Below are 54863 nucleotides of genomic sequence, written 5' to 3'. Positions count from 1 at the left end.
CCCGCCAGGCACTCCGCGCCACCTCGTCGTCGGCGTCACGGAGCAGCGCCGGGGTGATCGCCGGCCACGCCCGCCGGTCCCCGATCTTGGACAGCGTGTGCAGGGCCTGACTGCGCGCCTGCGCACGCTCCGAGGCGAGTTCGCCGACGAGCAGCGGGACCGTCACCGCCGCCGGGTGGCGGGTCAGCGCCCATGTGAGCATTTCACGCACGGAGAACTCGGGTTCGACCGCGCACCGTTCGACGAGCCGGTCGACGCAGTGCGGGGCCGGAGTCGTCCCCATCTCCAGCGCGGCCCGCAGCCGTACCGACGGGCGGCCGTCCGTCAGCCCCGCGAGGACGCGCACCGTGTTCGCGTCTGTGTGGGTACCCGTATCCGTGCTCGTGCTCGTACCTGTGTCCGTGCCCTGTAGTGGCATCGTCACCGCGACCACCTCCTTGATCGAAGTGAAGAGCTTGTCACCGTGTCAGGGTCAAATGGACGGTGCCCGGCGCCGCGGCGGGAACCATCACCGGAGCCGGCGGCGTTCTTCTACCCGAACGATCACATACGTGGTCACAAGGCACGTGGGGAGCGGGCAGTTGCGGGACGAAGCACGGGAGCCGGAGGCCACGCGGCCCTGGTGGGCGGGGATAGGAGCGGTGGGAGGGGGAGTCCTCACCGGTATCGGAGCGGTGCTCTTGGTGTGGCTCTTGGTGAGCGGGAAGAGCATGGAAGACGACTGGGGCGTCTATTACGGAACGGGCAGAATCCTCGCCGTGGGCTGCGTGATCGCCGGGACGACGCTCATCGTCCGGCGCCGCGGCGGTGATTCCGCGCGGGCGTCCGGTTCCGACCGGGACTAGGCGCGCCGCAGGGACGCGGCGCGCATCGACCGCCGGGCGCCCGGATCCGGGCGGCCGGCGCGATGATCACGCGGTGGAGGTGTGTGGTAGCTGACAGTTCCGATTGTCCAAGCCATCCCCTAGGGTTGTCTCCATGCCCTTAACCCCTCCCTCCCATGGTTCCGCGCGGTCTTCTGCCGAACTGAACGAGCGGATCCGCGGCCTGTGGCTGCGTGCCGGCGGCCGGCTCTCCCCCGAGCAGCGCCGGGAGTACGAGCACCTGGTGACCGAGTGGGCCGCCGCCGTCCGCCAGGAGATGGTGAAGGCCGCGTAGGGGGGTGACGGCGGAGAGAGCGGGCGCGGAGCCGCGCGGACGGAATGGTTCCGAGCCGCCGGTGAGGGCGTACGGCGTCGAGGTCGCGCCCGACGTACGCGTGCCCATCCCCTCCGCCGGCGAGATCTGGACCGTCGGCGCCGTCATCCTCAATGAGCGCGGTCAGGCGTTCGCCCAGAAGCGTTCCCCCGGGCGCCGCCTCTTTCCCGACAGCTGGGACATCGTCGGAGGCCATGTCGAGCCCGGCGAGACCCTCTTGGAGGCGCTCGCCCGTGAGATCGAGGAGGAGACCGGCTGGCGGCTGCGGCGGATGCGGCGTTTCCTCGGCGTGGCCACCTGGACGGGTGACGACGGCGGCGGCCTGCGGTACGAGGCCGACTACGTCGTCGAGGTCCGGGGAGACCTCGACGCTCCGGCCCTCGAATGGAGCAAGCACAGCACCTACGCCTGGTTCGGCCCCGCCGACCTGCGGCTGCTCAAAGAGAACCGTTCGCCCGGTGAGTTCCTCATCCATGACCTGATCAGCCGCGCGCTCGCGGTCACGCCAACTCTTCCTCCCTGCACGCCCCTTGGCGCGGCACCTCCCGTGCCCAACACTGAGCCGATGACGCAGCGTGTGGAACTCGCCGCCGTGATGGACCGGTTGGCCATCGACGCCCTCATCACCGAATACGCGGTCACGGTCGACGACGGCGATTGGGACGCCTACCGAGAGCTGTTCGCCCCCGGCGGGCGCGCCGACTACCGCTCCGCGGGCGGCATCGAGGGAGGGGCCGACGAGATCGGCGCATGGCTGGCGGAGACCATGCGGATGTTCCCCATGCGCCAGCATCTGATCACCAACCGCCGGCTGGAGCTCGGAGCGCTGGAGCAGGACATCGGCGACACCGCGCGCGTGCAGGCCGACTACGTGAACCCCATGCGATTCGCCGAGCAACCCACGTCGTCGCCGGGTACGCCCGACGCATCCACATCCGCGTCGCCCTCCTCGTCCGCGTCGAGCCCGCCGACCGCGCCGGATTTCGTCTGCGGCGGCCGCTACGTCTTCGTACTCGTGCGGATGCACAGCGGCTGGCGGTTGCGCCAGGTGGTCGTCACGGAGAAGTGGCGCCAGACGGCCCTCGGACGGCAGCGGCGCGAGCAGGCCGCCGGGACGTGACCCTCTCTCGGGCCTCCTCCCTCTCAGGGCCTTCCCCCTCGGGGCCTTCCCGAGGCTCCCACTCCCGAGTCACCGGCCGCCCTGGCCCTCTTGGCCGTCCACTGTCCTAGATCGTCCGGGGCGCGCACACTGGAGGTTCACCCGGGCGTCGGGGACCGAGGGAGGCGTTGCATGGATCTGTTGGGCGACGACCGGTGGGAGCGGCACAGGCGGCACGCCGTCCGGATGCTCGCGTCCCGCCGATGGCGGGGCGGCATCGCCGTGGCGGCCGGGGCCCTGCCCGCCCTGGCGTTTCCCGCGCCGTCGCTCTGGTGGTTCGCGTACGTCGCCCTGGTGCCCTGGATGCTGCTCGCCGCGTCGGCCCCGACGGCCCGTCGGGCCGCGCTCGACGGCTGGCTCGGCGGCCTCGGCTTCATGGTGGCCGTGCACCACTGGCTGCTGCCGAGTCTGCACGTCTTCACGGTCGTCATCGCCGCGCTGCTCGGGCTGTTGTGGGCGCCCTGGGGCTGGCTGGTCCGGCGCTGCCTCGGTGGGACGCCGACGCCCGGGCGCGCCGCGGCCGCCCTCGCGGCGCTGCCCGCCGGCTGGCTCATGGTCGAACTGGTCAGGTCGTGGGAGGGGTTGGGCGGCCCGTGGGGGGTGCTCGGCTCCAGCCAGTGGCAGGTGGCGCCCGCGCTGCGGCTCGCCTCGGTGGGCGGCGTGTGGCTGGTCAGCGTCTTGGTCGTGGTCGTGAACACGGCGGTCGCGCTCCTGGTCGTCGCCGTGCGGGTGGAGAAGTCTCGTACCTCCCGAATACCCGTGCGCACGGCACCGACGCTCACAGGCCCACGCTCCTCGGGCACCCCCGTCACCCCAGCCACCCCCATCGCCCCAGTCTCCCCACTCACCCCAGTGCTACCGACCACCGGAGGCGCCCCCAGCGCGGCAGTCGTCCCCGCCGTCGCCGGTCTTCTTGCCGTCGTCGCCGCGACGGCGACCGCCTGGGCGTGGGCGCCGCGCCCCGAGCCCGCCGGACGCGTCCACATCGCCGTCGTCCAACCGGGTGTCATCGACGGCGTCACGGGCGCCGAGAAGCGGCTGGCCCGCGAGGAGGAGCTGACCCGCGAGCTGGCCGGGCGGGACCTCGACCTCGTCGTCTGGGGCGAGAGCAGCGTCGGCTTCGACCTCGCCGACCGGCCCGACGTCGCCCGCCGGATCGCCGCGCTCTCCCGCGACGTCGGCGCGGACATCCTGGTCAACGTCGACGCGCGCCGCTCCGACCGGCCCGGCATCTTCAAGAGTTCCGTCCTGGTCGGACCGGACGGCCCGACCGGCGACCGCTACGACAAGATGCGGCTCGTGCCCTTCGGGGAGTACGTGCCGGCGCGCTCCCTGCTCGGCTGGGCGACCTCCGTCGGCAAGGCCGCGGGCGAGGACCGCAGGCGCGGTGACCGGCAGGTCGTGATGGACGCCGGGCGCGGCCTGCGGATCGGCCCGCTGGTCTGCTTCGAGTCGGCGTTCCCCGACATGAGCCGGCAGCTCACCCGTGACGGCGCGCAGGTGCTGCTCGCGCAGTCGTCCACCTCGTCGTTCCAGTCCAGCTGGGCGCCCCGGCAGCACGCCTCGCTCGCGGCGGTGCGGGCCGCCGAGACGGGCCGGCCGATGGTGCACGCCACGCTCACCGGCGTCTCCGCGGTCCACGCACCGGACGGCTCCCGCGTAGGCGCCCCGCTCGGCACGTCGGCGAGTGCCGCGGCGGTCTACGAGGTGCCGCTCGCCACGGGTACGACGCTGTACGTCCGGTGGGGCGACTGGGTCGTCCGTGCCGCGGTCGTCGTCCTGCTGGTGCTGGGCGCGACCGACGGCGTACGGAGCCTCAGGCGGCCTGCTCCCGCGCGGCCAGGACCACGCGTTCGCACAGTTCGTGAGTTGCCAGTGCGTCCCGGGCGCTGAGGACCTCGCCGGCGCGGACGGCGTCGAGGAAGCCGAGCACCACCTGCTCGATGCCGCGCTGCCGGGCCACCGGCACCCAGTCCCCGCGCCGCCGCAGGGTGGGCTGGCCCTTGTGGTCGACGACCTCGGCGAGGTTGATCACCTGCCGCTTGGAGTCCTGGCCGGAGACCTCCAGGATCTCCTCGGTGGAGCCGCTGAGCCGGTTCATCATGCCGATCGCGGTGAATCCGTCGCCGGCGAGCTGCAGGACGACGTGTTCCATGAGGCCGTCGACGGTGCGGGCGCGCACGCCGACGTGGTCGATCGGCCCCGGCACCAGGAAGCGCAGCGTGTCGACGACGTGGATGAAGTCGTCGAGCACCAGCGTGCGGGGGTCCTCGGCCAGCCCGACGCGGTTCTTCTGCAGGAGGATCAGCTCGCGCGGGTGCTCGGCACACTGGGCGTAGCCGGGCGCGTGCCGGCGGTTGAAGCCGACGGCGAGGCTGACGCCCCGTTCCTCGGCGAGGTTCACCAGGCGCTCGGATTCGGCGAGTTCGTACGCTATGGGCTTGTCGACGTAGGTGGGTACGCCCGCTTCGAGGAGCCGGGTGACGATCTCCGGGTGTACGGCGGTCGGCGCGTGCACGAAGGCGGCGTCGAGCCCCTGCGCGAGCAGCGCGTCAAGGTCCGTGTGGCAGCGGGATTCCGGGATGTGGTGGGTGGCCGCGACCCGGGCGAGCGTGGCGGGCGTGCGGGTCTGCAGATGCAGCTCGACCCCTGGCCGGGTGGTGAGCACGGGCAGGTACGCCTTCTGCGCGATGTCGCCGAGTCCGATGCAGCCGATCTTCAGGGCTCGGTTGGCGCTGGGGTTTGCGCTGGTGTCCACCGCTTTGACCTCATCATTCATGTGGGGGCAGAGCTCTGCCTCGTCCCGCGTGTCTCTTGCCGGAACTCTGCCATGCCCGAACCGCCGGGCCGCACGGGCGCCCGGTACGGCCGTCGGTGCAGCCGTCCGGGTCCTTTCGGCGCGCCCTCGGTACAGCTGTCGGCGGTGCGTTCCGGGCCCCGTCCCGGTGGGCGGGCGGACGTCGGGCGTCCCAGTCCCGCATTCCAGGCGGACGATGTTTTCCCAGGTCAGCGCCTATTTCTGCGTTCCAGTGTCCCCAACTGCCCGGCGTTCCTGGCCATCGGGACGGGTCGGCCCACAAGCTCGGTCCGTGCTCATCGGGCACACCGCCACGCCCCACAGCGACAACGCCCCCGCGTGGGGCGTGGCGGACACCCCGGTGGTCCGGCACGGCTCAACAGCAACGACATCGGGAGTTCGTACATGCTTCGCAAGCGCTCACGTCTCATCGCCGCCCCGGTCGCGGCGGTCGCCCTGACCCTGACGGTCGCCGGATACCAGGCCAGCGCGGCCGGGTCGGCGGAGTCGAAGGACACGGGAGACTCCGCGGCGGCCGCCCGGGTGGCCGGTCCCTGTCTGGCCGATGCCACGACGCTGCTCGGCGACCTCGACGGCGACGGCAACCCGGACAAGATCACGAACCCGGGGCTCACGGGCACCAAGATGACCGTCCAGTGGGGCGCCGCGAACGGCACGTTCGGCTCCAAGCAGAGCGTCGGCAAGCCGGCCGGCGTGAAGCGGGGCGAGGTCGCGACCGCCGCGGTGGCCGACTTCCGGAACGACGGCACCCTGGACCTGGTCGTCAACCTCGTCACGCCGTCCGGTGTGGACGACCCCGCGACCGCACGCGTCGCCGACTACCGCCCGGGCCCCCTCAAGCGCTCGAACCTCGCCTCGGCCCACACCCGCCACCTCGACATCGGCGACGCCAGTGAGGTCAAGGAGCTGCGGATCGCCGACTACGGCCACGACGCCTACCCGGACCTCGCGGCGCTCAGCAATGCCGGCGACGGCGTGTGGGAGCGGAGCGTCCGGCTGACGAAGCCGGGCAGCGGCCCGGGCAAGTACAACCAGGATCACCAGGCGAAGTACGGCGAATCGGGCACCCCTGCCGAGCCGCCGGCCATGCCGGGCGACGGCTGGAAGCACTTCTACAAGTCCTGTTCCTGAGCCCTACGTCGTCAGAACCCGAGACCAGAGTCCGAGACCAGAGTCCGAGACCAGGGGAAGATCGCTTGTCCAGTTTGCTCACCGCCCCCGTGGCGCCTGCGACGTCCGCGACGCGCATGATTCCCGCGGCGCCAGTGACGTCCGCAGGACCGGCACCGGCGCCGGCACCTTACGTACCGAAGACGCACCGGGTGCGGGTCGCCGTCACCGCGCCCGATCCGATCAGTCGCGAGGGTGTCCTCAGTCAGCTCCGCCGCCACCCGGAGATCGAACTCTGCGGGGAGCCCGGCCCCGCCACCGTGGCCCTGATCGTCGAGGACCAGCTGGACGAGGCCGCGCTCACCCGGCTGCGGCGGACGGTGCGCAGCGAGGGCGCCCGCGCCGTGCTCGTCGCGGGTACGGTCCGCGAGCACGAGCTCCTTGACGTCATCGAGTGCGGGATCGGTGCCATCGTCTGGCGCCGCGAGGCGACCGCCCAGCGCCTGCTGCAGGCGGTGCTGACCGCCGCGAAGGGCGGCGGCGATCTGCCCGCCGACCTGCTGGGCCAGCTCATCGGCCAGGTGCGGCGGCTGCACCGGGGCGGCGAGGAGCAGCCGGGGCTCTTCCTCAGCTTCACCAAGCGGGAGATGGACGTGGTCCGGCTTGTGGCCGAGGGGTTCGACACCGCGGAGATCGCCACGAAACTGTCGTACTCCGAACGCACCGTCAAGAACGTGATGCACGGCCTCACCACGCGCCTGCACCTGCGCAACCGGGCGCACGTGGTGGCTTACGCCCTGCGCGAGGGCTACATCTGAGCGCCCCCCGGCCGGACGGCCCCGGCGGCGGCCCCTTGAGGCAGAGCGCGCTGCCCGGCCCTCGTCCCCGCCGCCCCTGCGCCCCCGGACGGTGCGCGGAGCACGATCGGTGGCACGGCCGCGATCGCGGCGGGACGAACGGCAGGTGGGAGCGCGAGAGTGATCCACGAGGTGGACGACGTCCTCAAGAACCTCATCGGCGGTGGGGCACTGACCGGCTCCGGCGTCGACGTCTCCTTCGACGTGCCCACCCGCGACTGGGCGGCCCGGCGCAACGCACCCGTGGTCAACGCCTACCTCTATGACATCCGGGAGGACGTGACGCTGCGGCAGCGCGGCCACACCGGGCTGCGCGACGAGCGGAACATCGTCGTACGCCGCCGCCGTCCCCCGCGCTGGTTCCGGCTCGCCTACCTGGTGACGGCCTGGACGAAGACTCCGCAGGACGAACACCGGCTGCTCTCCGCCGTACTGGCGACACTGCTGCCGCACGAGCTGCTGCCCGCCGGGGAACTGCCGGAGTCCCTCCGGCGCCTCGGCCTTTCGGTGCTGGTGACGGTGGCCGGGAACCAGTCGGAGGCCCGCTCACTCGCCGACGTCTGGTCCGCGCTGGGCGGCGAGCTCAAACCGTCCCTCGACGTCACCGTGACGGTGCCGTTTCCGGCGTACCCCGACTACGACGCGGGGCCGCCGGTCACCGAGGGGGCGACGGTCCGGGTGGGCGGCGTCGACGCGACCACGCCACGGTCGGAGGAGCGCGGGCACACTCCCGGCCAGGTGGCGGCGGCTCGCGCCGCCCGTGAGCAGTCGGCCGACCACCGCCCTGAGCGACGGTCATGAGCGCCTCAGCGGTCGTGAGCGCCTCGTCCGTGGCGGCCGCCGGGCCAAGCCGCTTCCTCCCACCCGACCGCCAACGACCCGCTGGGCGGCCTGTACCTGTCCGGGGAAACGGTGCGTCATCGGCGGGCGGGGGGGGACGGTGGGACGGGTGCGAGCGGTGAGGCATTGCGGACCGTGGTTCCGCGACCGGTGTGACCCCGACGACCGGCTGGCCCGGACCGGCGCCCGGCTGCGCCTGACCGAGCTGGACACGGCGATCCTGCTCATCGCGCTCGCCCCCGATCTCGACCGCACCTTCGAGCCGCTGTACGGCTACCTCAACGACGACGTCGGCCGCCGCCCCGCCACCGTGGGGCTCGCGCTCGGCCTGTGCGGCGCGCCCTCGGACTGCTGACCGTCGAGGAGCCCGAACGGCCGCTCCTCACCCGATCGTTGCGCGTTCCCGACTGGGTCTCCGCGCACACCCTCGGCGACGACACCCCGGATGCCGCACTCCTGGGCCGGCTGCGGCCGATGCCCGCCGTACCCCCGCGGCGGGGCTGGAAGCCCTGTGCTTCTCCGGCACCGCGGACCACGTACCAGAGTTGCTGCGCGAGGCGCGCCTCGGCGGGCGGGCGGGTGGTCCACGCACGCCCCCCTGGTCCGGCCGCCGACGGCTTCGACCTGGCCACCGCCGTGGAACTGGTACAACCGCAGCCGGAACCAGAGCGGGCGTCGTCACACAGTGAAGCGGACGGCCTTGAGCGGCAGGTTCAACTCCATCGGGCTGCCGTGGTACTTCCACTCCCCCGGGTCGGTGCACACCTCGCCCAGCCACTCCCTGTCCTGCACATAGGCGTCACTGCACACGGCCCCGTCGAAGACCTTGTAGGTGTACCCCTCCAGGGCGGGGTCGGCCTCCTCGGTACTGCCGAAGTACATGTCCTCGGTGTCGTCCGCGTTCGACCAGGGGATCCCCTCGCGCCACCCCTCGCCCACGAAGGCACCGGTGCCGGTGACGCCGTGGGTGTCGGTCACCGCGATGTTGAGCGACTTGATGGGGGCGCCGTCGCCCGCCGTGCCGGCCTCGGCCCCGTCGCACACGGCGTCCTGCCAGCCGTCGCCCTCGACGAAGGCGCGGTAGCAGATGTGGCGGCCCTCGCTGCTCTCGGCGAGTTCGCGCACCGCGTCGGCCGCCGTCCTCTCCTCGGGCTTCTCCTCCTCGCCGCCGCCTCCACCCCCGCCTCCGCCGTCGTCCTCCGGCTTCTCCGCGCCGCCGTCGTCGGGCTTCACTGGTGCCTCGTCCGGTTTCTCGGGTGCGGGCGCCGTCTTGCTCGGCGCGGGGGGCTGGCTGTCCGGCGCGATCTTGCCGGACTGTTGCGGCTTCTCCCGCGCCTGTGTCTGCATCTGCGGCTTGTTGGCCAGCCAGATCGTCACGAACGCGATGGTCAGCGCGAGGAGCAGCCCGACGGCGGCGGTCAGCCAACCCGGCAGCACGCCGCGCTGCACGAAGGTGCCGTCCACGGTCACCGGTTCGCTGCCGGAGCGCCGTACGGCCAGCGCGTAGGGCTGTTCCTGTTTGGACCCGAACCAGGTGATCTGCCGAGGCCGCAGCGTCGCCTTCACGAACGCGGCGCGGCCCGGCTCGACCTGGATGGTGCCCGGCTGGAGGTCGTACGAGAGCCGGTCGCCGGTGTCACCGCCGCTGAGCGAGGCGGTGATCCTGGTGTTGCCCAGGTTGTCCACGGCCAGCTGCGGACGTCCCCTGAACCATCCCTTCACCGTCGGCGGCACCAGTTCGGCGCGCACCTCGGTGAAGGGGGTGACGGTGAGGGTCCCCTCGGGGACGACGACGGCGGTCCGCTGTTCCGCCGGAGTGATCCGCACCGCGTACGGGCTCGGGCCCGCCACCGCGTCGGGCGTGCGCGGCGGCGCGAACGTCAGCTCCACCGTGCCGGTCGTCCCGGGATAGAGCCGCAGGACCGATGGCTCCACCGTGGCCCATGGGGCGAGTCCGCCCACGGGGTCGAATCGGTACTCGTCGACGATGTCACCGGTGTTGCGCACCCGCAGCTGCACCGTGGTGCTGCTGCCGGGGTCGACGGTCGCGGAGGCTGGTTCCAGGGAAGTCCAAAGGCTCACACAACGACGCTAGGAGTTCCCGCGGAGCCCGTCAGGAGCCCACCGGGCAGAGCCGCGTGCCCGGACGGGCGGCGCCGCTGCCCGCCGGCTCGTCCCCCCCTCGTCCCTCCGTGATCCGCCGTCATCTCCCGTCATCTCCCGTCATCCGCTGTCATCCGGCCGCCGGACGGCGTCGTGGCCCACGGCCGCCGCGGTTTCCTCACGCCGGCCGCCGCCGTCGCGCGGGGCCTGCGGGGGACGCCAGTCGGTGATGGCGGAGAAGCTGCGAAGGACGGAGCCCGGCGCGACCTTCGTCGCCGTCGCGATGAGCGTGTCGCGTACGGCGATGAGCGGGCCGCTCGTCAGGTGCGTGGCCCGGGCGGCACGGGCGGCGCGCCGGACGATCTCCGTGGTGCGTGGCACGCGTGCCGCGCTGTAGGCGGCGAGGCCCTCGCCGAGGTCGCCGCCGGGCGCGACGTGGTGGGCGAGGACGACGGCGTCCTCGATCGCCTGGTTGCCGCCCTGCCCGAGGCTCGGCGTCATGGCGTGCGCCGCGTCTCCGACGAGTGCGACGCGGCCGCGGTGGTGACGGGCGAGGGGGGTGGTCAGGTGGCGGACGTCGTTGCGCAGGATGCCCTCGGCCCTGGCGGCGGCGATCAGCCGGGGGATCGGGTCGTGCCAGTCGTGGAACCGGCGCCGGAGTTCGGCCTTCTCGTCGTCGGGCGCGCTGCCGCCCTGGGGCAGGCGGGCGGTGCAGTACGCGTACACCCTGCCGTCCTTGAGCGGGTGCGAGCCCCACACGCCGCCCCGCCCCCAGGTCTCGTGCGGCGTGAAGGGCTCGTCGGGGGCCGGGATGACGAACCGCCAGGCGGTGAATCCGGCGTACTCGGGCTGCGGGTGCCCGGGGAAGAGGGCCTTCCGCGTCGCGGAGTCGATGCCGTCGGCGCCCACGACGAGGTCCGCCTCGATGTCTCCGCCGTCCGTGACCACGACCGCGCGGCGGCCCTCGTCACCCGGGTCGCCCGGGTCGGCGAGCCTGGCTCTGCTGCCGGTGCGCAGCACGCCCTCGGGCAGTGCGGAGACCAGCAGTTCGACCAGGGTCGCGCGGTGCAGCATCACCAGTGCGCCGCCGTGCGCCGCCTCGGCCTCGCTCGCCCGCATGCGCACCAGCCAGCGGCCGTTCCGGGCGCGCATTCCGCCTTCGCCCTGCCAGGCGGCGAGGGACCGCACCCGGTCCCCGAGGCCCAGGACGTCCAGGGCGCGCTGGCCGTTGGGAGCCAGGCCGATGCCGGCGCCGACGGACTCCATGGAGGCGGCTCGCTCGAGGACCGTCACATTCCAACCGGACTCGTGCAGACCCAGGGCGGCGGTGAGACCGCCGATTCCGCCGCCGATGACGACCGCGCGAGGCTGCTGCTTCATGGCTCCTCCTCCGGGACCGCGCACGCGGGCGCCGCGTACGCACCGCCCACCCCCACCAGCACTACACATGTAGTGAGCGACGAGGCGACCCTACTACAGCTGTAGTCCGGGGGGTAGGGTTTCCGGCATGTCCGTACGCAGCGCGGGAGCCCCCCGCACCGAACTCATCGCCGACGCCGCCCTCACCCTGCTGGCCGAACGCGGCATGCGCGGCCTCACCCACCGGGCCGTCGACGAGGCTGCGGGACTGCCGCAGGGCTCCACCTCCAACCACGCGCGCACGCGTCTCGCCCTCCTGGAGGCGGCCGTACGACGGCAGGCCGAACGCGAGGCGGAGATCCTGTCCCCCGCCGAGATGCCGCACCTGCCGGGCGGCCGGGAACAGGTCACGGCGGTCCTCGCCCTGGCCCTGCACCGCTACCTCACCGGCGAGAACCGTCAACTCCTCGTATCGCGGTACGAGTTGGCCCTGGAGGCCACCCGCAGGCCGGAGCTGCGCGCCCACTACGACGCGGCGGGCGCCCAGTTCCGGGAACCCCTTGAGGCCCTGCTCCGGGCGGCGGGCTCCCCCACGCCCGAACTCCACACGCTCTCCCTGATCGCGTGGTGCGACGGCCTGATGTTCTCGTGCGTCGCCGGGTCGTACCACGCGACGACGCCGACACGGGAGGAGATCCAGAGGAGCGTGGGGGAAGTACTGTGCGGAATGCTGGACGACTGAGCCCCGACCCCGCGCCACCCGCCCCATGGGCGACACGCTTCGAAAAGCACTTGCGCCACCTGCTTAGAGTGCCGACATGCCCAGTTCGCCGCACCTGCAAGAGATCACCCCCGACAACTTCGAGACCGCGATCAACCTGAGGGTCCGCCCCGACCAGGAACACCTCGTGGCACCCGTGGTGAAGTCACTCGCCGAGGCATACGTCCACCCCGGCGTCGCCTGGACCCGTCTCATCCGCGATGACGGCGAGGCCGTCGGATTCCTCATGGCCTTCTTCGGCGTCGACTGGACCGGCAGAGGCACCGATTTCCGCTCCGGACTGTGGCGCCTCAACATCGCGGACGGGAAGCAGGGCCGGGGTTACGGGCGCTTCGCGGTGGATTCCGTAGCCGCCGAGATCCGACGCCGGGGCGGCACGCGCCTGACCACCACCTGGCATCCCGGGCCGGACGGCCCCGCCGGCTTCTACCGGGCACTCGGCTTCCGGCCGACCGGCGAGACCAGCGGAGACCAGACGGTGGGCGTGCTGGAGCTGGACTGAACCCCGGCGCGGATTGAACCCCCGGCGCCGGCTTCGAAACGATTCTTGAGCAGGGACCGTCATCCGTGCGGGGCAACCTCGGCCGCTTGCCGTGTCAACGGGGGCGGGGCGCAGCAGAGTTGTGCGGGTGCATCGACCGACCACCGCCGCCGCGCTCCTCGTCTCCGTGGCCGTCTCGGCCGCCGTCTCCGGGTGCGTGAGCGTGGAGCGGCCCGCGGGCTCCGGGCCCGCCGCGGCCACCCAGGGACCTTCCGCGCCCCGCGCCGACGCGAGGAGCCGGCCGCAGGTCGTGCAGGCCCCCGCCCGTGAGGCACTGGAGAGCATGGGCCCGCCCCGGCGCACCGCCTCCCGGAAACCCGACACACGGGCCGGGACCGGGACCGGGGCGTCAGCCCCGCCGCCCGCCGCCGCTGACGGCCCGGCGCCAGGATCCGCGGTACGGTCCGCGGCACCGGCACCGGTTCGCAGGCCCCCGGCGGCACGACCCGACGCGGGGGCCACCCGCCCCGCGCCGAGCACGGCCCCCGCCGCATCGGGCGCGGACGTGTGCGCGCTCGGCGAGGCGTACGGCAACTGGCGTCCGGACAGCCCCCAGGCCGTCATCTGCCGCCAGACGTACGGGCGTTGAGGTCTCCTGTGGGGTGGAGCGCAACGACACTCAGGCCGACAGCCCCCGACCTCGCCTCGCGCTCTACTCCTCCTCGCTGCCCTCCCCCACCTCGCGCTCCAGCCTCGCGATGGCCTCCTTGATGCCGTTGCCGTAGCCGTCGTCCTCCAGCGCGCCGACCGCGCCGCGGGCCCGGCGCAGGTGGCTGCGCGCCGCTTCCGGGCGGCCGAGCTTCACGTAGTCCGCGGCGAGATTGAGGTGCAGGGAGGGGTAGAAGCCGCGGACCGCGAGCGACTGGTGGTGGGCGTTCAGCCGCTCATCCGTGAGCTCGTCCGCCGCCGACAACGCCCGCAGATCCCACGCCAGTTCGTCGGAGGGGTCCACCTGGGTGTCCGCCATGTAGTGCGCGAGCGTGCAGCGGTGCAGCGGGTCGCCGTCCTCGCCGATCTCCCCCCACAGGCCGAGGAAGCGGTCCTGCGCCTCCTCGCGGTCGCCGCCGTGATGCAGCATGACCGCCTGTCCGATCCGCGTCATCATCCCGTCCTCCGCCGTCTGCTCCTGCTGCTCCGTCACCGGGTCCTCCGTGGTCGTACGGCCTTCGCCCCCATCTCCGACGACGCTAGCGGCCACCACCGACAATCACGGTCAGGCACGTTCGGACGCGGGCCGCTCACGCGTAGCGCTGGGCCAGCCCGGTGACGGTCCGCACCACAGCGGCGCGGAGTTCGGGCGGTCCGAGCACCTCCGCCTCGACGCCGAGCCGGAGGATGTCGCTGACGGCGACCTGTAGCGTCTCCACGTCGAGGTCGACCTCGGCCCAGCCGTCCTCGTCCACGGGGCCCGCGCCCGCCACGGCCCGCTCCCCCGCCGCCCCGAAGAGCGCCGGCAGCAGTCGCCGCCCCGCCGGGGACAGCCTCAGCCGCGCGGCGCCCTCCAGCACGCGGGACTCCAGGGCACGCGACGCCGCCTCCCAGTACGCCGCGAGATCGAAGCCGTCCGGCCTTTCGCAGAGCTCCCGGGCCACGGTCGCCCCCAGGATCCGCGACACCCGGTACGTGCGCGGCGTGCCGTCGACCGCCGCCACCAGGTACCAGTTGCCCGCCTTGAGGACCAGCCCCAAGGCGTGCAGCTCACGCCTGACTTCGCCGCCCCAGCGCCGGTAGTGGACCCGCAGCACCCGCCGGCGCCACACGGCGTCCGCGACCACGGCGAGCAGCGGGGCGGGCTCGGCGGTGCGGAACCAGGCAGCCGCGTCGAGGTGGAAGCGCTCCTGGATGCGGCGGGAGCGCTCACCGAGTCCGGCGGGCAGAGCGGCCGCCAACTTCAGTTGCGCGGTGGCCAGTTCGGCGCCCAGGCCGAGGTCGGCGGCGGCCTCCGGCATACCGGCGAGGGCGAGCGAGTCGGCCTCGTCGTCGGTGAGCCCCGTCAGCCGGGTGCGGTAGCCGTCGAGGAGGCGGAAGCCGCCGGCCGGGCCGCGCTCGGCGTACACCGGCACTCCGGAGGCGGCGAGCGCCTCGGCGTCCCGGTAGACGGTGCGGACCGACACCTCGAGTTCCCCGGCGAGTTCGGGCGCGGTCATGCGTCCGCGGTTCTGGAGGAGCAGGAGGAGGGCGAGGAGCCGGTCGGCGCGCATGCGCTCAAGTCTCCCGCAGTACCTGACAGAAGGTGTCAGGTACGGCTGACAGAGTCTCTCTCAAGGGGGACATCACCACAGAACGCCACCACCACTGCCACCACTGCCACCACCGAGGAGACCCATGCCCGTACAAACCACCAGCACCGGCGCCACCACCGGCACCGGCACCTTCACCTTCGTCCACTGGGACGAGAGCCCCGTCGCCGGTGCCGACGGCGGCGCGCGCATCGCACACGCCGCCGTCACCAACGACTACTCCGGCGTCATCGAGGCGACGGGCACCTCCTGCGAGTACACCCTCACGTACACCAGCGAGACCGTCGGCACCTTCGTCGGTCACGAGTTCATCGAGGGCAGGCTCGACGGCCGCACCGGCTCGTTCGTCGTCGAGCAGCGCGGCTCCTTCGGAGCCGACGGGAGCATCGCGTGCTCCTTCACCGTGCTGCCCGGCTCGGCCTCCGGTGAGCTGGCCGGGCTCACCGGCCGCGGTTCGTTCACCGCTCGGGGCGGCCGGCCCACCACCCCGTACACCCTGGAGTACGCGGTCGGGGGCTGACGTCAGCCGAGGTCGGGGATCCGCCAGTCGATCGCCTCGTGGCCCTGCGCCGCGACGGCCTCGTTGATCTGCGTGAAGGGGCGCGAGCCGAAGAACTTCTTCGCGGAGAGCGGCGAGGGGTGCGCGCCCTTCACCACGACGTGCCGCTCCGTGTCGATGAGCGGAAGCTTCTTCTGGGCGTAGTTGCCCCAGAGCACGAAGACGGCGGGGTCGGGGCGGTCGGCCACGGCCCGGATCACCGCGTCCGTGAACTTCTCCCAGCCCTTGCCCTTGTGGGAGTTGGCCTCGCCGGCGCGGACCGTGAGCACCGCGTTGAGCAGGAGGACGCCCTGCTGGGCCCACGGCATCAGATAGCCGTTGTCCGGCACGGGGTGGCCGAGCTCCTCCTTCATCTCCTTGTAGATGTTCCGCAGGGAGGGCGGCGTCTTCACTCCCGGGCGCACGGAGAAGCAGAGCCCGTGGCCCTGGCCCGCTCCGTGGTAGGGGTCCTGGCCGAGGACCAGGACCTTCACCCGGTCGTACGGCGTCGCGTCGAGGGCGGCGAAGACCTCCTCACGCGGAGGGTAGACAGGGCCCTTCGCCCGCTCCTCCTCGACGAACTCGGTGAGCTCCTTGAAGTAGGGCTTCTGCAGCTCCTCGCCGAGGACTCCGCGCCAGGACGCGGGCAGCATGGCGATGTCGGTCACGTCAACAACCTCCGGTGTGCGATCACTTCTCACCCCAGAACCTACCGGCGTGCACCGACAATCGGCCCGGCCGCCCGCTGCAGGACCGGGCTACCAGCTGGTCTTGCGCTGCAGCTCCCACATCATCATGATCGCCGACGGGTCGAGGGCGCGTTCGCCGCCCGCGATCTCCTCGCTGGAGAGGATGTACTGCTTGCCCTGCCAGAGCGGCAGCAGCCTGACGTCCTTGACGAGGATCTCCTGGGCCCGCTCGAACTGGTCGATCACGGCGCCCCGGTCCGCCTCCCTGCGCTCGCGGGGCAGCACCTGCTCGGTGATCTCCTTGGACGGGTAGGGGGTGTTGAGGACGTTCTCGCGGCCGACGAACGGCGCGATGAAGTTGTCCGCGTCCGGGAAGTCCGGGAACCAGCCGCGTCCGAAGACGGGGTACTCGCCGTTGCTGTAGCCCTCCTGGAACTCGTTCCACGGGCGGCTCTTGAGCGTGATCTCGAAGAGGCCCGAGCTCTCCAGCTGCCGCTTGAGCTCGGCGAACTCCGGCGCGGTCGCCGAGCCGTACCGGTCGGTGGTGTACCAGAGCGTGAGCGGCACGGGCCGGGTGATGCCGGCGTCGGTGAGGATCTTCCTGGCCTTGGCGGCGCTGGGGTTGCCGTAGTCGTCGAAGAAGCCGGTGGCGTGGCCCGTGAGCCCCCTGGGGACCATCGAGTACAGCGGCTCGACGGTGTCCTTGTAGATCTTGTGGGCGATCGCCCCGCGGTCGACGATCTGCGCGAAGGCCTGCCTGACCGGCAGCTTCCGCGCCCACGGGTCCTTGGTGTTGAAGACCAGGTAGCGGATCTCGGTGCCCGAGCCCTCGACGAGCTCGATGTCCTGCTCGCGCCTGCCCCTGCCCTGCATCTCGACGATGTCCTCGGAGCCGAGGCCGCGGAAGGTGACGTCGATCTGCTTGTTCTTGAGGGCGTCGACCATGGCCGAGGACTTCTTGAAGTAACGGATGGTGACGGCGTCGTTCTTGATGTCGGCCGCGCCCTCGTACTTGTCGTTCTTGACCAGTTCGGCCTTCTCGTTGGCGGTGTACGAGGCCAGGGTGTACGGCCCGGAGCCGGTGATCGCGTTGCCCTCGCGGAGCTTGTCCGCCGGGTACTCGGACGGGTCGACGATCGACATCGCGGGGGTCGCCAGCACGAACGGGAAGGTGGCGTCCGCCTTCTTGAGCCGGAAGACGACGGTCGTCTCCCCCTTCGTCCGGACCTCGTCGAGCGAGCCGAGGAGACCCGTCGGGCCGCCCTTCGCCGCGATCCTCCGGATGCGGTCGAAGGAGTACTTCACGGCCGCCGCGTCCAGTTTGTCGCCGTCCGAGAAGGTCAGCCCCTCGCGCAGCTCGCAGGTGAAGACGGTGCTTGACGCGTCGCTGAACCCGCAGGACTTCGCCGCGTCCGGCTCGGGCTCGGTCGCGCCCGACGGGAAGCTGAGCAGCGTCTGGAAGACGTTCCTGTACAGCTCCCAGGAGCTGTCCCAGGCCTTCGCCGGGTCCAGGGTGCTCGGCGCGCTCATCGTGCCGACGGTGATCTGCTCCTCGTCGTCCGACCCCTCGGAGGACAGCACCCCGCAACCGGCGAGCAGCGATATGGACGCGATCGCCGCCACCGGTCGCAGACCTCTGGTCCGCTTGGCTGGGGGAACTTCACTGAACACGCGCACGCTCCTCGATCGGCCATGCCATGGAATCGGGAGACAATATCGCAGTGCCCTGCCGCGCCAACTCCGGACGCCGACAGGGCACTTGATGTAGGTGTACGTCAGTGAAAGCGGCACACTCGACGGGTACGCGGCCTTCGTCAGCCGACGCCCGCATTGAGGAAGATGCCGCCATCGACCACGAGTGTCTGTCCCGTGATCCAGTCGGACTGGCCGGAGGTGAGAAAGGCGGCGGCGCCTCCGATGTCCTGCGGCACGCCGAGCCGGCCGAGCGGGTAGGAGGCGGCCGCCTCCTCCTCGCGGCCCTCGTACAGCGCCTGGGCGAACTTGGTCTTGACGACCGCGGGCGCGATGGCGTTCACGCGCACCTTCGGCGCGAACTCGTGCGCCAGCTGAAGGGTGAGGTTGACCATGGCGGCCTTGCTCATCCCGTACGCCCCGATGAAGGGCGAGGCGGAGACGCCGGCGATGGAGGCGATGTTCACGATCGCGCCGCCGTTCGCGCTCTGCCAGGCCTTCCAGGTCTGCTGGGCGAAGCCGAGCGCCGAGATGACGTTGGTCTCGTACACCTTGCGGGCGACGTTGAGGTCGAGCTCGGCCATCGGGCCGAAGACCGGGTTCGTGCCCGCGTTGTTGATCAGGAAGTCGACCCGGCCGAACGCCTCCATCGTGCGCTCGACGGCGACGGCCTGGTGCGTCTCGTCGTGGGCCTTGCCCGCGACGCCGATGACCCGCTCCGAGCCGAGCTTCTCGACGGCCTCCTTGAGGGCGTCCTCGTTGCGGCCGGTGATGCAGACGCGGTCGCCGCGGGCGACGAGCGCCTCGGCTATGCCGTATCCGATGCCGCGGCTCGCGCCCGTGACGAGCGCGACCTTCCCACTGTCCTGCACAGCCATGATCTACGCCTTCCAGCTTTCCGGGTCAGTTGAGCGGGCCGCCGGCGACGTACATGACCTGCCCGGAGACGAAGCCCGCCGCGTCGCCCGTGAAGAAGGCGATGGCGTTGGCGATGTCCTCGGGGCGGCCGACGCGCTGCACCGGGATCTGGGTGGCGGCGGCGGCCTGGAAGTCCTCGAAGCCCATGCCGACGCGCTCCGCGGTGGCCTTCGTCATCTCGGTGACGATGAAGCCCGGGGCGACGGAGTTGGCGGTGACGCCGAACTTGCCGAGCTCCTTGGCGAGGGTCTTGGTGAAGCCCTGCAGGCCGGCCTTGGCGGCGGCGTAGTTGACCTGGCCGCGGTTGCCGAGCGCGGAGGACGAGGAGAGGTTCACGATGCGGCCGAACTTGGCGTCCACCATGTGCTTCTGGCAGGCCTTGGACATCAGGAAGGCGCCGCGCAGGTGCACGTTCATGACCGTGTCCCAGTCGCTCGCGCTCATCTTGAACAGGAGGTTGTCGCGGAGCACCCCGGCGTTGTTGACGAGGATCGTCGGCGCGCCGAGCTCCTCGGCGATGCGGGCGACGGCCGCCTCGACCTGGGCCTCGTCGGAGACGTCGCAGCCGACGGCGATCGCCTTGCCGCCGGCCGCGGTGATCTGCGCGACGGTGTCCTTGCAGGCGGCCTCGTCGAGGTCGATGACGGCCACGGCGCGGCCCTCGGCCGCGAGCCGTACGGCGGTCGCCGCGCCGATGCCTCGCGCTGCGCCGGTCACGACAGCCACGCGCTGCTCAGTGGTGGACATGCTGGTTCTCCTCGCCCTTGGGATGCGGCTCTACGGTACGCCCCGTCGGTGAGCGACCGCTTAGTACCTTCAGCAGGACGAGACGCTAGAAGCCCTGGCACCGGGTGTCAACGGCCCGCCGTGAGGTGTGACGCGGCCGGGCGGCGCTTCACCTCACCAGCTGGGCGAGGAGGCGGTCCACCTCGGCCCCGGGATCCGCCGTCAGACCGGTGTGGACCGGGCCCGGCTGGATGACCGTGGAGCGCGGCGCGATCAGCCACCGGAACCGCCGCCCCGCGTCGTCGTCCCCGGCCTGGCCGGCGGCAGCCCCGCCCTCGCAGATCCGCTCGACGGCGCCGAGCGCGGCCCTGATGCCGGGCACGTCGGCGGCCGGGTCCAGGGCGAGGAGCTTGGCCTCGTCCAGGTGGGTGCGGGCGGCCACGAAGGACTTGCCGCGGCAGTAGAGCACCACGCCCGCGTTGAACCGCTCGCCCCGCTCCACCCGCGGCACGACGCGCACCAGCGCGTACTCGAAGACGTCCCGCTCGGTCACGTGAGGGCACCTTTCTGTCGCGGCTCGCCCAGCGCGATCCGTTCGTGGATGGTCGCGGCGCGCGGGAGCAGCGTCGCCACGTACGCGCGACGCACGTCGTCGACGCCGTCGAAGCCGGGCTCGTCCGCCAGCCACTCGGCGGGCACCGCGGCCACGGCCTCGGTGAGCAGCTCCTCGGTGACGAGCGGGGCGAGCCGGGCGGCGGCCGCCGCCACGTCGGGGCCGTAGGGGGCGAGGACGTGGTCGGAGGCGTCGTACCTCTTGGCGGCCGCGGTCGCGGCGGTGCGCCAGTTGTGGTGCCAGATCATGGTGGCGCCGTGGTCGATGAGCCAGAGGTCGCCGCGCACGCGGAGCAGGTTGGGGTTGCGCCAGGACCGGTCCACGTTATTGATCAGTGCGTCGAACCAGACGATGCGGCCCGCCTCGGCCGGGTCGACGTCATAGGCGAGCGGGTCGAAGCCGAGGGCGCCGGAGAGGAACTCCATGCCGAGGTTGAGGCCGCCGCTCGACTTCAGCAGCGCCTGCACCCGCTCGTCTGGCTCGCCGAGGCCGAGGGCCGGATCGAGCCGGATGCCCACCAGGCGCGGCACCCGCAGGCCGAGCGCGCGGGCGAGCTCACCGCAGATCACCTCGGCGACGAGCGTCTTGCGCCCCTGTCCCGCGCCGCTGAACTTGATGACGTACGTGCCGTACGTCCCGTCGTCGTCGGCCTCGACGACCCCGGGCAGTGATCCGCCCTCCCGCAGGGGCGTGACGTAGCGGACCGCGGTGACTTCGCTGAGCATCGCCCCAGATTACTGCCGGTCGTGCCCTCGTCGATCACCTGCCCCGCCGCTCGCGGCGCCCGCCGCCGGCCGGGGCGCGGCCGCTCACCGGCGGGTAAATCCTTGAACGGGTGAACACCGCGGGCCGCGGCCGCGTACCCCCGGTCATGACGACTTACGAAGAGACCGCCGCCGGGCCCTGCCGCCGCACCGTCGTGGCCACCCTCGGCGCCGCCGGATTCGCCGCCGCCCTCACCGCCTGCGGCTCCGGTGACGACAAGGACTCCTCCGAACCGGCGGGCGCGCAGGCGCCGGACGGCGACAAGGCCGGGGGCGGGACCGTGCTGGCCAGGACGTCGGACATCCCGGTGGGCGGCGGAAAGATCTTCAAGGACGCGGGAGTGGTGGTCACCCAGCCCCGCGAGGGCGAGTTCAAGGCGTTCTCCAACCGGTGCACCCACAAGGGGTGTCCGGTCTCGGGCGTGGCGGACGGGACCATCAACTGCCCTTGTCACGGCAGCAAGTTCGCCGTCGCCGACGGCAGCGTGCAGGACGGGCCGGCCCCCAAGCCGCTGCCCGCGGCCGAGATCACCGTGACGGGGGGCTCCATCAAACTCGCCTAACCGGCACGGCCCGGCCGCTTCCAGACGCCGAGCACCTCCTCGGTGGTGGTGACGGTGGCGACGAGCGCGAGGGTGTTGCGCACCATCGCCGCGGTGTAGTCGGCGGGGACCCCGGCGATGGCGTCGGCAGGCACGACGGCGGTGTACCCGAGGTTCACGGCGTCGAAGACGGCGTTGGGTATCGCGACATTGGCCGAGACGCCGGTGACCAGCAGGGTGCGGCAGCCGAGGTTGCGCAGCAGGGGGTCCACGTCGGTGCCCGCGACGGGTGACAGGCCGTGCAGGCGGCGTACGACGAAGTCCTCGTCGGCGACCTCGATCGGCGGTGCGATCCGCACGGCCGCGGAGCCGGAGAGCTGCTGCACGGGCAGCCGCTCGGCGGCGCGGAAGAGCCGGGCGTTGCGGTTGGCGCCGCGCCCGTCCGGGCGCCGTTCGGCGACGGCGTGCAGGACCTGGACGCCGCTCAGATGGGCGGCGGCGACCAGCCGAGCGACGCGGGCGAGCGCGCCCGACGTCCGGGCCTGCTCGGCGAGTTCGGGCAGCGCGCTCTCCGTGCCGACGACACCCTGCTGGCACTCAACGGTCAGCAGGACGGTGGTGCCGGGGTCGAGGAGCTCCCTGAGCTGTTCGTACGAGGGCATGGCACCCCTTCGTCGCGGGCGGCCGGGACGCCGGTGGCGGCGGGCGGGCTCGCGCCTTCGGGGGCCCGGAATCCGGGCGAGGTTAACGGCCATTGCGTCACGAGGGAAGAGCCCGCATCCTTTGCTGACGCACGGCTTCTGACGTCCAGTCAGAAATGCCGGGGCGGCCGCGCGGCGCAACGTGCGGCCGGACCACCACTCGGGAGGACCACACATGGCCGTCACCCAGCGCCGGGGCCGCAGGATCATGATGACGCCGGACGAGCTCGACGCTTTCCTCACCGCGCAACGCACGTGCCGGGTGGCGACCGTCTCCTCGGACGGCGCCCCGCACGCCAGCACGCTCTGGTTCGTCTGGGACGGCACCTCGATGTGGCTGTACTCGATCGTCCGCAGCAAGCGCTGGTCCGACCTGCGCAAGGACCCGCGGATCGCCGTGGTGGTCGACGCCGGCGAGACGTACGGGGAGCTGCGGGGCGTGGAGCTCTCGGGGACGGTGGAGGTCGTGGGCGAGGTGCCCCGCACGGGCGAGCCGTGCCCCGAACTCGACGTTCCCGAGCGGCTGTTCTTCCGGAAGAACTTCGGCGTCGACGCCTTGCCGCACGACGGCCGCCACGCGTGGGTGCGGCTGACTCCGGACGCCGTGGCCTCCTGGGACTTCACGAAGCTGGGCGCCGGCGAGAAGCCGGCCACGGGCTGAACCCCCGCCGAAGCCGGACTGGGCCCCCACCCGGAGCCGGGCCGGGTTCCTACCGCAGTCCCGCCCCCGCCGCCCGCATGGCCTGCGCCGCCGCCCTGATCGACGGGCGGCGGTCCGCGTCCGCCCGCCACACCACGTACACATGGCGCCGCACCCGGTTGCGCACCGGTACGGTCCGCACGCCCTCCGGCGTCGGGGTGCGGCCGAGCCGCGGGGCCACGCAGATCCCGAGGCCGGCCGCGACCAGCGCCAGCTGGGTGTGGCGCTCCTGGGCGCGGTGGGCGACGCGCGGCTCGATGCCCTTGCCGCGCAGCGTGAACATCAGCCACTCGTGGCAGAACTCGCCCTCGCCCCAGGTGATCCACTCGTCGTCCGCGAACTCCTCGAGGTCCACTTCGACGCGGTCGGCGAGCGGATGCGCCGAGGGCATCGCGACATCGGCGGGGTCGTCGACGAGATGCGTCTTGACCAGGCCTTCCGGGACCGGCAGCGGTTTGTTGTACCAGTCGAGGACGACGGCCATGTCGATGTCGCCGCGGATGACGGCGGAGACGGCCGACGCCGGCTCCATCTCGTGGCAGCGCACGCGCAGTTCGGGGTGGTCGGTGCGGAGCGCGGAGAGTGTGGCCGGCATCAGGCCCCGCATGGCGGTGGGGAACGCGGAGACGTGCAGCTCGCCGACGGCCTTGCCGCGCTGCTCCTCCAGGTCCGCCTGGGCCAGCTCGACCTGCGAGAGGATCCGCGCGGCGTGCTCGGCGAGCAGCCGGCCGGCGTCGGTCAGCCGGACCCCCCTGCCGTTCTTGGTGAGCAGTTGCTGGCCCACCTCGCGCTCCAGCTTCGCCATCTGCTGTGAGACCGCCGACGTCGTGACGTGCAGGCCCGCGGCGGCCGCGCTGACCGAGCCGTGCCGGGCGAGGGCGTCGAGCGTACGCAGGCGCTCCAGGTTCAACATGTAAGCGATGCTACGCGATACCGCGCACGAAATCTCGCTTGTGCTAAGAGGTTGCCGGGGTCAATGTGGGGGACATGAGCACCGTGACCCCTCCGTCCCGATCAGCCGCCACTTCCGCCACGTCACCGACGCCGAGGGGCACCCCGGCCGCGTCGTCGGCGGACCCATCGGTCGCCCCGCCGGCCGGTCGCGGTGGACGTCCCGCGCTTGACTGGCGGATCCGTTTCGGCTTCCTTGCCCTGATCTGGGGCTTCAGCTTCCTGCTGATCAAGGTGGGCACCGAGGCGTACGCGCCCTTCCAGGTCACTCTGGGGCGGCTGGTGTTCGGCACGGCCGTCATCGCCGCGGTGCTCGTGGTGAAGCGGGAGCGGCTGCCGCGCGGCGTGCGCACCTGGCTGCATCTGGCGATGGCGGGCCTCCTGCTCAACGCCCTGCCGTTCTCGCTGTTCGCGTTCGCCGAGCTCACGATCCCCTCGACGGTCGCCGGCATCTGCAACGCGGCCTCGCCCCTGTGGGGCATGACCCTCTCCCTGGTGGCGCTCTCCGAGGACCGGCCGACCCGCCGCCGGGTCGCGGGCCTCAGCCTTGGCTTCATCGGGGTGCTGACGGTGCTCGGCGCGTGGCAGGGATTCAGCGGCCTGGATCTCCGCGGCACGGCGCTGGCGCTGCTCGCCTCGGTCAGCTACCCGGTCGGCTGGATCTACGTCCGGCGCACGCTGGCCGGCTCCGGGCACTCGAACCTCTCCCTCTCCGGCGGCCAGCTGCTGATCGCGACCGCCGAACTGGCCGTGGTGACACCGGTGTTCACGTCCCTGCCGACGCACTTCCCCGTCGTACCCCTGCTCGCCATCGTAGCCCTCGGCGCCCTCTGCACCGGGCTCGCCTTCCTGCTCCAGTACGCCCTGGTCGGCGAGGTCGGCCCCACCACCGCCCAGATGGTCACGTACTTCGTGCCGGTCATCGCCACCGCTGCGGGAGTCGCGCTGCTCGGCGAGTCCCTGAGCTGGTCGACGCCGGTCGGCGCGGTCATCGTCCTGGCGGGCGCGGCCCTGACCCAGTCCCGGCCGCGCACCCCGGCGACGCCCGCCGGCAGGCCGCCCCGTCAGTCGTAACGGCTCAGTCGTAACGGCGGGCGGGAGCGGGCCCGATGGCGGCAGCGACGGCGGCCGCCACCGCCGCGATCTCCGCGTCGTCGAGCGCCGCCACGGTGATCCGCACCGCGGGCGGCGTGTTCAGCCGGAACCTCGCCCCGGGAGCCACCGCCCACCCCGCATGCAGCAGCCGCGCCACCGCACCCGTCTCGTCGGGCACCGGCACCCACACGTTCATGCCGCTGCGCCCGTACCCGACGACTCCCCGCTCGGCGAGGGCCGCGATCAGGGCATCCCGCCGCCTCCCGTAGGACGCCGCCACGGCGCGGGCGTCGACCGCGCCCTCCGCCCACAGCCTGGCGACGGCGCGTTGCAGCAGCCGGCTCACCCAGCCGGGGCCGAGCCGCTGGCGCCCCTGCACCCGGTCGACGGTGACGGGGTCTCCCGTGAGCACGGCGAGCCGCAGGTCGGGCCCGTAGGCCTTGGCGGTGGAGCGGGTGAGGGCCCAGTTGCGGGTGGCCCCGGCCAGTGGGTGCAGCGGCAGGTCGACGATGCCGTGGCCGTGGTCGTCCTCGATGAGCAGCACGTCCGGGTGGCCGGCGAACACCTTCCGCAGGGCACGCGCGCGTGGCGCGGTGACGGCGGCGCCGGTGGGGTTCTGCGCGCGGTCGGTGACGACGGCGGCCCGGACACCGGAGGCCAGCGCCCGCTCCACGTCCGCGGGGAGCGGCCCTTCGTCGTCCACGCCCACCGGAACCGCACGCAGGCCGAGGGCGGAGACCAGATCGAGCAGGCTCCCCCAGCCCGGGTCCTCCAGGAGCACGCCGTCGCCCGGCTTCAGGTGGGCGGTGAGCACCCGCTCGATGGCGTCGAGCGATCCGGAGGTGACGGCGAGCGGGCCCCGGGGGACGCCGTCGGCGTCGAAGACCAGGCGGGCCTGGAGTTCGAGCTCCGGGTCGACCGCGCTCTCGCCGTAGAGGACGGGCTCCCGGTCGTTCTGTGCCGCGGCCGCCGCGAAGGCCGCGGTGAGCGGGGGCAGCAGGGCGGGGTCCGGGTTGCCCTTGGAGACGTTCCGCACTCCGGGGGGCGCGTCCACCCGGATCAGTTCGCGGGCGGTGGTGGCGGGCTTGGGGCGCACCCGGCTGCCGCGCCGGCCCGCCGTCTCGATGACCCCGCGTTCGCGCAGGGTGCGGTAGGCGGCCGCGACGGTGTTGGGATTGACGCCGAGGCGTGCCGCCAACTCCCGCATGGGCGGCAGCAGTTGACCGGGCTCCAGGCCGCCGTCGCCCACGGCCCGCTCCACGCTGGCCGCAATCTCTGCTGCGCGCCGCCCACTGATCGGATACTCTCCTAGCACAAAGCAGATTATGCACTAGTGCAATACGGGCAGTCAAACAGAGCAGCACAGAGAGCGCAGTACAGGGAGAGCCATGCAGACGACGCCGAGCACCACCGACACCCCGTCGCCGGAGAGCGCCGCCTACGCACCGACCGACCGCACGATCCCGACCCGTGCCCGGGACCGCGCGTCGTACGACAAGGAGACGGTGCACGCGATACTCGACGAGGCCTACGTCTGCCATCTCGGTTTCGTGCGCGACGGCGCCCCCGTCGTCCTGCCCACGCTCTACGGCCGGGTGGGCAACCGCCTCTACGTCCACGGCTCGACGGGCTCGCGGCCGCTGCGCATGGCGGGGACCGCCGCGGCTCCGGAAGAGGACCCGGGCCTCCAGGTGTGCCTGACCGTCACCCACGTCGACGGCCTTGTCCTCGCCCGCTCCGCCTTCCACCACTCGATCAACTACCGCTCCGTGGTGGTCCACGGCACCGCCCACCAGGTCACCGACCCGGAGGAGAAGCGGGCCGCCCTCGACGCGCTGGTCGACCACGTGGTGCCGGGCCGCTCCGCCGACTCCCGGCCCGCCGACGCCAAGGAGCTCGCGGCCACCGCCGTCCTCCGCCTCGACCTCGACGAGGTGTCGGCGAAGGCGCGCACCGGCGGCCCGCACGACGAGCCGGAGGACCTGGACCTGCCGCACTGGGCGGGCGTGGTGCCGCTGCGCAAGGGCCACGGCGAGCTGATCCCCTCCGCGGACCTCGCGCCGGGCGTCGAGGTGCCCGACTACCTCGTCGAGCTGTGACGCCGCGATGCTGATCCACCCCTGGGACGCGGCCCGCACCGACGCCGAGTGGCAAGGGTGGCTCGCCGGGCACGACTTCGGGCAGCTCGCCGTGAACGGCCTGCCGGGCGAACCACCCCATGTCCAGCCCCTGCACTTCCTGTACGAGGCCGGGCACGGCCCGCACGGGCGGGTCCTCACGCACCTGGCGCGCCCGAACCCCGTCTGGCCTGCGCTGGAGGCCGACGCGCAGGTGGTCCTCAGCGTGGTCGACGACTATGTGTACGTGCCGGGCCCCTGGCAGGCGGCTTTGGACACCCCGGCGGAACACGGCGTACCGACCAGCCTCTACGCCGCCGTCCAGCTCCGCTGCACCGCCCGCGTCGTCGACGACCCCGAGGAGAAGGCCGACGTCCTGAACCGTCAGGTCGCCCACTTCCAGCCGGAGGGCGGCTCGGCGCGCGCGGCGGTGGGCGAGGCCCCGTACGGGCGCATGCTCGCCGGCATCCGCGCGCTCTGCCTGGAAGTGACCGACGTACGGGCGAAGTTCAAGTACGCCGGTCACCGGCCCCAGGAGGTGCAGGACCGCATCGCCGCGGGCCTCGCCGAGCGGCGGGGCCCACGGGACGCGGCCGCCCGCGCCCACCAGCTGCGCCGCCGGGAGGCCTGATCCGGTCCGGGCCCGGGGGCGGGCGCCCCGCCGATGCCCCGGCGGGGCGCCCGCGCTCCTCGTCCCGGGCCTATACGGGCGAGGCCTCCCGCCGCCCGGCCACCGCGCCCCGCGTCTCCGCGACCGCGAGGCCCGTCACCGCGGCCAGCATCAGGGCCGTGCCCGCCACCGTCGCCGTGGTCAGGGCCTCGCCGAGCAGGGCGACGGCGATGACCGCCGCGCCCACCGGCTCCAGGAGCATGATCACGGAGACGGTCGCGGAGCGCACGACGGCGGCGCCCGCGAAGTACAGCGCGTACGCGACGGCGGTCGGCACGGCCGCGATGTACAGCAAGTAGCCGACGACGTGCGCCGCTTCGGCGGTGTGCGGCAGCAGCCCCTCCGCCAGGGCGAGCGGCAGCAGGCAGAGCGAGACCACGGCGAACGCCCAGACCGTGGTGTCGGCCGAACCGGCTCCGCCGTCGCGCCCCCACCGCCGCGTGAGCAGCGTCATCGCGGCGTACGCCGCCGCCGAGACGAGCCCCCAGACCACGCCCGCCGGCCGCACGGCCGCCCCGCCGCCCTCACCGCCGCCGAGGACGAGCACGACGAGGCCGGTGAGAGCGCCCACGACGGCGATCGCGCCGCCGCCCCCGATCCGCTCCCCCAGCGTCAGGCGCGCGCCGAGAGCGATGAGGACAGGGCCGGAGCCCATGGTGACGACGGTGCCGACCGCGAGGCCGGTCGTCTCGACCGAGGCGAAGTAGGCGGTCTGGAACACCGCGAGGGCCAGACCGGTCGCCACCACCCGGCGCACCCTGCGCCCCAGTGGCCCGGCGGGCGTCTCTCGGGCGGCCATCGGGCGCGGCCGCCTCAGCCGCCCCGCCGTCCGCGCGGCCAGCAGCAGGACGAACCCGCCCGCGCACCGCCAGAAGGAGAGGCTGACGGGACCCATGTCGCTGGCCGCGAAGACCAGCGCGGCGGCGGCGCCCGCGGTGCCCCAGGCGGTGCCGGCGACGATCAGATAGAGCAGGCCTCGCCCGACGGGCAGGCCGAGGACGGCGTTCGGTGGGACAGCGGCCGGTCGTGCGGCGGCAGTTCGCTGGACGACGGCAGGCGAGCCGGAGGGCACGCCGGACGTGCTCGGCAGATGTGACACGTGAATTCTCCGCAGCAGAGAGGGATGTCTGACTCCGTCTGCGGGCAGCACCGTTCCGCCCGGCCACCGGCTCGGGCGAGATCCGTGGGCGCCCCGCGCTAGGCGACGGGGGGCGGAAGAACGAGTGCGTGGGAATGCATGATCGTCACCCTAGGACGGGCTTCCGCTGCGCGACAACCGCGTTTCGGATTCCGGGACCTCGCCCGCTTCGGCCGCCGGGACCGCCCCGGCCGCCCCGGCCGTCGGGGCCGGCGTCGAAGACTGGGCGATGAACGCGCCGAGGAGGACGATCGCACCGCCGACGACCTGCGGCGCCGAGAGGTGTTCGCCCAGCACGACCCAGGCCAGGGCGGTCGCGATGACCGCTTCGAGGCAGGCCACGACGCCGGCCACCTGGGGCGAGAGGCGGCGCACGGACAGGACGCCGGTGACGTAGGCGACCACGGTCGCGACGAGCACGATCCAGGCGAGCAGGGTCCAGGCGGGGAGGCTCGACCCGTTGAGGTCCGCGTCGCCCGCGAGCACCGACCAGTCCATGCCCCACGGCCGCGCGACGGCGGTCAGTACGAGCGTGCCGACGAGCAGTCCGTACGCGATGACGCCGAGCGGGTCCGGGGCGTCGTCGCCGGCGTCGCTGCCCTGGTCGGACAGGACGAAGTAGCCGACCTGGCAGCAGGCGGCGCCGAGCGCGAGCAGCAGTCCGACGGCGTCGAAGCTGAGCCCCGCCCACACCTCGACGACACAGGCGAGCCCGCCGACGGCGAGCACCACGCCGAGCGCCGCGGCCCGCGTCACGGGCCTGCGCTGCACGAAACGCACCCAGCCGAGGACGAGCGCGGGCGCGAGGTACTCGATGAGCAGCGCGACGCCGACGGGGATGCGGGAGAGGGCGGCGAAGTAGCAGGCCTGGACGCCCGCCACGGCGAGGAGGCCGAAACCGGCGAGCAGCGCGGGACGGCTCCGCACCAGTCCACGGTGGCGCCAGGCCACCGGGAGCATCACCAGGGCGGCGCCGGCCACCCGCAGCCACACCACGTGGAGCGGGTCGAGCCCCGCTTCGATCAGTGGCTTGGCCGCGACACCGGAGCCTCCGAAGGCGACCGCCGACACCAGGGCCAGCGCGAGACCGACGCTCCTGCCGCTGCCGGCAGCGGCCTGCTCGGGCCGGTCGCCCGGCTTCACCCGGCTCCCCCGGCTCTCCTGTATCCCGTCAGACGCGTGCACCGGCACATCATGGCAGGCGGCGTCATGAGCGTCACCCCTTCAGACCCCTGTCTCAATCGGCGGACGCCCCACGCCGCGGGCCCGGTGGCTCAGGAACCGGAGCTAGGACCTCCGAAGTGTCCGTGCCCTCCGGACGCGTACTCCCTCGCCCTGCACCCCGCCTCGATGCGACGCAGCAGCGCGGGGACGTCGACGCGGGCGCGCGCGAGGACCTCCACGGCGCGGCACTCCTGGTCGGTGACGAGTCCGGCGAGCAGGTCCACGCCGAGGGCGCGGGGCTCGCCGCGCAGTTCGGCGCGTTCCAGGGCCACGTCCATGGCGGTGGTGGCGGCCGGCGACCAGCCGGCCTCGGGGACGGAGGTCACCACGGGCACGGCTCCGGAGTCCTCCACGGTGCCCTGCCACTGCAGGCCGTAGCCGATGCTGCGCTGCACGAGATAGCCGAGGACCCGCACCACCTGCGCCCCGCTGTCGAAGACGGCACGCACCTCTGGGTCGGCCTCCAGGAGGGAGTGCAGCAGATGCGCGGTGTCGATCTGGCGGTCCCCGTCGCGCAGGGCGCGCCGGCGCGCGCCGGCCACCACGGAGGCCAGCTCCGCGCTGAGTCCGGAAGGGGGTCCTGCTCGGGCCGGGCCGGGATCGGCGCCGGACGGGGTACGGCTTTGCACATCTCCCACCACATCAACCCCCGGTGGCATATGCATCGGCGGCGGGAAGCATCTTGGCGTCCGACACAGGGTGGGCACGCGCGCTGTGGTTCTCCTCCTTACGGATGAGATCGGCGGAAGAGACGGACGGGTCCGTTCCGCGCCGGCGCGCGCCACCGTGCCGCGCGCCGGCACGCAACCGCGGCACGTGGGGCGCACGTCTCTCAGGGACATGGAGAGCAGGTGCTGGATGGTCGCCCTGCCGGCAGTCGACGGCAGGCAGTACGTCTACCGGGTGTACGCACCCGATGACGCGCTCCCCGCCGACCTGTTCTGGGAGGCCTGGCACTGCCACGACGAGGGCCCGTTCCCGAGGGCGTCGGACCTCTTCGACGCGGCGGTGATACGGCGGGTCGGCTAGCCGGGCCGGTCAGCAGGGCCGCGCGGGGCCCGGCCGGGTCCCGATGACCACGGTGGCGTACAGCGTGTCGTCGGTGACCACGTCCGCCGCGAGGCCGGCCCGTTCGACGGCGTCGACGGCAGCGGGCACCTGTTCCTCGCTCGTCTCGAAGAGCAGGTGACCGCCGGGCGCCAGCCACGTGGGCGCCTCCCGCGTCACCCGGCGCAGCACGTCGAGCCCGTCGGGTCCGCCGTCGAGAGCCACGCGCGCCTCGTGGACACGGGCCTCGGCGGGCAGCAGACCGACCGCCTCGGTGGGCACATACGGGACGTTGGCGAGCAGGATGCCGACGCGGCCGCGGAGGGTGGCGGGCAGCGGGTCGTAGAGGTCGCCCTCGTGGACCTCGCCGCCGGCGGGGGCGACGTTGCGGCGTGCGCAGCGCACGGCCGCCGGGTCGATGTCGGCGGCGTGCAGTTCGACCCGGTCGAGGACCGCGGCGAGTGCGGCTCCAAGGGCGCCCGACCCGCAGCACAGGTCCACGACGACGGCTTCCCGCCCGGCGAGCGCGGCGGCCCGTTCGACGAGGAACTCGGTGCGGCGGCGCGGCACGAAGACGCCGGGGTCGACGGCGATGCGCAGGCCGCGGAAGTCCGCCCAGCCCACGACGTGTTCGAGCGGGAGACCGCCCGCTCGGCGCACGACCATGTCGGCCGCTTCGGCGGGGGTGCGGGCGGTGGAGAGGATCAACTCCGCCTCGTCCTCGGCGAAGACGCAGCCCGCGGCGCGCAGGTCGTCGACGACGGAGGACCGGTGTGCGGCGGAGAAAGCCGAGGAGGCTGAGGAAGCTGATACCGACATGTGAAGAAAACCTTCCGGGATCCCGATGGGGCTCCCCCGGATCACCTACGCAGGGTGAACCGCGCGGTCGCGAGAGGAGAGCACCCGACCTGTCACTGCGGTGATGGGTCTCACCTCCTGAGTGCGCCGCCTGTGTCCCTCACAGGGCAGGAGCACAGTACCCCACGCACGCGGGGGCCAAGACCACCGGACGCGCGGGCACCCGTCAGATCTGACGGTTCATCAGTATTGAATGTTCCCGGCCCTGCGGCTACGTTCCGCGACACCGTAGCTGCGGCCGTCGCAGCGCCCGACGGGAAGGGGTGGCCGCATGGCCGAAGTCAGCGCGGAGGCACGGATCGAGGCGCCCGCCGAGAAGGTCTGGGCCCAGCTCACCGACTTCTCCTCGTACGGCGAGTGGAACTCCACGCACACGAGCTTCCCCAAGGGCGGCCCCACCACCCTGGAGGTGGGCAGCACCTTCGTGGAGAACATGAAGCTGATGGGGTTCCCCGCCGAGGTCAACTGGACCATCGAGGAGCTGGAGCCGGCCCGCACCCTGGCCATCGCGGGCAAGGGCCCGATGGGTGTGAACGTCGGCACCCGCTACTCCCTCACGCCCGACGGGTCCGGCACGGTGGTCCGTATCGAGGGGGAGTTCACCGGCGCCGCCGTCTCCCTGATGGCCGGCAAGCTGAAGGACTCGGCGACGGCGGCCCTCGACGAATCGCTGCGCAAGCTGAACGCCCTGGTGACCTGAGACCAGGCAACCGCCGAGCGGTGCCTGGTCGATACGCAACGACAAAGCGCCCCGCACCATGGGTGCGGGGCGCCTCACGCGGCGGGGGCCTTCGCCCCCGGACACGTCAGTCCTCATCGGCGAGGATCAGGTACAGCTTTTTGCGGGCGTCGTTGATGACCGAGACGGCCTTCTCGCGCTGCTCCTTGCTGCCGGTCTTCCAGACCTGGCCGAACGCCTCCATCAGACCGAAGCCGGCCTGCCGGATCTCGTTCAGCGTCTCCCAGTCGACCCCGCGCCCGGCCTCTTCCCAGGGCGCCTCGGGACCTTCGTCGGCCGCCTCGCGACCGGCGTCGGTGAGCGAGAAGAGCTTCTTGCCGCCCTCGCTCGCGCTGCTGATCAGGCCCTCGTCCTCCAGGAGCTGGAGGGTCGGGTAGACCGAACCGGGGCTGGGCTTCCACGCCCCGCCACTGCGCTCGGCGATCTCCTGGATCATCTCGTAGCCGTGCATGGGCCGGTCCTTCAGCAGGGCCAGGATCGACGCGCGTACGTCGCCGCGCCGCGCCCTGCCGCGGGGGCCGCCGCGTCCGCCGCGGCCTCCCCAGGGGCCACCGGGACCACCGGGGCCGCCGAAGCCGGGCCCGAAGGGACCGAACGCGCCGCGCCGCCCCTCGAAGCCACCAAACCCACCGAATCCGCCGAAGCCTTCGCGCCCGGCGCCTTCCCGGCCGCCGGGACCGCCGCGGCGGCCGTGTCCATGTCCGTGTCCGTGCTCGTGTTCAAAACCATGGGAACGCATGGCCATCACTCCTTGATGCGTGGACGCCCATGGGCTTCTCGCCATGGACGGGATTCCGATCTGCTGTGATCAGTCGCGAATCTGTCGCGATGCGTCAACGATATATCGGAAGCGTTCGTACGACAACCCCTGCCATCGCTCCCGGCCGACTTCATGGACGCAGGGCGGGCCTGACCTGCGGGCTCAGCGCCCCACACAGGCCAATCGTCCAACCAATCCAGTCCAGACACCCCGAATTGGCCTTACCTTCTCCGTCCGCGGCCCTCTACGGTCGTTCCCATGCCGACTTCCCACCGCATCCGCATCGTCGACGCCTTCACGGACCGCCCCTTCGCCGGCAACCCGGCCGGGGTCCTCCTGCTCGACGCATTCCCCGACGACACCTGGCTCCAGAACGTGGCCAAGGAGGTCAACCACGCGGAGACCGCCTTCGCGCACCCGCTCCCGGCGGGCGGCGACGCCGACTGGGCGCTCCGCTGGTTCACGCCCGCCACCGAGGTCGACCTCTGCGGCCATGCCACTTTGGCCACGGCGCACGTCCTGCACACCACGGGCACCGCGTCCGGCACGGTCCGCTTCGCCACGCGCAGCGGCGTCCTCACCGCCACCGCGCACGACGACGGCGGCCTCACCCTCGACTTCCCGACCGCGCCCCTCACCCCGACCGAGCTGCCCGACGGAGCAGCACAGGCCCTGGGCGCCGAGCCGCTCACCGCGTACGACACCGGGCGGCACATCGGGGACGTGCTGGTCGAGCTCGCCGACGAGAAGGCCGTCAGGGCGCTGGCCCCGGACCACAAGTCCCTCGTCCGCTTCTCCGAGCGCGGCATCATCGCCACGGCCCGGGCCGAGGACCCCTCCCGCGGCTACGACTTCGTCTCGCGCTGTTTCTTCCCGCGCGTCGGCATCGACGAGGACCCGGTGACGGGCAGCGCGCACACCGCCCTCGCCCCCTTCTGGTCCGAGCGCCTCGGCCGCACCGACCTGACCGGTCTGCAGGCCTCGCCCCGCAGCGGCCTGGTCCGCACGCGACTGCGCGGCGAGCGCACCCTCCTGAGCGGCCACGCGATCACGGTCATCGAGGGCGAGCTGCTCGCCTGAAGACACGCCCGAAAGACACGCGGGCGGCGAGCGCCCCCGCGGACAGCACTGTGGGGACGTACGAGATCTTCGTACGTCCCCACAGTGTCGAACCGGACCCGGACTGAGCCGAACCGAACCGAGCCGAACCAGACCGCCTCGCCGAGGCGGCACCTCACGTCGGCGTCGGCAGCCACCCCACCTTACCGGCGAGCAGCGCGTATCCGACGAACGCCCCGATGTCCAACAGGGAGTGGGCCACCACGAGCGGCCCCACCCGCCCCCACCTGCGGTACAGCAGCACGAAGACCACGCCCATGGCGACGTTGCCGAGGAATCCGCCGATCCCCTGGTACAGGTGGTAGGAGCCCCGCAGCACCGAACTGCCCACCAGCGCGGCCATCGGCGTCCACCCCAACTGCCCGAGCCTGCGCAGCAGATAGCCGACGACGATCACTTCCTCCAGGACCGCGTTCTGCACCGCGGAGAGCACGAGGACGGGGTACTTCCACCACACGTTCGGCAACGCCTCGGGCACCACGGTGAGGTTGAAGCCGAGCCCGCGGGCCGCCAGGTAGAAGGCGATGCCCGTACTGCCGATCACGGCGGCGACGGCGGCCCCGCGCCCCAGGTCCGGCCACGGCCGCGTCCGGTCGAAACCGATCGTCCGCAGCCCCGCCCGCTCCCGCAGCAGGAAGTGCGCGACCAGCGCGACCGGCACCAACGCCGTGGCGATTCCGAACAATTGCCACGCGAGATCCAGCCAGGGACGCCCAGGCGCCGCCGACGCGTTCATCGTGGCCGCCTGGTCCTTCAGGCCGCCCGGTCTGGTCACCGACCCGACAAAGCTGATCAGGGCGGACACACCACTCGCCCCGAGCGAGAGAGCCAGGACGAGCAGCGTCTCATCCCGAAGAATCCGCGGCGAACCGCCCTCCGCTCGAAAAGAACCGGCCATCGGCCCCGGCTCCGCTTGCACTTCCGCCTCCAGTTGAGTAATCCCGCCTCATCCCCATCCTCGCCCCACTAGGGTCTCGAAAGAAGTTACGAAGATCGTGCGCGACAGGCCGAGGGGGACGGACGCCTAATTCGGGCGTGGACGCCTAATTCGGGCGTACAGCCCCCTCTTTCCTTGCTTCATCACTCAAGGAGGGGCACCACCGCCATGGGACGTCACAGCTTGCCCGATGAGCGCGGGGCGGCAGCGCCCGACCCCCGACCGCGTGCGCGCGGCCGCACGGTCGCCATCGCCGCGGTGTTCGTCCTGATGATCGCGGCGGGTACGGCGGTGGCGGTCCGCGGCGGAGTGCTCTCCTTCGGCGGCTCCTGCGGCGACGACGCGGTCCGCCTCGACGCCGTCGCCGACCCGGCCGTGGCCCCGGCCCTGCGCGAGGCGGCCGACGAGGCCCGCGAGAAGGAGATCACCTCCGACGGCCACTGCATCGACGTACGGGTCACCGCGCGCGATTCGTACGAGGTCACCGCCGAACTCCGCGCCGGCGGCAAGGATCCGGAGTACGACGTGTGGGTGCCGGACTCCGGGCTGTGGGTGCAGCGCGTGGGCCTCGGCGCCAAACAGACCAAGGTGGCACCGGCGGGCAACATCGCCTCCTCCCCCGTCGGCATCGGCATGCTCCCGTCCGCCGCGAAATCGCTGGGCTGGCCCAAGAAGACGTACACCTGGCCGGAGTTGACCACGGCCGCCATGAAGAGCGACGAGCTCCGCCTGGGCGCCGCCGACCCGGCCCGCAGCGCGAGCGGTCTGCTCGCCCTCGCCAAAATGGGCGCCTCGGCGAAGAAGCAGGGCGGCAAAGCCGGCGGCACCCAGGCCGCCGCCCTCGCCAAAGCCCTGTCGACCCACACCTCGGACAGCGACGCCCGGCTCCTGAAGACCCTCGCCCGCGATGGCTCCGGCAGCGGCTCCGGCTCCGAACAGGGCAAGCACCGCCGCAATCAGGCCCTGATCCTCTCCGAGCAGGCGGCGTACGCGCACAACGCGTCGGCAGGAGAGGAGAACAGCCTCGACCTCTTCTATCCCGAGGACGGCTCACCCCGGCTCGACTATCCTTACACGCTCGTCGAGGACCAGGAGATGTCCACCGACACGAGCCGCGCGGCCCTGCGCTTCATGACGATGTTCAGCGACGACGAGGGCCGGCGGATCCTGACGGAGCACGGCTTCCGCACCGACCCCGGCCGGCCGTCGGACAGGCTGGTCACGGCCGCGGGCGGCCGCACCCCGCAGCCGTACGCGGCCGAGGCGACCGATCCGCCCTCCGACAAGCAGGTCCAGGAGACCCTCGGCATGTGGACGATCACCGTGCAGAGCGCCCGGCTCAGCACGGTCGTCGACGCCTCGGAGTCCATGCGCCAGATCGTCCCCGGCCGCGGCAGGTCCCGCATGGAGATCACCAAGGCCTCGCTGCTGCGGGCCCTCGCGGGCTTCACCGACGAGGACGAGATCGGCCTGTGGGAGTTCGCCACCCGGCTGGACGGCGCCCGCGACTACCGCAAGCTGGAGCCGACCGAGCGCCTCGGCGACCGCAAGGGCGGCACCACCCACCGCGACAGGCTCTCGGCGGCCTTCAGCGGACTGCAGCCCGTGCCGGGCGGCGCCACCGGCCTGTACGACACCACGCTCGCCGCCTACAAGGAGGCACGCTCGACGTACGCGAGCGGCAGGTTCAACGCCCTCGTCATCCTGACCGACGGCGTCAACCAGGACCCGGGCAGCATCTCGCGCGGCTCCCTCATCTCCCGGTTGGAGAGGCTCGCCGACCCCAAGCACCCGGTGCCGATCATCGCCATCGCCGTCGGCCCGCAGGCGGACAAGGACGAGGTGCAGCAGATCGCCGAGGCCACCGGCGGCTCCGGCCACCAGGTCGACGACCCGGCGCAGATCCACGCGGTCATCCTCAAGGCCATCATGGAGGCGGGCAGCAACCAGACCTGACGGGACCGGGCCATGGCGCGGCTGAGCCAACGGGGCCGACGGGGCCGGCGGGGGTTCAGCCCAGCGGGATCGCCGGCTCCCGCAGCCCCACGGGCCACGTGTGCACCGGCTCCCCCACATGCATCAGCTCGCAGTACCGCTTGGTGGTCGCGGCGAGCGCCTCCTCCCTGGCCATCCCGCTCTCCAGGGCCCGGTGGTACGTCGTCGCCTGCCACGACGCCCCGTTGACCCGGCGCCGGCACCGCTCCTCGATCACCCCGAGGTACAGATCCCGGTCGGCGGCCTCCACCCCCCAGGCGTCCAGGCCCGCGGCCGCCAGCGGCAGCAGTTCCTCGCGCACGAGCTGGACGGCCGCCACCTCGGCGGTGCCGCCCAGCCGGCCGCGCCGCGGCCACTGCAGCGTGGCGTCGATGCCGTGGCGGCACGCGACATCGAAGTTGCGGGCGGCCGTCTCGAAGGGCAGCCGGGTCCACACCGGCCGCGCCTCCTCGGCGAGCGCCCGCACCAGCCCGTAATAGAAGGCGGCGTTGGCGATGACATCCGTGATGGTGGGGCCCGCCGGGAGGACGCGGTTCTCCACCCGCAGGTGCGGGACGCCGTCGGCGATGCCGTACACCGGGCGGTTCCAGCGGTACACGGTGCCGTTGTGCAGGACGAGTTCACCGAGCCGCGGCACACCGCCCGCGTCGAGGACGCCCGCCGGGTCCTCCTCGTCAAGGAGCGGCAGCAGCGCGGGAAAGTACCGGAGGTTCTCCTCGAAGAGCTCCAGCGGACCGTCGATCCACCGCTCACCGAACCAGGTGCGCGGCCGCACGCCCTGGGCCTGAAGCTCCGGCGAGCGCGTATCGGTGGACTGCAGGAACAGCGGGGGCCGCGACTCGCGCCACAGCTCGCGGCCGAACAGGAACGGCGCGTTGGCGCCCACCGCGATCTGCGCCGCGGCGATCGCCTGCGCCGCGTTCCACACGTCGGCGAAGCGGCCGGGGGTGACCTGCAGATGCAGCTGCACCGATGTGCACGCCGCTTCGGGCGCTATCGACGCGGAGGTGCAGGTCAGCCGCTCCACGCCCTGGATGTCCAGGGCGAAGTGCTCACCGCGCGCCGCGACGATCTGGTCGTTCAGCAAGGCGTAGCGGTCGACGGCGGAGAGATTCCCGAAGACCAGGTCGGCGCGGTTCAGCGTCGGCAGAATGCCGATCATGACAATGCCGGCGGCGAGCTCGTTCGCTTTCCTGTGGGCATAGTTGAGACCGGTGCGCAGCTCTTCGGCGAGCCGGTCGAGTACACGTCCGCCGAGCCGGTGCGGGGCAATGTTCACTTCCAGATTGAACATTCCGAGTTCCGTCTGGAAATCCCGGCTCGCGATGCGCTCGAGAACCTGCGCATTCAACATCCTCGGCAGCCCGTCGCGCCCGGCGAGATTCAGCTCGATCTCCATGCCCATCAGATTCTTGGGCCGGTCGAATCGCTCCTCCTCCAGCAAGCGCTCCAGCCCCGACAGACACTCTCGGAGCTTGCTTCGGTAGTGGTGCCGATCGGCCAGGTCGAACGTGCCCGCCGCGACCTTCTCCCCCATCGAAGCGTCCCTCCTCGTACGGGCGGCCGAGGATCCGGCCGCTGTGTACGGGGGATGATGCCCCGGCAATGTGATCGATAACGCCCCGCGCGGGCGCGTCGGACGCTACGCTCGACACAGTTGCCGTCCGGCACATTCACCGGGCATGGGGCACAGGGAAGATTCGGTTCCGAACCACCTGGTCAAAAGTACCGGCTGGAATCGGCCTACCGCGTACCGCGGGAAATCCGAGGTCACCCCGGTGGCGCCCCCGCTAAATCGGGAGAAACGTCCCAGAAGGACGGCGCATTAAGGCCTTGCCCGTAATATCGGCAGCATCTAGCGGAAACACCGCCCGAACACACTTCGTATAAACTCCGCAATCTAGGCAGAGAGTTGGCGCTCGCGGTTTCCGGCCCCCGCCCCTCTGACCCAGAGCTGACAGCGCCGTCACGCACCCGCCCCCGCTCCACCGTGCCTGTCGAATGAGAGAGGCGACCCACCATGCCGCTGCATGTCCCCCCGGCTCCCGCGCCCGCCCTGCGCAGCGTTCTCGCGGCACTCGGTTCCCCCACAGCCGTACGCGAGGCCCGCACGCCGTCCCTGCGCACCACCCAGGGACCGGTGCATCCGGAACTTCCGCTGCCGGTCCACGTCTTGGACCACCTCACCCCGGAGGGCACCACACCCACCCGCCTCGCCGGGTGGCGCTTCCTGATCCGCTCCGGCGAGCGCGCCGTCGCCGCGGCGGACACCATGCTCACACCGGACGGATGGGCGTTCTCCCACTTCTTCGAGGGCCCGTACATCTCCTCGACCGAGCGGGCGCTCCGCCACGCCGAGGCCATGCCGATGCACTGCCAGCCGCGGCTGCTCTCCGTGCCCGAGCTCTACATGATCACGCTCTGGCTGCACCGCGACTGCACGGACGACGGCGCCGATGGCCTGCTCGCCGCCACCGACCTGCTCGTGCCGCTGGCACCCGCACCGCCCGGCATCGCGGCGCACCGCCCGCACCGCGTCGCCGAACTGCTGCCGATGCTCAACCACCGTCTGACACCGGCGCCGCTGCTGACCTCACCCGCCTGACGGGCCCCCTCTGCCTCCTGTGCCCCGCCGCCCCCGGCCGCGGGGCACAGTGCTGCCCACCCAAGTGGACTAGCCCGGTCAGGCCACCCCGAACCACCCGAAGAGACAGGGAAGTTGGGCTGAACCGTCCGGGCGGGTGATACGTCATTAAGCAGTAGCAGCCGCTGCGGCAAAATCCCTGCGGATTGACGCGCGGAGGGCAACACTGGGATCGGACCGACTACAACGGGGGGCGGTTATGAACACCGCATCGAGCCACAGGACCGACGTCACAGCCATCTCATCGCAGCGAAAGAACCCTTCCATGTGCCAGCACCAACCACCGTGCCCGACAGCCGACTCCGCCGACCGGGAAGCCGCGCTCCTCATGGCGAGCCACCCGGAGCAGGGCTGGAGCCTGCTGTGCAACGGCGTCCTGCTCTTCGAGGACACCGGTGAGCTGCTGCCGGACGGCCAGATCATCGCCCCGCACCGACCACTGGGCACCGATCAGGTCATGACGGCCGCCTGAGCGCCGCTGACACATCCGCACGACCGAGAAGACGAGGGGCCGGCCCGGAGAGAAGTCTCCGGACCGGCCCCGCCGCATGCCCGCTCGGCGCGGGCGCCGGCATCAGTCCTCGTACGCATCCAGCGGCGGGCAGGAGCAGACCAGGTTCCGGTCGCCGTACGCCTGGTCGATGCGGCGCACCGGCGGCCAGTACTTGTCCGACGCGGCGACGCCGGCCGGGAAGACGGCCTCCTCGCGGCTGTAGCCGTGCTCCCACTCACCGCCGAGCGCGGCCGCGGTGTGCGGGGCGTTGCGCAGCGGGTTGTCGTCGGCGGTCCACTCGCCGGAGCCGACCTTCTCGATCTCCCGGCGGATGGCGATCATCGCCTCGCAGAACCGGTCGATCTCGCCCAGGTCCTCGCTCTCCGTGGGCTCGATCATCAGCGTGCCGGCGACCGGGAAGGACATGGTCGGCGCGTGGAAGCCGTAGTCGATGAGCCGCTTGGCGATGTCGTCGACGCTGACGCCGGTCGCCTTGCTGAGCGGGCGCAGGTCGATGATGCACTCGTGCGCGACGAGCCCGGCCGGGCCGGTGTAGAGCACGGGGTAGTGCGGTTCGAGCCGCTTGGCGATGTAGTTGGCCGAGAGCACCGCGACCTGCGTGGCGGTCTTGAGGCCCTCGCCGCCCATGAGGCGCACGTACGACCACGAGATCGGCAGGATGCCGGCGGAGCCCCAGGGTGCCGCGGAGATCGGACCGACCCCGGTCTCGGGGCCGGCCGCGGGCTGCAGCGGGTGGTTGGGCAGGTACGGGGCTAGGTGCTCGCGCACGCCGACCGGGCCGACGCCGGGGCCACCGCCGCCGTGCGGGATGCAGAAGGTCTTGTGCAGGTTCAGGTGCGAGACGTCGCCGCCGAAGTGGCCCGGCTTGGCGAGGCCCACCAGGGCGTTGAGGTTGGCCCCGTCGACGTACACCTGGCCGCCGGCCTCGTGCACCTCGGCGCAGATGTCGGCCACGTGCTCCTCGAAGACGCCGTGCGTCGAGGGGTACGTGATCATCAGCACCGACAGCTCGTCGCGGTGCTTCTCGATCTTGGCGCGGAGGTCCTCGACGTCGATCTCGCCGTCGTCGGCGGTCTTCACCACGACGACCTTCATGCCCGCCATGACGGCGCTCGCGGCGTTCGTGCCGTGCGCGGACGACGGGATGAGGCAGACCGTGCGCTGCTCGTCGCCGTTGGCCCGGTGGTAGCCGCGGACGGCGAGGAGACCGGCGAGCTCGCCCTGCGACCCGGCGTTGGGCTGCAGCGAGACCTTGTCGTACCCGGTGACCTCGGCGAGCCGCTCCTCCAGCTCACGGATGAGCGTGAGGTAGCCCTGCGCCTGCTGGGCGGGGGCGAAGGGGTGCAGCTGCCCGAACTCGGGCCAGGTGACCGGCTCCATCTCGGTGGTCGCGTTGAGCTTCATGGTGCAGGAGCCCAGCGGGATCATGCCGCGGTCGAGCGCGTAGTCGCGGTCGGCGAGCCTGCGCAGGTAGCGGAGCATCGCCGTCTCGGAACGGTTCTGGTGGAAGACCGGGTGCGTGAGGTAGTCGTCCCCGCGCAGGAGGGCCTCGGGCAGCGTGTCCGCGACGGTGGCGTCGAGCGCGTCGACATCGGCGTCGACCCCGAACGCGCCCCAGACGGCGGCCAGCTGCGCGCGCGTGGTGGTCTCGTCGCAGGAGAGGGAGACGTGGTCGGCGTCCAACTTGTGGATGTTCACGCCGGCTTCGCGGGTGGCGGAGACGAGCTCCTCGGCCTTGCCGGGCACCCGCAGGGTCAGCGTGTCGAAGTACGCGCCGTGGACGACCTCGACACCGCCGGCGGCGAGCCCGGCGGCGAGCAGCGTCGCGTACCGGTGGGTACGCCGCGCGATGGACTTCAGGCCGTCGGGGCCGTGGTAGACGGCGTACATTCCGGCCATGACCGCGAGCAGCACCTGCGCGGTACAGATGTTGCTGGTGGCCTTCTCGCGGCGGATGTGCTGCTCACGGGTCTGCAGCGCGAGCCGGTAGGCCTTGTTCCCGTCGGCGTCGACGGAGACGCCGACGAGGCGTCCCGGCAGGCTGCGCGCGAACTGCTCGCGCACTGCCATGTAGCCGGCGTGCGGGCCGCCGAAGCCCATCGGCACGCCGAAGCGCTGCGTCGTGCCGACCGCGATGTCGGCGCCAAGCTCGCCGGGCGAGGTGAGCAGCGTCAGGGCGAGCAGGTCGGCGGCGACGGTGACGACGGCGCCGATCTCGTGCGCCTGGTCGATGAGCGGCTTGATGTCGCGTACGACGCCGGAGGCGCCCGGGTACTGCACCAGTACGCCCACGACACCGCGCTCGGCGACCTCGGCCGGGATGCCCTCGGCCAGGTCGGCGACGACGACCTCGACCCCGGTCGGCTCGGCACGGGTCTGGATGACGGCGATGGTCTGCGGGAGGGCGTCCGCGTCGACGACGAAGACGCCGTTCTTGACCTTGCCCATGCGCCGCGACAGGGCCATGGCCTCGGCGGCGGCGGTGCCCTCGTCGAGGAGCGAGGCCCCGGAGGTGGGCAGTCCGGTCAGCTCGGCGACCATGGTCTGGAAGTTCAGCAGCGCCTCGAGGCGGCCCTGCGAGATCTCGGGCTGGTACGGGGTGTAGGCGGTGTACCAGGCGGGGTTCTCCATCACGTTCCGCAGGATCACCGGGGGCGTGAAGGTCCCGTAGTAGCCGAGCCCGATCATCGAGTCGAGCACCTGGTTGCGGTCCGCGAGGGAGCGCAGCTCGGCGAGGACCTCGGCCTCGGAACGGGCGCCGGGCAGGTTCAGCGCCTCGGCGTTCTTGATCACATCCGGCACCGCGGCGGCCGTGAGCTCGTCGAGCGAGCCGTATCCGACCTGGGCGAGCATCTTGGCCCGCGCTTCCGCATCGGGCCCGATGTGCCGCTGCTCGAAGGGGATGCCCTGCTCGAGCTCGGAGAGCGGGATGCGATTGGTGGCAGTCATTGCGGAGGCCTCCTGGTCTGCACGACCTGCGAGGGGTACCACGGCGCGGGTACCCGGACGGCCTCCCCCTCTGTCATCTCAACCTGAGAGCTTCACAGTCCCGTCTGTCGACAGATCTGCTTTCACCGTCGGTGAGGAAGGGTTCCGAACGTGCCCGCCCGACGCCCGCCCTGCTTTCCAGAGTGACCTCGTCCGTGCGGTACGGGTGCCTGAGAGATTCCGGGGAGGATTTGCTCCTTCGGCGCCTCCTGGAAGCGTGTTCCGGAGACTCTCCCGCACGGGGTCAACAGCCGGACGCCAGCCTACCAGCGAGGACCGTGACCGATCCCTCGAGTGGCCGCCTGCCCCGAAGTGCTCTTTCGTAGTGACTACGAACGATTAAAGATGAGTTACGCCCGGTTTCGTCAAGCCGCGACCATCTGGAGGGCCCGTGCAGACCGACATCGATCCGCGCAACCTGATCGGCCGCAAGGCGTTCGACCGGAACGGGACGAAGCTCGGCACGATCGACGAGGTCTACCTCGACGACGCCACCGGCGCCCCGGAGTGGGCCGCCATACGCACCGGCCTCTTCAGCCGTGACGCCTTCGTCCCGCTGGAGCCGAGTGAGCTGGTCGGGGACGGTACGCTGCGCGTTCCCTTCGACCGCGCTCTGATCAGGGACGCCCCGGACTTCGGAGTGGGCCGCCACCTCTCCCCCGAGCAGGAGCTCCAGCTCTACCACCACTACGGCCTGGACACGACACCACCTCCGTCCGCGCCCCCGCCTCCACCGGACCAGAACTTCGGCCGCATCGCGGGCACGGAAAATCCCTGACCTCTGTTCCCGGCGCGTGGGCCGGTCTCCGCCCGGGCGGCGCGTGACGGGTGTCACCGCCGACGTCACCGCCGGTTTGGACGCCCCCCGGCCGCAGCCCTCACCCCGCGGTCTCCGGGCCCGCCGCACGAGCCGCACTCGACAGAACCTCCAGCTCCGCCCCAGCGGCCCGCTGATCCTCCGGGGCCGGGGCGACCAGCGGCAGCGGCTCGGCGAGGGTCAGCTCCGGGTCATCCGTCCGGAACGTCCGCACCCGCCCCGGCACCACGGAATACGGCGTCTCGAAGCGCACCGTCACCCGCCCGAGACCGCTCCCCTGCACCCACCCGTGCCCGTACTCGGCGTGACGCACATCGAGACCGGCCGCCCACCGCCGCTCGGCCGGCACCACCGGCTCCTCGGCGCCCGCCTCCGCACGCTCCCCCGGCGCCGACCCGGCACCCGCGGCCTCACCGCCCTCGCTCCCGAGGCCTTGCTGAGCCCCCTCCGCGCCGCCCCCGGGCGCCACCTCGGTCGTCCCGGCCGCGCCGGCCGCCTCCGCCTCAGCGAGCGCCTCCGCCTCCGCTTGGGCCTGCGCCTGCGCGAAGAGGTCCTCCTGCGTGTAGTCCGCGAGGCCGGAGACGCCCACGCCGAGCAGCCGCACCCCGCCCGTGGTGTCCACGGACTCCAGCAGCCGCGCCGCGGCCTCCCGCACCACCCCGGGGTCGTCCGTGGGCCCGCGCAGCGTCTCGGAACGGGTCAGCGTCGAGAAGTCGAACCGCCGCACCTTCAGCACGATGGTGCGCCCCGAGTGCCCCGCCGTCCGCAGCCGCTGCACGCACCGGTCGGCGAGCCGGGCGACCTCGCCCCTGATCCGCACCCGGTCATGGATGTCCACGTCGTACGTGTCCTCGACGCTGACGGACTTGCTCTCCCGCTCGGCCACCACAGGCCGCTCGTCGAGTGCCAGCGCCATCGCGTACAGCGAGCCGCCGTGGGCCTTGCCCAGCAGCCGTACGAGCTCGTCCTCGCCCGCCTCGGCGAGCTCCTCCACCGTGAGGATGCCGGCCCGCCTCAGGTGGTCCCCGGTGGCCGGCCCCACCCCGGGCAGCGTGCGCACCGACATCGGACCGAGCAGTGCCCGCTCCGTCCCCGGCGCTATCAGCCGCAGCCCGTCCGGCTTGGCCTCCTCGGAGGCGATCTTGGCCAGCATCTTGGAGACGGCGAGCCCCACGGACCCGGTCAGGCCGGTCACCGCCCTGATGTCCGCCCGCAGCCGCTCCCCCACGGCCCTCGCCGACCTCTCGTCGTCCGCGACGCCACCCGCCTCCAGGTCCACGAAGGCCTCGTCCAGGCTGAGCGGCTCCACCAGCGGGGACAGCTCCCGCAGCAGCCCCATCACCTGCTCGCTGACCTCGCGGTACAGCCCGAAGCGCGGCACGAGATAGGCGGCGTTCGGTGCCAGCCGGCGCGCCTGGCCCATGGGCATCGCCGAGTGCACGCCGAAACGACGCGCCTCGTAGGACGCGGTGGCGACCACGCCACGCGGCCCGAGACCGCCCACGACCACGGCTTTTCCGCGCAGACTGGGCTTCGCGGCCTGCTCTGCGGACGCATAGAAGGCATCCATGTCCAGATGCAGGATCGTCGGCGCGCTTCTCACATCTCCGATGCTGCCCTACGCCACTGACAACGCGACCTCGGACAGCCCTAGACGGCCTTGTTGCGCCGTCTGGCCAGCTCGTCGGCGGGGTTGTGCCCGATGAGGGTCTCCCCGGTGTCGATGCGCTCCCCGTGCAGCTGGGACAGGGCCGCCTCGACGTCACGCCATACGACGCCCACGGCGATCCCGAAGACCCCTTGGCCGCCCTGGAGCAGTTCGTGGACCTCGCTCGGCGATGTGCACTCGTAGACCGTCGCGCCGTCGCTCATCAGCGTCATCCGCTCCAGGTCACGGAAGCCGCGCTCGCGCAGGTGCTGGACCGTCGTGCGGATGTTCTGCAGGGAGACGCCGGTGTCGAGGAAGCGCTTCACGATCTTCAGGACGACGACGTCGCGGAAGCTGTAGAGCCGCTGCGTCCCGGAGCCGCCCGCAGCCCGCACGCTGGGCTCGACAAGCCCCGTACGGGCCCAGTAGTCGAGCTGGCGGTAGGTGATGCCGGCGGCCGCGCACGCGGTGGGACCGCGGTAGCCGATCCGCTCGTGTTCGGACCTCGTGTCCCCGCCCCCTTGGACCGGCGTCGGTCGTGTCGGGGAGTGACCGGCCGCGCTGCCGTGGAGCGGGAACGGACCGCCCACCGCCGTACCGTCGCCGCTGCTTCTCACGCCGACCTCCCTCCTTGACCTGCCTTCACGACGGTAGGCAGTCGCCAGGGGCTCGTCAACGATCGCCACACTCGGCACGCCGAGTGATAATCACCCTGAGAGTGGTTTCCCGTGCCTCGCCGCGGGGAAAGGCTAGCCGGATGGTCCGGCGCAGCCCTTCGGAAGCAACGCTCACTGGCTGTTGGTGCCGAAGTCCTCGGGTGAGATCTGGTCGAGGAACTCGCGGAACTTCTCCACCTCGTCCTCCTGCTCGTCCGGGATCGCGATGCCGGCGTCGTCGAGGACACCGTCACTGCCGAAGATCGGCGTCCCGGTGCGCAGGGCGAGCGCTATGGCGTCGGACGGCCGCGCGCTCACCTCGACACCGCTGGCGAACACCAGCTCGGCGTAGAAGACCCCTTCCCGCAGGTCGGTGATGCGCACTTCGGAGAGCTCCTGGCCCACCGCTTCCAGCACGTCCTTGAACAGGTCGTGGGTCAGCGGCCGTGCGGGTGCCATGCCCTGCTGGGCGAAGGCAATGGCGGTCGCCTCACCTGGTCCGATCCAGATGGGGAGGTACCGGTCGCCTCCCACTTCACGCAGGAGCACGATCGGCTGGTTGGAGGGCATTTCGACCCGGACACCTACGACGTCGAGCTCGTTCACACAGCAACCCTAGGACGTGGCCGGCAGGTTTGGGTAGTCGGGCACCCGCCGAGTACCGGCCGGGTGCGGGGCGAGTCAGGGCAATCTGACCCCGAGCGCCGTCTGCACGAGCGCCGAATGGAGCCTTCCGGTGAGCCCGGCCAGCTCTTTGGTGCGGGCCTCCGCATGGGCCCTGGTCTGCGGATTGCGATGGCGCCGCAGCGGTGCGACCACCTGGTCGACGAGCCCGGCCTCCCGCTCGGCGGCGGCCTTCATGGCCCGCAGATGCCGTGGCTCGATGCCGAACCTGCCCAGTTCGACGACGAGCGAGGCGACCGTGACGGCCTCCGCGTCGTACCCGCCGTCCGGCAACGGTGCGACGAGGCCGTACGCCTCCCACTCGCTGAGCTGGACCTCGTCGATCTCCGCGGCGGCCAGCAGCTCGGCACGGCCCACACGGGCCGCCGTCGGCCCCTCGGCCTCGCCTCGGCCCTGGAGGTCGCCGCCGTCCCGCTGGCGCCCCAGAGACGGCATGGGAGGCCGCTCACCGCGCTCCAGCGCGTCGAGGTGCTCCTTGATGACCTTCAGCGGCAGATAGTGGTCACGCTGCATCCTCAGGACGTGGCCGAGCCGCTCCACGTCCTCCGGGCTGAACTTCCGGTACCCGGACGGAGTGCGCTGCGGCTCGATGAGCCCCTCGGACTCCAGGAAGCGGATCTTGGAGATCGTGACCTCGGGAAATTCGTCACGCAGCACGTTCAGCACGGTACCGATGCTCATCAGCCGACGGTCCGCGGAGGCGGTGCCGATGCCGGCACCGCCCCTCGGTGTTTGAAGCATGGACCTTCCCTGGGGGTGCCCCCCAGACGGCGTCTGGGGGTGGTTCAGATGCCCCGCTGGCTCGCGTAGAAGACCAGGCGGTACTTGCCGATCTGCACCTCGTCGCCGTTCGAGAGCGCCACGGAGTCGATGCGCTCGCGGTTGACGTACGTGCCGTTGAGGCTGCCCACGTCCGAGACGGTGAAGGAACCGTCCTGGACGCGACGGAACTCCACGTGGCGACGCGACACGGTCACGTCGTCGAGGAAGATGTCACTCTGCGGGTGACGCCCCGCGGTGGTCAGCTCACCGTCGAGCAGGAAACGGCTGCCCGAGTTCGGACCGCGGCGCACGACGAGCAGCGCGGAGCCGAGCGGGAGGGCGTCGACGGCCGCCTGCGCCTCCGGGGAGAGCGCGGGAGACGGGGTCTGTCCCGTCGTCTCGGCGTCGTAGGCCTCCAACCCCGAGATGGAGATCGTCGAGGTGGTCTCGGACGCACGCTCCGGCGTGGCCCCGGCCCGCAGCGGCGCACCGCAGTTGGAGCAGAAACGGCTCGCCTCGGCGTTGCGGTTCCCGCACCTCGTACACACCAGGGCCATGGACGGGTCCTCCTGCCGTGGCTGCCCCGCGGGGGCATGAGCTGCGTACGGGTCGGAGGCAAACCCTCCACCCGCACTTGAGGTTGAAGGTTCTCCGAAACCTATGCGGCCGGGACCGGCAGGGTCAACAGACGACGCGCCCTGTCCGCCCGAAATGTCACCACCTGGACCAGCGACCTGATCGCGGAACATCGGGCGACCCGCGCCCTGCTCCTCACCGTCTCCATGGCGCGGGGCACGGTGCCGGGCAGTGGCCGGATTGCCGCTGTCCTCTCGTGCGCTCTTGCCGAACAACTTCGCAAACAACTTCACGGGCGATTCCCCTTGACCGAAACAGACCCGCCCGTGGGGCAGGACGAACCCTGATTGCACACACCGGCATTCATCGGTGAGCCAGACATCCTCACAACGTCCGCGTCCACCAAACAGTTTCCACCACGCACCACACTTACGGTGCGTCGACCCCCCGCAACCTCATGCCCTCGCCTCGCGGCCCCCATGCGTCCGCGCCTCACTGGGAGGACGACCGAGCGTAGTCAGGCCGCTTCGCAGGTCGCAAGGCGTCCACGACGATCTTCTCCGAGCGTTCCACGGTCACCGTGGCCTGCTCCTTCTCCAGAGTCTGCACCACACCACCGGGGATGTTCAGCGCGGGCTCGAGATCCTGTGGCTTGCCGATCACCTTGAAGAGGTACGGCTCGTCGACCTTGCGGCCGTCCACCCGTACGCCACCGCCACCGGCGTCCGACAGATGGGTGCCGGCCACCACACGTACGTCATTGATCTGGATCGCCTCCGCGCCGGCGGCGCGCAGCTCCTGAATGGCGTCGAGCAGCATGTCCGCCTCGATCGCCCCCTTCTTGTCCTCGATGGTCAGCGTGATGCCGGGCCCCTGGGCCGCCACCGTGCCCGCCAGGATGCCGAGTTGCCTCTCCCGCTCGACCGTCTGCTTGCGGGCCTCCTCGGCCTGGTCCGAGCTGTTCTCCAGCCCGGTCCGCTGCTCCTCGAGGCGCCGCTTCTCTTCTTCCAGACGCTGAGTACGGTCATCCAGTTCATCGAGGATGCGCACTAGATCTTCCTGGCGTGCGCCGCGCAGTGCGCTGCTGTCGTTGTTGGACCGCACCTGGATGGCCAGACCGAGCCCCAGCACGAACAACAGCAGGGCCACGATGAGTTGGGGCCGGGTCACCCGCGGCGGCCACAGCCCCTGTACGAGCCGCTGCCGGCCGGTGATGCGGGGCTCCTCCCGGGCGTCCGCCACAGGGGGCTTCTCGGGCTCGCTGGGGACCTCGGCCGGGAGCTCCCTGCGCCGGTTGAGGTCGGGCCTCTCGTCGGAACTCATCGGCGTCACGCCCTGAAGACGTGCCGGCGGATGGCGGCGGCGTTGGAGAAGATGCGGATGCCGAGGACCACGACGACGCCGGTGGACAGCTGGGCGCCGACGCCCAGTTTGTCGCCCAGGAACACGATCAGCGCGGCGACCACCACGTTCGACAGGAACGACACCACGAAGACCTTGTCGTCGAAGATGCCGTCGAGCATGGCCCGCAGTCCGCCGAACACGGCGTCGAGCGCCGCCACCACGGCGATCGGGAGATACGGCTCGACCACCGCCGGTACCTCGGGCCGAACCAACAATCCGGCCACGACTCCCACGACGAGGCCCAGTACGGCGATCACGTTGTGCCCTTTCCTGCCTTCGGCTCTGCTGTACGTACGGTCACGCTCGGCGCTGCCGGCAGCCGGAGTTCGTCCGACACCGAAATGCTGGTCCGGATGCCGAAGTTCTCCTGCAGAGCATGCAGGTACTGACCGTCGTGGCTGTTCTGGAACCGGGTGCTCAAGCGTTTGCCGTCGCCTACCGCAAGCACCGTATACGGCGGTACGAGCGGTCTGTTGTCGACCAGTATCGCGTCACCCGCGGCCCGGATCGCCGACAGGGCGGTGAGGCGCTGGTCGTTGATCGAGATCGCTTCGGCGCCGGACTCCCACAGGCCGTTGACGACGCGCTGCATGTCGCGGTCGCGCACCCGCCCGGTGTCGGAGAATCCGTTGCTCTCGCGCGGGCCGCCACCGCCCTGCTCGGCCTGCTTCTTGTCGTCCACGACGAGCTTGACGCCGGGCCCGTGCACTTCCGTGGCGCCGGAGAGGAGACCCACCAACTCGCCCTGGCTGCCGCCGTGCTTCTTGAGCGCGGCCTCCTGGCGCTCGCCGACGTCGTCACGGAGTTTGTCCACGTCGTCCTCGAGCGCGTCGGCCCCCGCCGTCGCCTCTTCGACGCGGTCGATGAGCTCCTCGCGCTCCTTGGCCACCACCGGGGCCTCTATGCGCGCCTGCGCGGCTCCCACGGTGACGACCAGGGCGGCGAGCACGAGACCGGCCGCGAGACCCAGTTTGGCCCGCAGCGGGCGCGGGACACCGCCGTCGCCTCTGGCCTTCTTGCGGGCCGCCGCCTCCGCGTATCCCTCGTCCAGGCTGTGGTCCATGACGGTGGTGAGCAGCGACATGGACGCGTCCGGACGCCGAGGGCGTGAGGGGGTGCTCCGAACGGGGGGCTGCTGCGGCATGCCGCACATCGTCGCACGTCGCGGGCGCTACCTCCGAATGGCCCCACCGGCGCGCCGGACAGCACCTGTTGCGGGTGCCGTCCGGCGCGCCGTGGCAGGTCAGCGGCCGGCGCTGTCCACCACCGTGGACCACTCGTCGAGCAGCGCCTGGGCGGACGCGTCGTCCGGGCCCTCGGCCCACAGATGGGTGACGGCCTCAGCGGGGTCGGGCAGGACCAGGACCCAGCGCCCGTCGGCCTCCACGACCCGCACGCCGTCGGTGGTGTCCACGGACCGGTCCCCGGCCGCCTCCACCACGCGCCGCATCACGAGACCCTTGACGGCCCACGGGGTCGCCAGGTCGCGCTTGAGGACGTGCGCGCGCGGGATACGCGCGTCGATCTGACTCAGGGTGAGCTGCGTACGCGCCACGAGCCCGATGAGCCGTACGAAAGCGGCGGTTCCGTCGAAGACGCCGCTGAACTCGGGCACGATGAACCCGCCGCGGCCGTCTCCGCCGAAGATGGTCGAGTCGCCGCGCCCCACCCTCGTCAGGTCGTCGGGCGACGTGGTCGTCCAGTCCACCTGGGTGCCGTGGTACGCCGCCACCTGCTCGGCGATCCGCGTCGTGGTCACCGGCAGCGCCACCCGCCCGCTGCGGCGCTCCGCGGCGACCAGGTCGAGCATGACCAGCAGGGCCCGGTCGTCCTCGACGATCCGTCCCTTCTCGTCCACGAGCGACAGCCGCTCGCCGACCGGGTCGAACCGCACGCCGAAGGCGGCCCTGGCGGACGCGACGATCTCCCCGAGCCGCACCAGGCCGGACCGGCGCGCGTCCGCGGTCTCGGTGGGCCGCGACTCGTCGAGTCCGGGGTTGATCGTCAGGGCGTCCACCCCGAGCTTCCCGAGAAGGCTCGGCAGGACGAGGCCGGCGCTTCCGTTGGACGCGTCGACGACCACCTTGAGCCCGGATTCGGCGACCCCGGTCGTGTCCACGTTCCGCAGCAGGGAGCCCGTGTAGGAGTCGAAGACGCTGGACGGGAAGTGCAGATCCCCGATCTCCCCGGGGAAGGCACGCCGGTACTCCTGGCGCGCGTACACCCGGTCCAGCTTCCGCTGGCTGCCCTGCGACAGGTCCGCGCCCTGGCCGTCGAAGAACATGATGTCGACGGAGTCCGGCACCCCGGGCGTCGTTCTGATCATGATGCCGCCGGCACTTCCCCTGGCCGTCTGCTGCCGCGCGACCGGCAGCGGCACGTTCTCCAGGTCCCGTACGTCGATGGCGCTGGCCTGCAGCGCCGAGATCACCGCCCGCTTCAGCGCCCGCGCACCACGCGAGTGGTCACGCGCGGTGGTCACGGTGGAGCCCTTCTTCAGGGTCGTCGCATACGCGCCGGCCAGCCGGACGGCGAGCTCCGGCGTGATCTCCACGTTCAGGATCCCGGACACGCCGCGCGCGCCGAAGAGGTGCGCCTGGCCGCGGGACTCCCAGATGACCGAGGTGTTGACGAAAGCGCCGGCCTCGACCGTCTTGAACGGATAGACGCGCACGTTGCCCTGGACAATCGATTCTTCGCCGACGAGGCACTCGTCGCCGATGACCGCGCCGTCCTCGATACGGGCCGCGCGCATGATGTCGGTGTTCTTGCCGACGACGCAGCCGCGCAGGTTGCTGTGCTGCCCGATGTAGACGTTGTCGTGGACGACGGCCTTGTGGAGGAAGGCGCCGTCCTTCACCACGACGTTCGAACCGATGACGGTGTGCTCACGGATCTCGACGTTCGCCTCGACCTTGGCGTAGTCGCCGATGTAGAGCGGCCCGCGCAGCACGGCGTCGGGGTGCACCTCGGCTCCCTCGGCCACCCATACACCGGGCGAGATCTCGAAGCCGTCGAGCTCCACGTCGACCTTGCCCTCGAGCACGTCGGCCTGCGCCTTGACGTAGCTCTCGTGCGTGCCGACGTCCTCCCAGTAGCCCTCGGCGACATAGCCGTAGATCGGCTTGCCCTCCTTCATGAGCTGCGGGAAGACATCACCGGACCAGTCGACCGGCACATCGGCCTCGACGTAGTCGAACACCTCGGGCTCCATCACGTAGATGCCCGTGTTCACCGTGTCGGAGAAGACCTGGCCCCAGGTCGGCTTCTCGAGGAAGCGCTCGACCTTTCCCTCTTCGTCGACGATGGTGATGCCGAATTCCAGCGGGTTGGGCACGCGCGTCAGACAGACGGTGACGAGCGCGCCCTTTTCCTTGTGGAAGGAAATGAGCTCACTGAGGTCGAAGTCGGTCAGCGCGTCACCGGAGATCACCAGGAAGGCGTCGTCCTTCAGCGCTTCCTCGGCGTTCTTCACGCTGCCCGCGGTGCCGAGCGGTTTCTCCTCGTTGGCATAGGTGAGCTCCATCCCGAGCTCTTCGCCGTCGCCGAAGTAGTTCTTGACGAGCGATGCCAAGAACTGCACTGTTACTACGGTCTCGGTGAGCCCGTGCCTCTTGAGCAGCCGAAGCACATGCTCCATGATCGGCCTATTGGCCACAGGAAGGAGCGGCTTGGGCATGCTCGAGGTCATGGGGCGAAGGCGCGTGCCCTCACCACCGGCCATCACGACGGCCTTCATGTCGGAAACGTCCTCCTCATAGACGACGATCTGGCCGACTCAGCTCACCGAGATGACACGCATATGTCAGATGCGGGTCTTCGAGCCCTACAGCTGCCGAATCGGCAAGCTCAATCGGCCAGGTTGTCCGCTTTGACAAGTCTGCGGACCTGAACCACGTATAGGATCCCTGCCCACCAATACAGGGTTGTACCCCATCCTGCGAACGCCCATCCGAAAATAGCAGCGGGTGTGGCGATCCAGCCACTTGCATCGCTGAGGAGCAGGAGCGGAAAGGCGTACATCAGGTTGAAGGTCGCGGCCTTGCCCAGAAAGTTCACCTGCGGCGGCGGATAGCCGTGCCGCCTGAGGATCCCGACCATCACCAGCAGAACCGTCTCGCGCAGCAGCAGCGCCGCTGTCAGCCAGAGCGGCAGAATCTCCCGCCACGTCAGACCGACGAGCGTCGAGAGGATATAGAGCCGGTCGGCCGCGGGGTCGAGGAGCCTGCCGAGCTTGCTGATCTGATTCCAGCGGCGGGCCAGCTTGCCGTCGAGGTAGTCACTGACACCGCTCAGCGCCAGAACCAGCAGCGCCCAACCGTCGCTGTTGGGGCCCCCGAACTCCGGCCTGAGGATCAGCCACAGGAAGAGGGGCACGCCGGCGAGGCGCGCCATGCTGAGGATGTTCGGGATGGTGAGGACACGGTCCGTCTGGACGCGCGTCTCCTGGACCTCCACCCGGGGGCCTCCTGTGGGAAAAGAGCCAATGATGCCCCCTGACCTTACCCTCAGTCGCCATGGGTCGGTGCAGAGGGGTGGCCGGCCGCCTCTGACGGAAACCCTGGAACTGACGAAAGCCCTGGAACGCAGAAAACCCCCGCACCGAAAGGTGCGGGGGTTTTCTCCAAAAGG

At 71.7% G+C, this 54863-nt stretch carries 56 protein-coding genes, 2 pseudogenes and 1 riboswitch (1 of these 59 running past the window's edge); of the genes and pseudogenes, 25 read left to right on the top strand and 33 right to left on the bottom strand.

Translation table 11 applies throughout. The features are described 5' to 3' along the window. Window positions 1–418, bottom strand: partial view of a HEAT repeat domain-containing protein gene (locus ACZ7DY_RS14790; protein ID WP_471136647.1) — the 5' portion only. 314 nt of this gene lie to the left of the window's left edge; 418 of the gene's 732 nt are visible here — the first part of the coding sequence; it begins with the start codon at window positions 416–418; the stop codon falls past the left edge of the window. A 133-nt stretch (window positions 419–551) separates the two neighbouring features. Between ACZ7DY_RS14790 and ACZ7DY_RS14785 the strand changes: the two genes are divergently transcribed. From ACZ7DY_RS14785 to lnt, 5 genes and pseudogenes are all read left to right on the top strand, one after another. Continuing rightward, window positions 552–845, top strand: coding sequence for a hypothetical protein (locus tag ACZ7DY_RS14785; RefSeq protein WP_471134731.1), 294 nt, complete (start codon window positions 552–554; stop codon window positions 843–845). 133 nt (window positions 846–978) lie between these two features. Further along, on the top strand, window positions 979–1158 hold the full coding sequence (locus ACZ7DY_RS14780; protein WP_471134728.1) for a hypothetical protein: 180 nt from the start codon (window positions 979–981) through the stop codon (window positions 1156–1158). Between the two features lie 4 nt (window positions 1159–1162). After that, window positions 1163–1642: pseudogene (locus ACZ7DY_RS14775) on the top strand (NUDIX hydrolase); the annotation flags it as partial. A 120-nt stretch (window positions 1643–1762) separates the two neighbouring features. Beyond that, window positions 1763–2317 carry a nuclear transport factor 2 family protein gene (locus tag ACZ7DY_RS14770; RefSeq protein ID WP_471136646.1) on the top strand — a complete coding sequence of 185 codons (555 nt, stop codon included), beginning with the start codon at window positions 1763–1765 and terminating at the stop codon, window positions 2315–2317. A 225-nt stretch (window positions 2318–2542) separates the two neighbouring features. After that, window positions 2543–4249 (top strand): apolipoprotein N-acyltransferase, encoded by a 1707-nt coding sequence (lnt, locus tag ACZ7DY_RS14765; protein WP_471136644.1) that lies wholly within the window; start codon window positions 2543–2545, stop codon window positions 4247–4249. Here the strand turns inward: lnt and ACZ7DY_RS14760 are convergent. Continuing rightward, on the bottom strand, window positions 4173–5078 hold the full coding sequence (locus ACZ7DY_RS14760; protein WP_471136642.1) for a Gfo/Idh/MocA family protein: 906 nt from the start codon (window positions 5076–5078) through the stop codon (window positions 4173–4175). The two genes, lnt and ACZ7DY_RS14760, sit on opposite strands and share 77 nt — an antisense overlap. A gap of 480 nt (window positions 5079–5558) precedes the next feature. Between ACZ7DY_RS14760 and ACZ7DY_RS14755 the strand changes: the two genes are divergently transcribed. From ACZ7DY_RS14755 to ACZ7DY_RS14740, 4 genes and pseudogenes are all read left to right on the top strand, one after another. Continuing rightward, window positions 5559–6305 (top strand): FG-GAP repeat domain-containing protein, encoded by a 747-nt coding sequence (locus ACZ7DY_RS14755; RefSeq protein WP_471134725.1) that lies wholly within the window; start codon window positions 5559–5561, stop codon window positions 6303–6305. A 74-nt stretch (window positions 6306–6379) separates the two neighbouring features. Continuing rightward, complete coding sequence (locus ACZ7DY_RS14750) at window positions 6380–7102, top strand: helix-turn-helix transcriptional regulator (RefSeq protein WP_471136641.1); 723 nt, start codon at window positions 6380–6382, stop codon at window positions 7100–7102. Between the two features lie 159 nt (window positions 7103–7261). Further along, on the top strand, window positions 7262–7942 hold the full coding sequence (locus ACZ7DY_RS14745) for a Pvc16 family protein (RefSeq protein WP_471134722.1): 681 nt from the start codon (window positions 7262–7264) through the stop codon (window positions 7940–7942). A gap of 51 nt (window positions 7943–7993) precedes the next feature. Then, window positions 7994–8647 (top strand): annotated as a pseudogene (locus tag ACZ7DY_RS14740) (ATP-binding protein); the annotation flags it as partial. Between the two features lie 12 nt (window positions 8648–8659). Here ACZ7DY_RS14740 and ACZ7DY_RS14735 read toward each other — a convergent pair. Next, window positions 8660–10063, bottom strand: a complete 1404-nt coding sequence (locus tag ACZ7DY_RS14735; RefSeq protein WP_471134719.1) for a hydrolase — start codon at window positions 10061–10063, stop codon at window positions 8660–8662. Between the two features lie 141 nt (window positions 10064–10204). Next, complete coding sequence (locus tag ACZ7DY_RS14730; protein WP_471134717.1) at window positions 10205–11464, bottom strand: FAD-dependent monooxygenase; 1260 nt, start codon at window positions 11462–11464, stop codon at window positions 10205–10207. Between the two features lie 127 nt (window positions 11465–11591). Between ACZ7DY_RS14730 and ACZ7DY_RS14725 the strand changes: the two genes are divergently transcribed. From ACZ7DY_RS14725 to ACZ7DY_RS14715, 3 genes are all read left to right on the top strand, one after another. Beyond that, window positions 11592–12185 (top strand): TetR/AcrR family transcriptional regulator, encoded by a 594-nt coding sequence (locus ACZ7DY_RS14725; RefSeq protein ID WP_471134714.1) that lies wholly within the window; start codon window positions 11592–11594, stop codon window positions 12183–12185. Window positions 12186–12261: 76 nt separating this feature from the next. Beyond that, window positions 12262–12726, top strand: coding sequence for a GNAT family N-acetyltransferase (locus tag ACZ7DY_RS14720; RefSeq protein ID WP_471134711.1), 465 nt, complete (start codon window positions 12262–12264; stop codon window positions 12724–12726). Window positions 12727–12853: 127 nt separating this feature from the next. Beyond that, window positions 12854–13354, top strand: a complete 501-nt coding sequence (locus tag ACZ7DY_RS14715) for a hypothetical protein (RefSeq protein WP_471134708.1) — start codon at window positions 12854–12856, stop codon at window positions 13352–13354. Between the two features lie 63 nt (window positions 13355–13417). Here the strand turns inward: ACZ7DY_RS14715 and ACZ7DY_RS14710 are convergent, their stop codons facing one another. Next, window positions 13418–13906, bottom strand: coding sequence for a hypothetical protein (locus ACZ7DY_RS14710; RefSeq protein ID WP_471134705.1), 489 nt, complete (start codon window positions 13904–13906; stop codon window positions 13418–13420). 97 nt (window positions 13907–14003) lie between these two features. Further along, window positions 14004–14966 carry a helix-turn-helix transcriptional regulator gene (locus ACZ7DY_RS14705; RefSeq protein ID WP_471134702.1) on the bottom strand — a complete coding sequence of 321 codons (963 nt, stop codon included), beginning with the start codon at window positions 14964–14966 and terminating at the stop codon, window positions 14004–14006. Window positions 14967–15090: 124 nt separating this feature from the next. Here ACZ7DY_RS14705 and ACZ7DY_RS14700 point away from each other — a divergent pair, with 124 nt between their 5' ends. Further along, on the top strand, window positions 15091–15525 hold the full coding sequence (locus ACZ7DY_RS14700; RefSeq protein WP_471134699.1) for a DUF3224 domain-containing protein: 435 nt from the start codon (window positions 15091–15093) through the stop codon (window positions 15523–15525). A gap of 2 nt (window positions 15526–15527) precedes the next feature. On the opposite strand, the gene ung is transcribed toward ACZ7DY_RS14700, so the two are convergent. From ung to ACZ7DY_RS14670, 6 genes are all read right to left on the bottom strand, one after another. Then, on the bottom strand, window positions 15528–16211 hold the full coding sequence (gene ung, locus ACZ7DY_RS14695) for a uracil-DNA glycosylase (RefSeq protein WP_471134697.1): 684 nt from the start codon (window positions 16209–16211) through the stop codon (window positions 15528–15530). Window positions 16212–16301: 90 nt separating this feature from the next. Then, window positions 16302–17909 carry an ABC transporter substrate-binding protein gene (locus tag ACZ7DY_RS14690; RefSeq protein ID WP_471134695.1) on the bottom strand — a complete coding sequence of 536 codons (1608 nt, stop codon included), beginning with the start codon at window positions 17907–17909 and terminating at the stop codon, window positions 16302–16304. A gap of 137 nt (window positions 17910–18046) precedes the next feature. Beyond that, on the bottom strand, window positions 18047–18802 hold the full coding sequence (locus ACZ7DY_RS14685) for an SDR family oxidoreductase (RefSeq protein ID WP_471134693.1): 756 nt from the start codon (window positions 18800–18802) through the stop codon (window positions 18047–18049). 25 nt (window positions 18803–18827) lie between these two features. Further along, window positions 18828–19589 carry a 3-oxoacyl-ACP reductase FabG gene (gene fabG / locus ACZ7DY_RS14680; protein WP_150219895.1) on the bottom strand — a complete coding sequence of 254 codons (762 nt, stop codon included), beginning with the start codon at window positions 19587–19589 and terminating at the stop codon, window positions 18828–18830. A 148-nt stretch (window positions 19590–19737) separates the two neighbouring features. After that, entirely contained in the window at window positions 19738–20121 is a 384-nt protein-coding gene (locus ACZ7DY_RS14675; protein ID WP_471134690.1) for a DUF3037 domain-containing protein, read from the bottom strand. Further along, the gene (locus ACZ7DY_RS14670; RefSeq protein ID WP_471134687.1) at window positions 20118–20906 is read right to left on the bottom strand and encodes a HipA family kinase; all 789 of its coding nucleotides are present in this window, start codon (window positions 20904–20906) and stop codon (window positions 20118–20120) included. Before ACZ7DY_RS14670 ends, ACZ7DY_RS14675 begins: the two co-directional genes overlap by 4 nt. Before the next feature lie 146 nt (window positions 20907–21052). Between ACZ7DY_RS14670 and ACZ7DY_RS14665 the strand changes: the two genes are divergently transcribed. Then, a complete protein-coding gene (locus ACZ7DY_RS14665; RefSeq protein ID WP_471134685.1) occupies window positions 21053–21508 on the top strand; it encodes a Rieske (2Fe-2S) protein in 456 nt (151 codons plus the stop codon). Here ACZ7DY_RS14665 and ACZ7DY_RS14660 read toward each other — a convergent pair. Further along, window positions 21505–22149, bottom strand: coding sequence for an isochorismatase family protein (locus tag ACZ7DY_RS14660; protein ID WP_471134682.1), 645 nt, complete (start codon window positions 22147–22149; stop codon window positions 21505–21507). The two genes, ACZ7DY_RS14665 and ACZ7DY_RS14660, sit on opposite strands and share 4 nt — an antisense overlap. Before the next feature lie 214 nt (window positions 22150–22363). On the opposite strand from ACZ7DY_RS14660, the gene ACZ7DY_RS14655 reads away from it, so the two are divergent. Continuing rightward, window positions 22364–22849, top strand: coding sequence for a pyridoxamine 5'-phosphate oxidase family protein (locus tag ACZ7DY_RS14655; protein ID WP_471134680.1), 486 nt, complete (start codon window positions 22364–22366; stop codon window positions 22847–22849). Between the two features lie 49 nt (window positions 22850–22898). On the opposite strand, the gene ACZ7DY_RS14650 is transcribed toward ACZ7DY_RS14655, so the two are convergent. Further along, the gene (locus ACZ7DY_RS14650; protein WP_471134677.1) at window positions 22899–23801 is read right to left on the bottom strand and encodes a LysR family transcriptional regulator; all 903 of its coding nucleotides are present in this window, start codon (window positions 23799–23801) and stop codon (window positions 22899–22901) included. A 74-nt stretch (window positions 23802–23875) separates the two neighbouring features. Here ACZ7DY_RS14650 and ACZ7DY_RS14645 point away from each other — a divergent pair, with 74 nt between their 5' ends. Next, entirely contained in the window at window positions 23876–24913 is a 1038-nt protein-coding gene (locus ACZ7DY_RS14645) for a DMT family transporter (protein ID WP_471134675.1), read from the top strand. 4 nt (window positions 24914–24917) lie between these two features. Here ACZ7DY_RS14645 and ACZ7DY_RS14640 read toward each other — a convergent pair whose 3' ends face one another. Beyond that, entirely contained in the window at window positions 24918–26249 is a 1332-nt protein-coding gene (locus ACZ7DY_RS14640) for an aminotransferase class I/II-fold pyridoxal phosphate-dependent enzyme (protein WP_471134672.1), read from the bottom strand. A gap of 73 nt (window positions 26250–26322) precedes the next feature. On the opposite strand from ACZ7DY_RS14640, the gene ACZ7DY_RS14635 reads away from it, so the two are divergent. Together ACZ7DY_RS14635 and ACZ7DY_RS14630 are read left to right on the top strand one after the other, a co-directional pair. Continuing rightward, entirely contained in the window at window positions 26323–27033 is a 711-nt protein-coding gene (locus ACZ7DY_RS14635) for a pyridoxamine 5'-phosphate oxidase family protein (RefSeq protein WP_471134670.1), read from the top strand. Window positions 27034–27040: 7 nt separating this feature from the next. Then, window positions 27041–27682: an FMN-binding negative transcriptional regulator gene (locus ACZ7DY_RS14630; protein ID WP_471134667.1), complete on the top strand. Its 642-nt coding sequence runs from the start codon at window positions 27041–27043 to the stop codon at window positions 27680–27682. A gap of 70 nt (window positions 27683–27752) precedes the next feature. Here the strand turns inward: ACZ7DY_RS14630 and ACZ7DY_RS14625 are convergent, their stop codons facing one another. From ACZ7DY_RS14625 to ACZ7DY_RS14615, 3 genes are all read right to left on the bottom strand, one after another. Beyond that, the gene (locus ACZ7DY_RS14625; protein ID WP_471136639.1) at window positions 27753–28712 is read right to left on the bottom strand and encodes a DMT family transporter; all 960 of its coding nucleotides are present in this window, start codon (window positions 28710–28712) and stop codon (window positions 27753–27755) included. A 258-nt stretch (window positions 28713–28970) separates the two neighbouring features. Beyond that, window positions 28971–30002 carry an EamA family transporter gene (locus ACZ7DY_RS14620; protein ID WP_471136637.1) on the bottom strand — a complete coding sequence of 344 codons (1032 nt, stop codon included), beginning with the start codon at window positions 30000–30002 and terminating at the stop codon, window positions 28971–28973. Window positions 30003–30133: 131 nt separating this feature from the next. Further along, the gene (locus ACZ7DY_RS14615) at window positions 30134–30712 is read right to left on the bottom strand and encodes a peptidase (RefSeq protein WP_471134664.1); all 579 of its coding nucleotides are present in this window, start codon (window positions 30710–30712) and stop codon (window positions 30134–30136) included. A gap of 211 nt (window positions 30713–30923) precedes the next feature. Between ACZ7DY_RS14615 and ACZ7DY_RS14610 the strand changes: the two genes are divergently transcribed. Continuing rightward, entirely contained in the window at window positions 30924–31112 is a 189-nt protein-coding gene (locus ACZ7DY_RS14610; protein ID WP_471134661.1) for a hypothetical protein, read from the top strand. A 9-nt stretch (window positions 31113–31121) separates the two neighbouring features. On the opposite strand, the gene ACZ7DY_RS14605 is transcribed toward ACZ7DY_RS14610, so the two are convergent. After that, window positions 31122–31949, bottom strand: coding sequence for a putative protein N(5)-glutamine methyltransferase (locus ACZ7DY_RS14605; protein WP_471134658.1), 828 nt, complete (start codon window positions 31947–31949; stop codon window positions 31122–31124). A 310-nt stretch (window positions 31950–32259) separates the two neighbouring features. On the opposite strand from ACZ7DY_RS14605, the gene ACZ7DY_RS14600 reads away from it, so the two are divergent. Continuing rightward, window positions 32260–32688, top strand: coding sequence for a type II toxin-antitoxin system Rv0910 family toxin (locus tag ACZ7DY_RS14600; RefSeq protein ID WP_471134655.1), 429 nt, complete (start codon window positions 32260–32262; stop codon window positions 32686–32688). 106 nt (window positions 32689–32794) lie between these two features. Here the strand turns inward: ACZ7DY_RS14600 and ACZ7DY_RS14595 are convergent, their stop codons facing one another. Beyond that, on the bottom strand, window positions 32795–33466 hold the full coding sequence (locus tag ACZ7DY_RS14595; RefSeq protein ID WP_471134652.1) for a PadR family transcriptional regulator: 672 nt from the start codon (window positions 33464–33466) through the stop codon (window positions 32795–32797). Between the two features lie 279 nt (window positions 33467–33745). Here ACZ7DY_RS14595 and ACZ7DY_RS14590 point away from each other — a divergent pair, with 279 nt between their 5' ends. Next, window positions 33746–34567, top strand: coding sequence for a PhzF family phenazine biosynthesis protein (locus ACZ7DY_RS14590; RefSeq protein WP_471134649.1), 822 nt, complete (start codon window positions 33746–33748; stop codon window positions 34565–34567). A gap of 154 nt (window positions 34568–34721) precedes the next feature. Here ACZ7DY_RS14590 and ACZ7DY_RS14585 read toward each other — a convergent pair whose 3' ends face one another. After that, window positions 34722–35525 (bottom strand): CPBP family intramembrane glutamic endopeptidase, encoded by an 804-nt coding sequence (locus ACZ7DY_RS14585; RefSeq protein ID WP_471134646.1) that lies wholly within the window; start codon window positions 35523–35525, stop codon window positions 34722–34724. A 186-nt stretch (window positions 35526–35711) separates the two neighbouring features. Between ACZ7DY_RS14585 and ACZ7DY_RS14580 the strand changes: the two genes are divergently transcribed. Next, a complete protein-coding gene (locus tag ACZ7DY_RS14580) occupies window positions 35712–37499 on the top strand; it encodes a substrate-binding and VWA domain-containing protein (RefSeq protein WP_471134643.1) in 1788 nt (595 codons plus the stop codon). A gap of 55 nt (window positions 37500–37554) precedes the next feature. Here ACZ7DY_RS14580 and ACZ7DY_RS14575 read toward each other — a convergent pair whose 3' ends face one another. Beyond that, window positions 37555–39075: a glutamate-cysteine ligase family protein gene (locus ACZ7DY_RS14575; protein WP_471134641.1), complete on the bottom strand. Its 1521-nt coding sequence runs from the start codon at window positions 39073–39075 to the stop codon at window positions 37555–37557. 483 nt (window positions 39076–39558) lie between these two features. Here ACZ7DY_RS14575 and ACZ7DY_RS14570 point away from each other — a divergent pair, with 483 nt between their 5' ends. Beyond that, complete coding sequence (locus ACZ7DY_RS14570; protein ID WP_471134638.1) at window positions 39559–40143, top strand: hypothetical protein; 585 nt, start codon at window positions 39559–39561, stop codon at window positions 40141–40143. Window positions 40144–40447: 304 nt separating this feature from the next. Then, the gene (locus tag ACZ7DY_RS14565; protein ID WP_362342245.1) at window positions 40448–40654 is read left to right on the top strand and encodes a DUF5999 family protein; all 207 of its coding nucleotides are present in this window, start codon (window positions 40448–40450) and stop codon (window positions 40652–40654) included. Window positions 40655–40756: 102 nt separating this feature from the next. On the opposite strand, the gene gcvP is transcribed toward ACZ7DY_RS14565, so the two are convergent. Beyond that, entirely contained in the window at window positions 40757–43645 is a 2889-nt protein-coding gene (gcvP, locus tag ACZ7DY_RS14560) for an aminomethyl-transferring glycine dehydrogenase (protein WP_471134635.1), read from the bottom strand. A 187-nt stretch (window positions 43646–43832) separates the two neighbouring features. Beyond that, window positions 43833–43931: riboswitch (glycine riboswitch) on the bottom strand. Between the two features lie 144 nt (window positions 43932–44075). Here gcvP and ACZ7DY_RS14555 point away from each other — a divergent pair. Further along, complete coding sequence (locus ACZ7DY_RS14555) at window positions 44076–44462, top strand: PRC-barrel domain-containing protein (protein ID WP_471134632.1); 387 nt, start codon at window positions 44076–44078, stop codon at window positions 44460–44462. A 100-nt stretch (window positions 44463–44562) separates the two neighbouring features. On the opposite strand, the gene ACZ7DY_RS14550 is transcribed toward ACZ7DY_RS14555, so the two are convergent. The 10 genes from ACZ7DY_RS14550 to ACZ7DY_RS14505 all read right to left on the bottom strand — a co-directional run bounded on the left by ACZ7DY_RS14550 (window position 44563) and on the right by ACZ7DY_RS14505 (window position 54689). Then, the gene (locus tag ACZ7DY_RS14550; RefSeq protein WP_471134629.1) at window positions 44563–46104 is read right to left on the bottom strand and encodes a DNA polymerase IV; all 1542 of its coding nucleotides are present in this window, start codon (window positions 46102–46104) and stop codon (window positions 44563–44565) included. 47 nt (window positions 46105–46151) lie between these two features. Then, entirely contained in the window at window positions 46152–46766 is a 615-nt protein-coding gene (locus ACZ7DY_RS14545; RefSeq protein ID WP_471134626.1) for a MerR family transcriptional regulator, read from the bottom strand. A 171-nt stretch (window positions 46767–46937) separates the two neighbouring features. Next, window positions 46938–47411 (bottom strand): bifunctional nuclease family protein, encoded by a 474-nt coding sequence (locus ACZ7DY_RS14540; protein WP_063795355.1) that lies wholly within the window; start codon window positions 47409–47411, stop codon window positions 46938–46940. A gap of 75 nt (window positions 47412–47486) precedes the next feature. After that, a complete protein-coding gene (gene ftsR, locus ACZ7DY_RS14535) occupies window positions 47487–48230 on the bottom strand; it encodes a transcriptional regulator FtsR (RefSeq protein ID WP_471134624.1) in 744 nt (247 codons plus the stop codon). A gap of 44 nt (window positions 48231–48274) precedes the next feature. Beyond that, window positions 48275–49237 (bottom strand): FHA domain-containing protein, encoded by a 963-nt coding sequence (locus ACZ7DY_RS14530; protein ID WP_471136635.1) that lies wholly within the window; start codon window positions 49235–49237, stop codon window positions 48275–48277. Window positions 49238–49319: 82 nt separating this feature from the next. Beyond that, window positions 49320–50150 carry a DUF881 domain-containing protein gene (locus tag ACZ7DY_RS14525; RefSeq protein WP_471134622.1) on the bottom strand — a complete coding sequence of 277 codons (831 nt, stop codon included), beginning with the start codon at window positions 50148–50150 and terminating at the stop codon, window positions 49320–49322. A 5-nt stretch (window positions 50151–50155) separates the two neighbouring features. Further along, on the bottom strand, window positions 50156–50488 hold the full coding sequence (locus ACZ7DY_RS14520; RefSeq protein WP_003988855.1) for a small basic family protein: 333 nt from the start codon (window positions 50486–50488) through the stop codon (window positions 50156–50158). After that, window positions 50485–51384, bottom strand: coding sequence for a DUF881 domain-containing protein (locus ACZ7DY_RS14515; RefSeq protein WP_471134620.1), 900 nt, complete (start codon window positions 51382–51384; stop codon window positions 50485–50487). Before ACZ7DY_RS14515 ends, ACZ7DY_RS14520 begins: the two co-directional genes overlap by 4 nt. 90 nt (window positions 51385–51474) lie before the next feature. After that, window positions 51475–53970 (bottom strand): sugar phosphate nucleotidyltransferase, encoded by a 2496-nt coding sequence (locus ACZ7DY_RS14510; RefSeq protein ID WP_471134617.1) that lies wholly within the window; start codon window positions 53968–53970, stop codon window positions 51475–51477. 110 nt (window positions 53971–54080) lie between these two features. Beyond that, window positions 54081–54689, bottom strand: coding sequence for a CDP-alcohol phosphatidyltransferase family protein (locus ACZ7DY_RS14505; RefSeq protein WP_471134615.1), 609 nt, complete (start codon window positions 54687–54689; stop codon window positions 54081–54083). Between the last annotated feature and the right edge of the window lie 174 nt (window positions 54690–54863).

Source organism: Streptomyces sp. NPDC037013 (assembly GCF_055607265.1).
This window is presented reverse-complemented; position numbering and strand designations above follow the sequence as displayed.

Excerpts from the sequence above, each read along its gene's own strand:
- ACZ7DY_RS14635 (WP_471134670.1), top strand. The coding sequence starts at position 26,323 with ATGCAGACGACGCCGAGCACCACCGACACCCCGTCGCCGGAGAGCGCC.
- ACZ7DY_RS14590 (WP_471134649.1), top strand. The coding sequence starts at position 33,746 with ATGCCGACTTCCCACCGCATCCGCATCGTCGACGCCTTCACGGACCGC.
- ACZ7DY_RS14670 (WP_471134687.1), bottom strand. The coding sequence starts at position 20,906 with ATGCTCAGCGAAGTCACCGCGGTCCGCTACGTCACGCCCCTGCGGGAG.
- lnt (WP_471136644.1), top strand. The coding sequence starts at position 2,543 with ATGCTCGCGTCCCGCCGATGGCGGGGCGGCATCGCCGTGGCGGCCGGG.
- ACZ7DY_RS14755 (WP_471134725.1), top strand. The coding sequence starts at position 5,559 with ATGCTTCGCAAGCGCTCACGTCTCATCGCCGCCCCGGTCGCGGCGGTC.
- ACZ7DY_RS14705 (WP_471134702.1), bottom strand. The coding sequence starts at position 14,966 with ATGCGCGCCGACCGGCTCCTCGCCCTCCTCCTGCTCCTCCAGAACCGC.
- ACZ7DY_RS14630 (WP_471134667.1), top strand. The coding sequence starts at position 27,041 with ATGCTGATCCACCCCTGGGACGCGGCCCGCACCGACGCCGAGTGGCAA.
- ACZ7DY_RS14565 (WP_362342245.1), top strand. The coding sequence starts at position 40,448 with ATGTGCCAGCACCAACCACCGTGCCCGACAGCCGACTCCGCCGACCGG.
- ACZ7DY_RS14685 (WP_471134693.1), bottom strand. The coding sequence starts at position 18,802 with ATGGCTGTGCAGGACAGTGGGAAGGTCGCGCTCGTCACGGGCGCGAGC.
- ACZ7DY_RS14645 (WP_471134675.1), top strand. The coding sequence starts at position 23,876 with ATGAGCACCGTGACCCCTCCGTCCCGATCAGCCGCCACTTCCGCCACG.
- ACZ7DY_RS14595 (WP_471134652.1), bottom strand. The coding sequence starts at position 33,466 with ATGCGTTCCCATGGTTTTGAACACGAGCACGGACACGGACATGGACAC.
- ACZ7DY_RS14605 (WP_471134658.1), bottom strand. The coding sequence starts at position 31,949 with ATGTCGGTATCAGCTTCCTCAGCCTCCTCGGCTTTCTCCGCCGCACAC.
- ACZ7DY_RS14515 (WP_471134620.1), bottom strand. The coding sequence starts at position 51,384 with ATGTGCGGCATGCCGCAGCAGCCCCCCGTTCGGAGCACCCCCTCACGC.
- ftsR (WP_471134624.1), bottom strand. The coding sequence starts at position 48,230 with ATGCTTCAAACACCGAGGGGCGGTGCCGGCATCGGCACCGCCTCCGCG.
- ACZ7DY_RS14700 (WP_471134699.1), top strand. The coding sequence starts at position 15,091 with ATGCCCGTACAAACCACCAGCACCGGCGCCACCACCGGCACCGGCACC.
- ACZ7DY_RS14575 (WP_471134641.1), bottom strand. The coding sequence starts at position 39,075 with ATGGGGGAGAAGGTCGCGGCGGGCACGTTCGACCTGGCCGATCGGCAC.
- ACZ7DY_RS14510 (WP_471134617.1), bottom strand. The coding sequence starts at position 53,970 with ATGAAGGCCGTCGTGATGGCCGGTGGTGAGGGCACGCGCCTTCGCCCC.
- ACZ7DY_RS14610 (WP_471134661.1), top strand. The coding sequence starts at position 30,924 with ATGGAGAGCAGGTGCTGGATGGTCGCCCTGCCGGCAGTCGACGGCAGG.
- ACZ7DY_RS14730 (WP_471134717.1), bottom strand. The coding sequence starts at position 11,464 with ATGAAGCAGCAGCCTCGCGCGGTCGTCATCGGCGGCGGAATCGGCGGT.
- ACZ7DY_RS14725 (WP_471134714.1), top strand. The coding sequence starts at position 11,592 with ATGTCCGTACGCAGCGCGGGAGCCCCCCGCACCGAACTCATCGCCGAC.
- ACZ7DY_RS14580 (WP_471134643.1), top strand. The coding sequence starts at position 35,712 with ATGGGACGTCACAGCTTGCCCGATGAGCGCGGGGCGGCAGCGCCCGAC.
- ACZ7DY_RS14655 (WP_471134680.1), top strand. The coding sequence starts at position 22,364 with ATGGCCGTCACCCAGCGCCGGGGCCGCAGGATCATGATGACGCCGGAC.
- ACZ7DY_RS14770 (WP_471136646.1), top strand. The coding sequence starts at position 1,763 with ATGACGCAGCGTGTGGAACTCGCCGCCGTGATGGACCGGTTGGCCATC.
- fabG (WP_150219895.1), bottom strand. The coding sequence starts at position 19,589 with ATGTCCACCACTGAGCAGCGCGTGGCTGTCGTGACCGGCGCAGCGCGA.
- ACZ7DY_RS14600 (WP_471134655.1), top strand. The coding sequence starts at position 32,260 with ATGGCCGAAGTCAGCGCGGAGGCACGGATCGAGGCGCCCGCCGAGAAG.
- ACZ7DY_RS14570 (WP_471134638.1), top strand. The coding sequence starts at position 39,559 with ATGCCGCTGCATGTCCCCCCGGCTCCCGCGCCCGCCCTGCGCAGCGTT.
- ACZ7DY_RS14660 (WP_471134682.1), bottom strand. The coding sequence starts at position 22,149 with ATGCCCTCGTACGAACAGCTCAGGGAGCTCCTCGACCCCGGCACCACC.
- gcvP (WP_471134635.1), bottom strand. The coding sequence starts at position 43,645 with ATGACTGCCACCAATCGCATCCCGCTCTCCGAGCTCGAGCAGGGCATC.
- ACZ7DY_RS14665 (WP_471134685.1), top strand. The coding sequence starts at position 21,053 with ATGACGACTTACGAAGAGACCGCCGCCGGGCCCTGCCGCCGCACCGTC.
- ACZ7DY_RS14780 (WP_471134728.1), top strand. The coding sequence starts at position 979 with ATGCCCTTAACCCCTCCCTCCCATGGTTCCGCGCGGTCTTCTGCCGAA.
- ACZ7DY_RS14650 (WP_471134677.1), bottom strand. The coding sequence starts at position 23,801 with ATGTTGAACCTGGAGCGCCTGCGTACGCTCGACGCCCTCGCCCGGCAC.
- ACZ7DY_RS14720 (WP_471134711.1), top strand. The coding sequence starts at position 12,262 with ATGCCCAGTTCGCCGCACCTGCAAGAGATCACCCCCGACAACTTCGAG.
- ACZ7DY_RS14525 (WP_471134622.1), bottom strand. The coding sequence starts at position 50,150 with ATGAGTTCCGACGAGAGGCCCGACCTCAACCGGCGCAGGGAGCTCCCG.